The organism is Cytobacillus sp. Hm23 (assembly GCF_051842895.1).
In the GTDB taxonomy this organism is placed as follows: domain Bacteria; phylum Bacillota; class Bacilli; order Bacillales; family SM2101; genus Nanhaiella.
Genome location: NZ_JBPXRQ010000011.1, coordinates 1 through 57671, shown reverse-complemented (window position 1 = coordinate 57671; position 57671 = coordinate 1). Strand labels below are relative to the sequence as shown.

The window sequence follows — 57671 nt, the reverse complement described above, 5'->3', positions numbered from 1 at the left end:
TTCATCTCGAATTTTTTTTGCTAATTGAGGGCTAGCTCCATCAGTCGAAACCGAAATAGATAGTTTTCCTCTCCGTAATATACTAGGAACGGTAAAATTTCCTAAGTGAGGCTGATCAACAACATTTAATAGTGTGTAACAATTTGTGGCATCAGCGACAGCTCTATTAACGATTTCGTTGTCGGTTGCTGCAATAACTACAAACGCATTGTCTACATCACTAGGATCAAACGTTTTTTCTTTCCAAACCACCTGACGATTTGCTACATAGGTTTTCATTGTTTCGTTTATATTTGGGCTTATAACGACTACATTAGCACCTGCGTCGATTAAGTGTTTAACTTTTCGGGATGCAACCTTACCACCGCCAACAACTACTGCATTTCTGTTTTCCAGTTGAACTATTATTGGAAAGCTACTCATCTTGTTTCTCCTTATAACGTGTTATAACAATGCTTCTGTACGCTCTTTAATGATATCTCCTAAATATTTATGATAACCTAGATAATTGCATAAAATATATTCTTTTTCATTGGACGCTATGTTCTTAATTGTGTGCTCCATTGATTTCATTAGTATACCAGTAAACAATAAATATGGAAGTACAAGGACTTTGTTAGATTGGGAATATATTGTTTGCTGTAACATATCCTCAAAAGAAGGCTCTGCTGCTGCTAAAAAACATGTGTCAACTGATCCTGCTCCTGTTTGCTCAAGTAAGAGATTCGCAATCGTCCGTAAATCTCGAGGCGCATCAGGATCACTACTACCTCTACCAACGAGTAATATTAACGTATCTCCATCAATTTCTGTTGTTTTCTCGTGTAATCTTTCGAGCAAAATATCAATGATTTTGTCATGAACACCTATAGGTTGACCATATTTAATAACTATGTCAGGAAAATGAGTGCTAGCTTTAGCTAATTCGTTTGGTATATCTTTTTTTGCATGGTGGGCAGTAAGTAACAAAATCGGAACAACAATAATTTCAGTAGCACCTCGCTCAACACAATTGTTAATTCCTTCAACAATTGTTGGTGATGCCAGCTCTAAAAAACAATGTTCTTGAATGGGGATTGAAATTAGTTGCTTCATCTCGTTTATAAAAGAAACTGCTTGAAGTTTAGCTTCCTCAACCCTACTACCATGCCCTATATAGAGAATAGCTTTCACTTTCATCCCCTCCTCGTATTATTGTAAGTGAATAATAATAGTATGAATATATAAACATGTATCCAACCCGTTGATCGCATCTTTTCTGAAATATAGTAATGGGTTAGTATCTTTTAATACAATGCAACAAAGATAATGAAAAGACCCTAACAATATTATATGTTATACTAAGACTATTTTCACATTGCTTGTTGCTTTTCGTATTAAGAAATAAACCAAGCGTTCTTGGCATCTTTTTCATTTAAAATACGGTTTGTGTTTAGGAGCCGTATAACAACAAAGTTAACTAAAGGCTGTTTTCGCAATGGTTGTTGCTTTTCGTTCTAAGTATTACGCACGTATACATATAGCCTTCGGAGCATCTTTTCTACAGTTATATTTATTGAGTTCTCATAATACTATCCATTATTAGTATAAATAACAACATATTTTACTAAAAGAACCTATGCCAAGACAAAGCCACTTCCATTACGGATAATCTTCTTTTCATAAAGTGTGATATCATCTATATCAGGCATACTTAAAAAATGCTTTTCTAACTCTATTTCTACATAACGAAACGCTTCATCATCGCTTTTTGATGCAATGACTACGTCTACAACCTCTTCATTTATTTTCACTTCAAATTTGTACAAATTCACTTTAATCACCTACTAAGTTAAATACGTAGTGGAAAAGTCAGGGTGACTATCCATCTTGATTTTGACCGATAATGAGATGAGCTTGCTATTCACTTGCTCTCTCTATAAGAATAAGCATGTAAATAATGACTCACATGAAGGTGTAGTACCTTCATGTGAATCCTTTGTGTTTATGTTAGATGTATTTCATTGACCATAGCTTTTTCGTATAAAGAATTAAATACTTATAAACCAAGTATTTGTGACACCTTTTCTCATTTAATATATGGTTACTTGCAATTTTTATGATTTGATGTTCAAAAAAGGCTCAATAACAACAAGGTTTACGAAAGGCTTACATGTTATATTTGAGCTAAAATTTCGTCTAGTTCATTTTGAAGCGGTTCAATCCCAACTCGACCAACAAAGTCATAGAATGATTCTTTCTCTACTTTATTCTCCTTGAAATAACTTAGGAAATCTTTTAATACAGGGCCTAAATTGTCCGCATCGACTTTTCCCTTTAATTTTTCATTAAATTTCCCATCATTATTCAGCGTACCACCAACATAGATTTCAAAAGCCTCTATCATACCTTTTTCTTTTGTTTTCATTTTCACACCTTGTAAACCAATATCTGCAATTTGACGTTGACCACATGAATTTGGACAGCCAACCATATGAAGGCGTACAGGCTGATCAATCGCAATTTCTTCATCTAAATATTCAGCAATACTTCGCATTCTTTCTTTTGTTTCTACAAGTGCTAAATTACAATATTCAATACCTGTACATGAAACTGAATAAGCAATAAAGTTCCTAGGATTGATTGAAATTCTATTAAAAATTTGTTCCTTTAACAGTACATCTACCTGTTCATCTGGAATATTTGGAATGATCAAGTTCTGAGAATTACAAGTGCGGATCTCACCATTTCCGTATGCTTTTGATATCCTAGCAAGCTCAAAAACTTCGTCAGCAGTTAGTCTTCCTACAGGTACGTTAAAGCCAACATAACTTAATCCCTCTTGTTTTTGCTTGTGTACTCCATAAAAATAACCTGCATTCCATTCCTTCAATTCATTTTTACCTTTTGAAAGTAATGGTCCAGTCAGTTCTTCTAATTTTTCTTTGAATTTCTCTACTCCCCAGTCAGCAACTAAAAATTTCAACCTTGCCAAATGACGCTTTTCACGGTAACCGTAATCTCGAAATAATGTTGTTATTGCTATTGCTGTCTCCTTGAGTTGTTCAGGGAGTATAAATACATCAAGTTCTTGTGCTAAAAACGGACGTGCTGAAAGCCCTCCACCTACTTTAATATGGAAACCAGCAACTTGTTTCCCGTCAATTTCTTTTGTTGCTGGAATAAATGCTAAACAATTTATTTCTGCATGCCCCGCATTATGAACATTTGCACTTATTGACATTTTATATTTTCTAGGAAGGTTTGAGAAATCTTCATTATGCTGGAAAAATTCATATACTTCTTTAACGATAGGTTCTGTATCAAACAGTTCACTTCCATCAATACCTGCAAGTGGGTTACCAACTATCGTACGAGTGATATCTCCACAAGCCCCAACTGAAGACAAACCAACACTTTCTAAGCGTTTAAAAATATCTGGAATTTGGTCAATTGTTAGCCAATGGAACTGTACAGCTTGACGTGTTGTTATGTCAAAAACACCTCTACCATAATCTTTACTAATCCCAGCTAATACATTAGCTTGATCATAAGTCAAAATTCCAGAAGGAACATTAACCCTCATCATAAAATATCCGTCTTCTTTAGGCTTTTGTAAGTATAATCCTGCCCACTTAAAATAATCCCATTGATCTTTTGGAATAGATTGAAAACCATTTTTCGCATAATGTGGAATATCGTTTAATATTTCTAACCCATCTTTTTGTAACTTCTGCTTTTCATTTTTGTTCAATTTTTCATTGTTTTCCCATGTTTTCACATATGCCATTTAGCACCCTCCTTAACTCCCTTATAACGATTATAGCTCATGTTCAATAAATATCGAAAAATAACTGTTGTGCAGTGTATTCTTTCTACATTCATCCCATGACTTATTTCGTTATTTAAATATAAGTATGGAGTCTCCTTACATAACATCATTGAACGTATGAAATTCGAAGGAAACTTTTTTATATAATCTATTATTGTATATATATAGTAACTAATGCAAAATTATTTACGAAAGAAACCATATTATTTTACTATTGATTTTTCTTTTAAATAATTTATTACCTGTTCAACAGATTGCTCTATTGACAGTTTGTTGCTTTCAATAATCAATTCAGGTTGTTCAGGAGGCTCATATGGTGAACTAATGCCTGTGAATTCAGGAATTTCACCTTTGCGTGCCTTGTCATATAACCCTTTTGGATCACGTGTTTCACATACTTCAAGTGGACACTTTACGTATACTTCGATGAACTCATGATTAGAAAAAAGCTCTCTTACGCTATTACGGTCTTCTCTGAACGGTGAAATAAAAGCTGTCAAAACAATTTGACCACTATCAGTAAAAAGCTTAGATACCTCTCCAATACGGCGTATGTTCTCTTTACGATCTTTTTCACTAAAGCCAAGGTCTTTGTTCAAGCCATGACGTATATTATCTCCGTCTAAAACATAAGTTCTAACTTGGCTTTCATGTAGTTTAACTTCAACTGCATTCGCAAGCGTTGACTTTCCAGATCCAGAAAGTCCGGTAAACCATAACACACAGCTTTTATGATTATTTAAGCTGTTTCGATCTTTCCTAGTAATTGTTGTTTCGTGCCATACGATGTTTTTAGATGATGACATGGACACCTCTCCTATATTACTTAATATATAATAAAACAAGGCTGTTATCACATTGATTGTTGCTTTTCACTCAAAGAACATGAATGCATAGATCTTTCGTGGCACCTTTTATACTTATTCATTTATTGAGCACTCATAAAACTTGTCAAATTGTCCGCTTTTAATAAAATAGCAACAAAGTTTACAAAAAAAGCCTCATCCAAAAATGTTATATTTTTAATAATAGGGCTGCCTAATAAGATTTTTCAACTCCCTTAATAGACCCCCCAATTAAATATCTCGTCACTTCTACACAAAGTTGTCAACACCGAACATTTATGAGTGGACTGATGTTTTGTTCAATCCTTTAATAAGTACCTCCGCGACCTCTGGTCGAGTAAATTCTTCTGGAGGAACCTCCCCATTTCTTAACATTTCTCTTACTTTCGTACCACTTAAATGAAGATGATCTTCAGAACTGCTAGGTGTTGTTTTCGAAGTAGCCATCGTTTTCGTTTTTTTGCAATAAAACGCATGTTCAAATTTTAATATTTCGATGCCTATTTCTACTTTTGAAAATTGATCAAAAATCTTTTGTGCGTCATAAGTTCCATAGTAATCTCCTACACCTGCATGATCACGGCCAACGATAAAATGAGTACACCCATAGTTTTTTCGAACTAAAGCATGGAAAATTGCTTCTCTAGGACCAGCATAGCGCATCGCGGCTGGAAATACTGCTAAAAAGACTCTTTCCTTAGGGTAATAGTGCTTAAGTAGCACTTCATAGCTTTCCATTCTCACATCTGCTGGAACGTCATCAGACTTTGTTTCTCCTACAAGAGGATTAAGTAAAAGACCGTCAACAATTTCTAGTGCACTTTTTTGAATATACTCATGTGCACGATGTACAGGGTTACGAGTCTGAAATCCTACCACTGTTTTCCATTGCTTTTGTTTAAATATTTCTCTTGTTTCTCGAGGATCAAGATAGTATTCATTAAATCTATCCTTCTTTGGACGCTCAACTAAATATATAGGACCAGCAACATATACATTAGGACGATCAAATAATTTTTTTACACCAGGATGTGATAAATCTGTCGTTTGAAATACGTGCTGAGCTTCTACTTCTTTATCTGGTGTATAGACCTCAGTTATTGTAATGACACCATAAACAGTGCCATCTTTAACAAGTTTAGCTTTTTCGCCTACAATTAGTTTTGAAGCTTTAGCCTCGGTAACTGGCAGGGTAATAGGGATACTCCATGGTGCACCTGAATTTAAGCGCATATCATGCACAACTGAAGTATAATCTTTATAGCCTAAGAAGCCTTCTAGTGGGCTATAGCCCCCTGTTGCAATCAATTCTAAATCACTTAAAGCCATTAAATCTAACTCAATTTCTGTTGTATTGTCGTTTACTGAATAAGGAGAGTTAAGGCGTTGAATCAATTCTCCCCCATGTGGTTTCAAACTCATAAGTTACCCTCCGTTTTATGTTGTCTTATCTTTTTAGTCGGAATTAAAGCGCTAAATACCTCCGCCGTCTTCATGGTATGACCGTCTGTCTTCTTGTGTATACCTCATTAACTTCAGCAAGCCATACGATGCAAAAGCAGCACTCATCATCGCACTTACAACATATAAATCTACTTGAATAAATAATTTGATAAATCCATAAGATACTGCTAGCGCAAATACTGGTGAAACAATCCAAACAAGGAGAAGTTTTTTAATTAATCGTTTCTTTAAGAGGCCTCTACCTTGCTCGGCAATACCAATGCCTATTATGCCCGAAGTGGTTACTTGTGTCATCGGTACCGGAAGCCCGAAAATTGATGCGATAAATACAAGGCCTGCTCCTGTACCTGATACTACACTACCTTGTAATAACGATAATCTTACGATTTTCTTGCCATTCGTTTCAATGACTCTTCTACCTAAAACAATTGCTCCTATTCCGATAAACAAACCACCTAGGATGATACCAGATTGTAATGGGATCAGCTCAGCTCCTACAAGTGGTCCAATTGCATTAGCAACATTGTTCATTCCTGCAGAAAAAGCTTCAAGAAAACCTGTCAACACAACTAGTACTGCTAATATAGTCTTCCACTTTTTTGACTGTAGGAAACCTTGTTTGCTTTCTACCCTCTTAACCAACTTGCCAAATAAAAACGTAATTGTAAAAGAAACTACCGGTGTGATAATCCAAAACAGCATAATAATAATTAAAGTATCAAACATAAGTGCTTTAAAAGCAATACCTACTCCAACTACCGCCCCAACAGTCACTTCACTCGTTGATAAAGGAATCCCCAAAATATTAGCAATAAATAAAGAAATTGTAGCTGCTGCAAGAATGCTAATTGCTATATGAACATTAACGATTGACGCTGGAACAATTTCAGTTCCTATCGTTTTAACAACTTCTCCTCCACCTAATGCAGCACCTAAAAAAACACCTATTCCACTAATAATAAGTGCAATGTTCTTCTTGGAAATGACACCAGATCCGTACGCGACTCCCATGGAGGCAGCTGCGCCACTAGCACCAATATTTAACGCGAACAAAATAGCCACAACAAATGCGGTTATTGTAAATATCATCTTCTCTTCTTCCTAACCTGATTGATGTAATCCGCATTCTGTTTTAGAGCTATTTGCCCAACGTCCAGCTCGGGAATCTTTATCATCACCAGTTGGTAACGTACAATACTCACACCCGATACTTGGATAGCCTTGATCGTGTAAGCGATTGTACGGCAAATTAAAGAACCGGATATAATTCCAAATATCTTCCCAACTCCAATGAATGAGTGGACATATTTTAATAGACTGAAACTTATCATCTTTATTGATGAAATTAGTATGGCTTCTCGATTGAGATTGCTCTCTTCTTAGTCCAGATATCCATGCTAAATTACCTTTTAATGCTTTTTGCAAAGGTAATATTTTTCTAATGTTACAGCATTGATTAGGGTTTGTTTTCCAAAGCTCATCACCATGTTGTTCTGCCTGCTCTATAAGAGTTAGCTCTGGCTTTTGAAGCATAATTTGTAAGGTAGGATATTTTTCTCTCACTCTGTCAATTAACTCATAAGTTTCTTTAAAATGTACGTCTGTATCAAGAAAAACGATTTTAGCTGTCTTATTAACTTTATTAATGAGATCAATAAGAACCATTCCTTCTGCCCCGAAGCTACAAGCATAAACAATCTCATCTTTATATTCCTTATAAGCCCATTTCAACACATCTAAACTTTCTTTAAACTGTGCTTGAATATCTGTTGATAGTTGATCTGACCAGCTATCATACGTTATTGAAGCCATGTTCTCCCCCCTTTATTTAATGCCGCAAATGGATATTCGTTTAAATACATTTTACTTCTCATTTCACCTATACCAGAAAAGATTACCATTATGACTTTAAGGATATTCCCAACCAAACAAGTAGGAATACAATGATTAGTATTTGTTTTAGTTTATAAAATTCTGATAAGAAAATCAATCAAATATTTTTTTTCGGATAAAATTAGGTCTTATTCCTATACAAAAAACTCATATTTTATTGAATAGACTACGTATTCAAGCTAACAATATATAGTGTTAAATATTTAATTTATCAAGGTTTTTATATTATAATTAATTCTTATTGATAATTATTATAATCTGTAATATAATATAATTATTCTAATTTAGGAGGATTCATTTATGACAAACACTACACTTATTCAATCTCTTAACCAACAACTAGCAAACTGGAACGTATTGTATACGAAGCTTCATAATTACCATTGGTATGTTACTGGAGCTGATTTCTTTACTCTGCATGCTAAGTTTGAAGAATTTTACGACGAGGCAGCTACTTATATTGATGAAATCGCTGAAAGAATTCTAACTATCGAAGGACAACCTATCGCATCGTTAGCTGACTATTTAAAACACACTTCAATCGAAGAAGCAACGAACAAAGAAACACCAAAAGATATGGTTGGAGCCATTGCTGAAGACTTTTTTAAAGTAATCCACGAATCCAAACTATTAATTGATCAAGCAGAAGATGCTAATGATCAACCTACTGCGGATATGTTTATCGGCATTAAAAACTCATTAGAAAAGCACGTGTGGATGTTAAAAGCATATTTAAAATAAGAAAAATCAAGGGGCAACTAAGGTTAAACAATAGTGAACATTTTATAGAACCCAAAAAATAGCACCATGAACAGGTGCTATTTTTTCTATTTAATAGGGTTGGTAGCCTATAAAAACATGTTTAATTACTACTAAAATATTCGTTGATATAGCCTGGTACGTTTGCATCGTTGAAGCTGCTAAAGAAAGAATAGTCCCCATATACTGATTCAAAATACACGATATATTTTGCGTGATTACTTCTTTCAGAATAACTAAAAACATCTTGATAACTCCGTAAACTCTCTAGTATTTGTTCGTCATTTGAGATGGAGAGTACATCTCTGGAATCATCTTCAAATATTTCTTCTAGATTATCCGTATCACGCCAAAAAACATTCTCTACTAACTTTATTTCATCATTGTTTAATTCAATAATCCTCATATTTGAGATTTCTTCGGGATGAATGGTCGCGTATTGCATATAGTCATTTTGTTCTAACCATGTAACTATTTGATTATATGAATAGTCCCAATGAATAGAAATTGATGTTTTTCTTTCTAACCCTCTTCCATAGTTTGCAAATAATGGGGAGTTATTTCCTAACCTGATGGTTACATTGCCTCCATTACCTTTTCCAGCCCTCATGTCCTCATATGATTGACTTAAAATATCTTCTCGAATTAATGTTAAAAACTCCTCAATTTTCTCATCTTCAGCTACAGTTTTTTCTTTGTCTAATTCATGACTAGGAGAAAAAACAAGTTGTTCAATATGCTCAGCATCTAATGCAAATAGTTCATCATAATCCATCTTCTTAAATTCAGCAGATTCGTAAATCGGTTTATAATAATTTTCGTAAGTACCATCTGTTGGTATATCATAAGACCGTACAAACTTCTTACCGTTCGTTAGTCCATAAACAACATGTATATTTATTACCGCTTCATCGTTGTTTTTATTTTTCTCCTTATCTTTTACTAGCTGTTGGTGAAGGTTATAAACGTGTACGATATTTTTACTGTCAGCATATTCAAAACGTTTAATGCCTTCATCGTCTTTCAAATAAGAATATATACCATTGTCAAAATAAACCTTTTCAATTTCATTAATATTTGGGATTTTTTCTTCAAAGCCAATGATATCAAAACTAATGACAGTAATGAGCAAAACCATCGTTGCCGTAAAAACAGCATAACCTTTATTAATTGGAACAATTCTCCATGATTTTTGTAACGTCATTTCAGCTACACAATACCCAATTATCGAACCGATGACATACCCTGCAATTGTCCAAGAAAAACTTTGTTGATATGTCCAAAGGTAGACACCACCTACAAGCATCGTACAAAAGGTTACCCCATATTTAAATACAGGCTGTAAAATGCTAAAGGTTACAGCTTGGGTAGCGGTTTCTGACCCTCTTTTTTTATAAATCCATATTGAGAATAGATAAATAAAAGCCATTACAATGACATACCCGATTACTTCTGTGTAAGTAAGTATCTCTACAGGTTCATTGCTGTATCCAAAAAATCTATTATACCAGCTTGTGAGGGGAGATAGCTTTTCAATTCCAACATTCAAATAATAGTCATAGTTAAATCCATATAGTAAAACACCAAGATTCGTTGATATTAAAACAGTTATCCCATATGGAAACAGCAAGAAAATATACGTTAATATTCCATGGGCTACAGACAACCCTGTAAACATCCCCACAAATACACTTACAACAAAGATAAACAACGTAAATAAAACAATGCTTCCTGACCAAATGAATATATCATTCAGTGATATATATGCATCCAGCTGCAAAGTTAATCTTAAGACTATAGCGATGCAAGCAGTAAGAATAACTGGTAATACAAGATTGATTGCACCAAATATCATATGATGATGAAAAATCGTTGTACGTTTTATCGGCATGCTATGAACAAAATCAACAGACCTTTTCGTTTGTAAATAACGGAATAAAAAGATAGCTAGAACAACTGGCACCGTAATAATAATTATATATTGCACATCTGAAAAGAAATCAAATTCTCGATAAATAAAACCTTTATTTAACTGATTATAGAAATCAATAATAGATAATGGGACAGTAAGCAATAGTAACATAAAATAGATTGTGCCGACCCATAGCACACTCCTAACATCTTGAACGAAGATGCCTCCTTTAAACCAGGATGTCATCGATCGCATAGCCTACATCCCCCATTTCATAAATAAATATCTCTTCCAATGTGAGCGGTAAAACATCCAATATAACGGGCTGGTATCGTAAGAAACTTGTTCTTATGTCCTGTTCATGCCCTCTAACGATACAAATAATAACACTACCGCGTTCTTCTTTATATAACATATCTACCTCGTTGAACAAATTCATAGGGATATTATTACTAAAGGCAATTTGTATTTTGTGTACATCAGATTTTATCGCATCAATTTCCTTTTGCATGATGAGCTGTCCTTCATGTAAAATACCAATTTGATCACATACCCCTTCTACTTCTTGGAGATTATGAGAAGAGATTAAAACCGTCATCTCTCTTTCCGCAACATCTTGAATTAACAAGTCTTTTATCCTTGTTCGCATGACTGGGTCAAGCCCATCAAGCGGTTCGTCCAAGATTAATACGTCAGGCATTGTTGATAATGCTAACCAAAAAGCAACTTGACGTTGCATACCCTTAGAAAAACGATGTATTTTATTTCGAGGATCAAGCCCAAATACACGTTGAAGTTCTTTAAATCTTTCTTCATTCCATGAATGGTATATGCTTTTATAGTACTTCGCCATTTGCAGAATTGAATAGTGCGAGAAAAAGTAGACAACATCTGGAATAAAAATGATGTTTTGCTTTAACCGTTCATTTTCAAAAACTTGTTCATCATTAATTAGCACTTCTCCACTATGCTGTTTATAAATCCCTGCAAGCAACTTCAACAGAGTTGTCTTCCCAGCACCATTAGACCCTAGTAGACCAAATATCGACCCTTTATTAATTTGTAGATTGACAGAGTTCAACGCTTTTTGACCATCAAAATATTTACTAACATTATTTAGTTGTATCATAGCGTTCTCCTCCTTTGACCACTTTTTCTACTTCATTAATTAGCTGTATACTTTGCTCTTTTGTCATACCTAAATAAAACGCTTCTAATAGTAATTTCTTGATTTCTTCCATCATCTTTTCGAGCTTCTCTTGATTAGGGAGTTGTGGCGATGGTGTAACGAAGCTACCTCTTCCTTTCACAGAATAAATATACCCCTGATGTTCAAGCTCACGATATGCTTTTTGAATCGTATTAGGATTAATCGTTAATTGTTTTGCTAATGCCCGAACCGATGGCAGTTGCTCATCGGGCTTAAGTACTTCGTTAATAATCAATTGTTTGATATTATCAACTAATTGCTCATAAATTGGCTGTCTACTTCGGAGATCTAAATTAAACATTGCTTCCCTCCCCCTGTACCATCTGTATTACAACCTATAATACAGATTGATTATATAAAACTGAATTCCATTTGTAAAGGACAAACTTAGCTGTATTATTCGCAGGGTGGATTGGTGGATATCATTAATGGGGATGTCCATTGAAGCTGAATAAGTTATACTAATCCGAACCTGTTGTAGCTTTCGTAAAAAGTTTGATCAAAAGGTTTTAAAACCCCATTATTACTTTTACTAATAAAAAGAAGCCATTTTGTCAAAATGGCCTCTCCTTCTAAAGTATTTTTTTAATCAAAAAGGTGTTACCTAATTTCATTCCCTTTGGAACTTGATCGTTTTACATGGCAACGAAAAAATGCATTCCAATTTTAGTTTAAAAACCTCACTAAGTTGGTAAAAGAAATATTTTTAAAGTGAACTGAAATCAACTATTAAATATAATGGACATATCAGTAGTACATCTCCTCCAAATCATATGATCGAATCCCTCACCCCAATAATCCTTCATTAAATAATCAGGCTCTCCAAATTTCTTCTTCCATATCTTTTGTGCATTTGTATATCCACTATCCAAACAAAATTCCTTTATTCCTCTGTTCAGTAAGGTCAAAAACATCACATTTAATAGTAAAGTCCCAATACCTCGATTTTGAAAATCTGGATGTACATATACAGTACCTACCTCATACAACTCTTTCAATTTACTACCCGTACAACTATTAATCAGCTCACTAGCTGGACCGTATTCAATTGTACCGATAATTTTATTATCATTTTTATCTGAAGCTATTAAAAAATACCGATTCTTCCCATTGCTATCAAAGTCACATTTCAAGTATTGTTTCTTATTTTCAATTTCATTTTCTATCTCATCAATCAATTCCGATAAACCTTCTCTTGCATATGTATCTTTAATGACTGTACTAAAAAATTGATTTAGCTCGATATTATCCCCACTTCGTGGCCTTCTTATCTCAATATTAAGCACCGGAAATCACTCCTTAACTAACCTACATTGCTTAATTACAATATTTCGAAGATAATAATTAACTCAAATACGTACGTAGAAAATAGAAAAAGTATGAAAAAATTCCAAAACGACTTCACCCTTCTGAATCAGAGCCCAGCTTTTTATTATTCTGGGTAGTAAATCGTCATACTTAATCGAGCTAATATATCCCCCGTGTTGTAATATGAATGTGGTCTATCAGCCTTAAATTTAAGTGAGTCACCATTTTTCAAATTATAGTTCGACCCATTTATGCTTATAAGGACTTCTCCGTCAAAAACAGTAATATATTCCTCGGTTCCATCCTTGTGTCGACGAGAATCTAATTTCCCCTCTGGTTCTATTTCAATTGAGTATAATTCAAACTGCTTATCTTCTGAATATGGAAATGTAGGAAAAACTCTGTACCTCCCATTATCGTCTGATAAAGCTTGGACCTCATTTCTTAAAACAATTTTAGCTTCAGGTTCGGGAACATTTATTAGTGATGTAAAAGAAACCTTTAACCCATTCGCAATTTTCCAAATGGTTGTTATAGTTGGACTTGATTCTCCTCTTTCAATTTGACCAATCATGGCTTTACTGACACCACTTAGGTCAGAAACCTTTTCTAAGCTTAGTTTTTGCTTTTCTCGTATGGCCTTCAGGTTTTTACCTAATATTTTCTGAATTTCTTCCATTTCATCACCCCATTATAATTTACACTATAACAAACATTTTGTATAATATAACATATAAGTGCAATATATTGTACTTTAATACACTATAACATACAATTAGGAGGGATCCTACTTATGCCTTTATTACCATTTCTTTTGTTTGTTTTGATCAGCAGTTTCACACCAGGACCAAATAATTTTATGGCTATGTCATTTTCAACTAAATATGGACTAAAGAAAACACTCAAATTTTGTATAGGGGTTGGTTTAGGTTTCTTTACACTTATCTTATTATGCAGTATTTTTAATCTCTTGCTTATAAAGATTATGCCCAGCATTAGAACACCCTTAACCATATTAGGTGTCAGTTACATGTTGTATCTAGCATTTAAAACTATCAAAGACAATGGAACGGATAATAAAAAGAATAATAGTAATGTTAAAAAGAATCTTTTTGTCATTGGTTTCTTAGTTCAGTTTATAAATCCAAAAGGGATTCTATATGGAATTACAGTAGTATCTTCATTTATTCATCCTTATTACAATTCATACATTATTTACTTTATTTATTCCTTGTTTTTAGGGTTTATTGGTATTGTCAGTTCGTCTAGCTGGAGTTTATTCGGGGCTATCTTTCAGAAGTTTTTAGATAAATATAGGAGTGTATTTAACATTATTATGGCGTTATTATTGGTTTATAGTGCCATCTCCATCATTATCCATTGAGGGTATTAGCAAGACTACAGAACTTATTAAACTCTTAAACATTTTTTTACTAGACATAGAATGCAAGCTAATTCACACCTAGATTTTTCTCGAGCTTTTTGTATAAATCCTTATGTCTTCTATTTTTAAATCATTCCCTAATGATGTCTAATAGAAATTTTTATACACATGTGTTACATATTTGGTATTGAGTTGATATATTATTATTCTTGCAATTTTGCATCAAACTCGACCCCAATCCTAATGTTCATAGAAATTCCCCTAGCAACTACAATCTATCTTTTGTTTACTAAAAATCAAAAAATATACCCTGTTTTGTCTCAAAATGTAAATTTTATGGTAAAATTTATTATGCTCGTTAATTATTCTATAAAAATATTATCGGAGGTGTCTTTATGCGTAGAGCCATAGCTTATATAATTGATATTGTTATAATATCCTTTTTATTATTTATTGAGATACAAATTTTAGATTCAATTCTAAGGCAATATGGTACATATACAGCTCCAAACCTTATCATCTTAATTGCAATCTCAATAACTACACTCTTTATTACTTTTCTATTTAAAGATCTAAAAGGAGCTAGTGTAGGAAAAGAGCTATTGGGATTAAGGATAGTTAGCTTAAATGGTGAAAAACCCACAATGAAAGCACTGGTTATTAGAAACCTAATATTATACTTTACTACAACTATTGAATTTTTTGTTTGGGTATTTAGAAAAGATCACCGACGATTAGGTGATCTCCTAGCTAACACTAAGGTTACAAGGGCAGACTAGGCTGTCCTTTGTTTTTTCTAAACACAACTATCATTGTGGATACTAATTTTTCTTTTTGAATTTATTTCTACCTTTTCACGTATACTGAATTTACCAATCTGTCGTTACGTTTGTTAAATCACTAGCACTTTATTAAACACCTTAAATTGACTTATGAGGTGTTTTTTTAATCAAGATAGCCAGCTCCAGTTACTCGTTCAGCTCTTTTAAATAATTCTTCTTTAATGTCTAAAATTGTAAATGATGTAAAGTTCAAATCCTCACTACCTTCTACAAAAATTTGGTAAAGACTGTTTAAATCATCCAAAGCCAAAAAATCTTCTTCAGTTAACTCGTCAGATAATGATTTTTCATAGTAAGAAAAGATTATGTTACTGGATTTCTCAACAAAAGATATCATGTTACCATCAATATTTATTTTATACATAAAATAAGAGTTTATATCAGATGCTCTTTTTACATTTCTTAACGTCTGATAATAATCTATTCCTTGTTGCTTATCAGCATGGTCTACAAGCAAATTCAAATTGTTAGCTATACTAAATTCATTGCTTATGAATTCAAGGTAAATATTGTTCATGAATTTCTGATTTGTCTTTACTTTTTCGTTTAATATGACATTAATTGTAAGTGATAAAATAAGTAATATTATGAATCCTATTTTTAGGATTTTCGAATTCATTTGACCACCCCCATTTTATAATGTCACGAACGCTTGTATATATGCATTTATTTAATATAGAGCGAAATACACCTTTTCAGACCAAATAAATTAAATTTATATTAAGAGGAAAGTAATTTTTTCCTGAAATAGCTTAAATAATCCAACTTAGTGTAAGAGTCTTAATCTCGCAAACTAAATCATTTAATTCTGATTGATTTCTTTCAATTTGTATTACTCTCAAGGTGTCGAGATAACCTTTAAATTTATTAACAATTGGCTATTATTACATATTCTTTTATTCAAGTTATTACTGTAGAGTTGTTTATGCATGAAGATTATTACTTTTTAGGAGGATAAATAGTTAAACAGCTATGGGGATTATATAATTTTATAATTTTCTTATTTACTAGCACAATCATATTAGGTATATTTTTTGAATCGTTCTTGGCGGTTTATGCAAATAAAGTAAGTCCATCTTTATCCGTTATAACTGTTTTTACATTGGCATTATATATTTATATAAGTTATAAATTAGCCTCCAAGTTATATTTTGGCGTTTGGAGGTACTTACTTTATATACCTTTATTAAATGTTATATTATATATTGGTACGATTCCATATTACTTGCTACTTCGAAATGCGTATAATTATGTAGATGAAGGGGACTACGGAATGGGTCTTACTTTAGTACCATTATCAATTACTATGTGGTTAATATTTATTTGTGCAACCTTCAAAGGTATGCTCAACAGAAAGAAAATACATAACAAGTCCTTGTTCTTTCATGACTCTACCAATACGTCTTCTAGAAACAGTTTTCCCAAGCTTTATAAGTTCATGTTTAATTTTGCGTGTCCCGTAATTCTGTCGACTCTCATGGAAGATTCGAACAATATGTGACGTGACATCATCCTCATGAGTTCGGTGTTTTGCTTCATAATAAAACGTACTTCTTGGGAGTTGTAGGACTTGGCACATTGCTGATATCGAGTATTTGTGTTTGTTTTGCTTAATCACATTTACTTTTGTCCTAGTATCAGCGCGGCTTGCTTTAAAATATCATTTTCCATTTCTAATTGCTTGTTTCGCTTACGTAATTCTTGCAGTTCCTTTTGTTCAGGAGTTAGATTGTCCTTTTCTTTGAATGAGCCTGAATTTTTAAATTGATTAATCCATTTATCAAGAGAAGACGGCGTTAAGTCGTATTCTCGAATAATTTCTTTCCGTGGCTTTCCATTTTCATAAAGTTGTACAATTTGTTGTTTGAATTCTTGGGTAAATGTACGGCGCGCTCTTTTTGTCATGTAGATTCTCCTCATTATTCATATAGTAAGTTCATTCTACTTGACCTTAAAATTTCTGTCTAACTAAGTGTAGCCGATCCAAGTTAACTTACTAGTCCCCTATAGTACCTTAAATTAATCACAACTTTATTATTGCTTATTTTAAACTGATTAAAGCACCTACAGCTCCACTAAATTCACCTTCTTCCAAAAAGAAGGGTTTCTTTTTTCTCATTTCGGTATATTCTCTAATTATATTCTTTAATATTGGATTAGAACGAAAAGTTGAACCAATATATACGATTGATTGTGAATCAAAACGATTTGCCGCCTGTTCGCAAATTGTGACAACTGTTTCTCCTATAAGGCCAATTATGGAAGCAATTATGTCAGATTGAGAAGGGGATTCTTTGGACAGTTTACCTATGTTTCCAAAATTACTTGCTGTAAGATCTCCTGAAATCGGAGGCACAATCCCTTCAAAAATATCACTTACTTTTAAGTCAACATTACCTCTATTACCATCCCTTGATATTTGAATGATCTCAGTAAAATCTTTTTTTCCAGAATATAAATAAGACAAACCCATCAGTGTTCCCCCACCAACACCAGTTCCACCAATTCGTTGTTGTTCACCGTTTTTCACAATATGTATGGACGTTCCAGTTCCAATATTCGCTAAAATATAACTGTCTCCTAGAAAAAGTTGGTGCTGCTTTAAAATAAATGCTACTCCCTTGCATGTAGCATCAAATTCTAAGATAGATCTTGTAGGTAATTCTAACTTGTTAGCAAGAACTTGTTGTTTACCACCAGTTAGACAAATTTTCGGATGATGAAAAGAAGATCGAATCCATGAAACAACCTCATCTAGTTTATGAGATGAAAATAATTTATATTTAATTAAATCTTTATTTGAGTACGCAACTTTAACGAGTGTACCACCAGCATCAATTCCTATATTTGAGTGATTCATTCCTTACCCTCTCTATTTAATAATGTTTAGAAAACACAGTTTGTAAATGATTTTCATCTATATTCTTTACAAAACATACTGTAGTAAATAATTATAACATTATTCAATAATGCAATATTCGGTGAACTTTGACGTTATTTATTTTTTAAACTGTATAAGTTGGTATTGAGTCCATTAAATTTTATAACTCCTAAAATTATATTTTCATTAAAGTATTTTTCATAACCCTGGTTTTTTAAGCAATTTCACCTGAGTTGAATAAAAAGAGGTAACGAAAATTGTTTTAACTAATTTCTTTTGTTTAAATACGGATAACATTTTATATTTCATTGCAGATACATCAACGTAACAACATTTCAAAAAGGTGAGCAAAGTAATTAAGGATTTTGTAACAACCAAATTAATCTAACACAAAAATCCCTAATCATTGAGTTAGGGATTTCGCTATGTCTTGATTGACAATGTACTTAATATATTTTGTTCTCCTCACGCATTGATGAAGGCAGTGAGAAACCCAATTTACAATGAGTCTTATAAATAGATTTATTAATGTTTAATCTTAGCCTACCTAGACTACTAAATAATATAGTAAAATAAGGTGAAATATTGTAAAGGGACTTATAGTATGGATATTTTATTAGAACTGTTAATACGTTTACTTGCTCCTAGAATTGGCACGAAAAAATCGAAATTATTTTACAAACGCATTAAACAGCTAAGAAGTGAGAGCTGGTTTAATGACCTTGCTAAAAATGATGCATTTGCGATGAGTTTTAATTTGGATTTCAGAAGATTAATTATTGAATCAGATATTGATGCTATCCTTCAAGATCGTAATCTAACAGAGAACTTTCGATCAGATATAATTAGAATTTTTCTATAATATTACGTAGTTAAGTATTAATAAATAGGTGCTTTTTTTCATTAATTTTGTTCGAGAATGTTCTCAGACTATAATGGATTAATGAAAACTGAAAAAGCTTTAACCATGAGGATGAAATCCCTAGCCAGTAATAGCTTAGCATAGGTAGTAAGCTAGAATTTTGCACTATTATTCCTTATCATACAGACTTTTGTAGATAATAAGCACAGTCGTGATACGTTTGAAAGATAGAGGGATTATGAAATGGATGCCAGCCTCTTTATGTTCAAAACTCTATCTATAATTCCCTCATTCATACTTCATCATCAATCCTTTATTTTATCTAGCACTTCTTCAGACTTGAATTGAAAATGGAATATGTTTTATTTCTTTTTCTGTTAATAGAAATACTAAAGTATCTTCCAAAGGCTCTCAGTTATGTCCTATCTTATTCCTTTTTCTTTAGTATTATATTTTACACATGTTTAGGTTAAAAGCTCCTACCCCTTTATTTATAATAGGTATATATAGGTGAGATTACGAAACGACTGGAAGAGTATATCGTGTATATCCCTCGCCATCATAGTTGTATCTTTCACAAATTCGGTACTGCAAACCAAGCGAGCTTAACTCAATATTATTACTTTCAATGTATGAATAAAGTGCTTCTCCTGCAGCATCAAAGCTATGGTCTTTGTTTGCAACTACTATACAACGTTGCTTAGGAAGTGTAATTTTAATTAACCAATCTGGGATATTTTTAAACGATTCAACTTCAACACATAGGATATAAACATGGGTCTCAGGATTATCCTGTGATTCGGAAACAGGCCAAATTCCGTAATGAATCCGCTCGTTAATTATATGTGGTAAATGCTTGGCTACAGTAAGTAAACTTTCTTTAGCATTCTCAAATTTACTTTTCATTTCTTTTAAACTGACACATGGTATTCCTACAAGCTTTAATTCTTCGTGTTCAACAATTGACGGTTTCATATGTTCTAATTTTTCCAATATATAACCCCTCCTATTATTGTTACTTTACTTAATTGGATACAATATATCAAAATCAAAAACTTGTATCTCATCAGCTGGTATTTCAAACGGATTAAATGAATCTAGACGATTTGGTTCAAGAGATAAAGAGTTATTATCAATTTGATATCTTTTTTCCTTAAGCCATTTATTTAAATAATCGTACCGAAGATTCATTTGTTCTTTACTGAAGCATCGGCATTCTATTTTTGCATATTGTCTTTTCGGAATAGTCACTTTTTTGCACTTCTCAGGAATATAAGGAATTTCCTCCACTTTTACTCCTATCGAAAGTTCAATCGAACCATCAGACTGAACCATATTTGCTTGATCGTAAAAGACAATTCCTTCATTCTCTTCTACAGAAACTATATTATTTGAAATAATGATATCCTGTAGCTTTTTCCACCCTTTTCTTACTTCATGTCCCGCTTCAAAATTTGTCATGCTACCATTAACTTGAAGAGCTAGCATATTAAACTGTTCAATGGTGACGATCTTTACTTCAAAGTGTCTTGTTTTCTGCTGATTCTGTTTACCTAAAATCACTTTTAAGGAATGTGGTGCCTGTTGAGGATGATAATCTTCTAAAGGAATTAATTCTCTTATAGAATTATTCTTACTCACACTATTTGCTCCTTTCATTAATAGGTATATAACTTCGAACGGTAACCTCATTGGAATTTGATTTAAATGGCGAGGAGTTGTATTGTGCAAACCACTGTCTCGAATCATCTAGTATATATTTCTTTTCACCGACGATCCAACGGTGTATCATTTCTAAAACACCAATTAAGGTTCCATATGCTTTCGTTTCAATAACAGCAAACAATCCTCCACCTAAAGTCTTTTGTTTAATATTAGGGTTGTGGATTTTCTTACAATTAGAACTAGTTGTAATACCATATTCACTCCAATATTCTACCTTGTCTTTATTTCCATAATTGTAAGATACATAAAGGTTACTATTTGTACAATCCAATGAAGAATCAGTTTCTAACCATTGAGATAAGGTTTTATCAGCTTTATCTAAGCTGTCTAACCCAAAAACCTTGCAATAAGCAACCTGAAACGTTTCAACTTCCTCTATCTTAATAAGTTCAGGCTTTAGCTGACGCTCAATTGGCAAATAAAGTTTCATTCGCACTAACTTTTGGCTATATGTAATGTACTCCTCTAGATATGTATGAGAGCCTTCTTTAAATAAACTTTTAGGCAGCCATTCTGAGTAAATCCGATTCCATAAAGAAATAATTTCTTTATCACTATCTGATTGGGTTGATCCAACAGCATACATCCCACCGTGTATATCCTTAATTTTCATTCCTTCAATCGTAAAATTAAGATCTCCTTTCGCATATATAAGCATTTCATATGCATACCTATTAGAATTATAATGTGATACCTCATCATCTTCTAAATTGAGGTTACGCCCAAAGCACTGGATTTTCTTGTTATCTAACTTCGCATTTTGTATTAACTGTTGAACATACTTAAAAGCATCCTTTTCAATGCCTTCTAGACGATTTGATTTATAAATATAGCTGAATACAGTCATATCTTTTACATAAATCACATTAACCTCTGGGTATCTTTCAAACAATTCACGTCCCTCTATGTAAGTTACTCTCTCGAACAAATCAATCCTTTCGAAACAATAATACATATCCGATTCTCGGTAATTTTTCGGTGTAACTCCAACTATTTTTTTGAATGATTTTGAAAAAGATGCTTGTGATTCAAATCCACAATCCAAAGCAATATCCATAATTGATTTTTTTGAGTTTTTCAGATGTTCCGAAGAAACGCTTATGCGTCTTTTGCGCACATAATCCTTGATTGGATGACCAGTAAGCGAATAAAACATACGGTATAAATGAGGAAGTGACATCATTGCTGTCTTAGCAATATTATTTAGTTCTATATTGTCTTCAATATTTTTTTCTAAAAGATTGATAGCTTTTTGAACACTATCTAAATAATTCATGATACACCACCTTTCTTGATAAAATTCACCAACACTATTCAAAAGATGTTATTGAAGATAATTATATCAAATGTATCGAAAATGCTTTTGTCCAAAATTATCACAAACCTATACTTTGACCTTCACACCACTTATGTATTAATAGCTTAATAACTACAATATCTACTTTCTTAAAAGCCATGACCAGAGAAGTCCATGTCAAACGAATAGGACTAACTAATTTCAGATTAATTTGTTAAATCATTATATATTATTTTATATACCCATTATTTATACAATTGTTTATTCTATTAAAGGATCCTTTATTTATCTGGCCATAAAAAAGAAGAAGACGCTTATCCGTATTTCAGATTTGCGCCATCTTATGCCAGTTTTAGAACACTCAGTAGGATCAATTTACTGCCATTTGATATCCATATATGTTATTGCATACTAATAAAACTTATTTGGTTAGTCAAAATAAACGTATTTTTGTAGCACATCAACAGCACCATCAATTTCTTCTAATTCTTTTTGAGAAGGATTCTTGATTCTGTTATTGAACTTGATCAATATGCGATTATAAATTTCTTCAATTAATATCTCCCCCTCCCTAGATAGAGAAATGTACTGTTTTCTTCGATCCTCTATATCCGAACTTCTTTTTATTAAATTGTGTTCCCCTAATTTTTTTAGTTCGCGGCTAACATTTGGCATTGATATATGAAGACAATCGCTAATTTGGCTGGGACTAGTTCGCTTTTTTAATGCTATTAAAACAAGCATATCATATTGTACCGATGTAATATTTTGTGGCTTCTCATCTTTCGAGAGGTCGTAAGTAACACTATATACTGAATCAGTAAATTTAATCAATTTATTAAAAAGAGTTATGTTGTCCATTATTTTCACCTCTAATAATAAGATATCAAAATAATTATCAAAAAAAAATTATCAATTGACAACTAAAATAACTTAGGTTATATTTTATTTATCAAATGATAAATAAATGAGGTGAAAGGATGAACACTCTTATTATTTATACACACCCAAATCATAACAGTTTATCGTATGCATTTTTGCAAAAAATTGTAGAAGGAAGTAAAGAGAATCCACATGTTACTGAATTAAAAGTATTAGATTTATATGAAGAAAAATTTAGTCCTCAGCTTATATTTAATGAAGATAAACTAAGGAGAGATATGCATACTGATTCTGATCTAGAAAAGTATAGAAAACAAATATTGTGGGCAGATAAAATTGTTTTTGTTTATCCAATTTGGTGGGGAAGGCCTCCTGCAATGCTCTTAGGATTTATTGATCGAGTGTTTGCTTCTAATTTTGCTTATAAAAATAAGGGACGACTAGGGCTGGCAGAAGGACTTTTAAAAGGAAAATCAGTAGTCTGTGTTTCTACAATGAAGGGACCTACGAATTATCCACTTATTTTTTTAAGTAATGTTCATAAAGTATTAATGAAGAAAGCAATAATGAATTTTGTAGGCATCAAAAAAGTAAAATTCTTTGAATTTGGTAATATGGAGAGTCAAAAAGGTAAACAATCACAAAAGTTAAATAAAACGTATCGCTACTTTCAAAAAGTATCAAATTAGGAATTTGTACAGATAGATGATAAATGAATAAATCTCACTCAGTGTGTTACAGTCATATGAAAGTCAACTCTAAAAAGTTTTATGAAAGTAGCGTTCTTATAGTCCCTCCTAATTTATTTTCGTTCTACTTGGCATGATGTAGAACATTTATTGCACCATCTTGTATTATGTGGCCAACCAGCTACCTGGTTGACCCATTTTTAATAGCTATTAGTCTTAAGGCCGGGATAGCCCTACTATCTCGAGTCATTTTCCGGAAAATCACTTGAATTTTCTTGCCCATTGTACTGTAACTATTGTCTTTGGTTATTGAATGAAAAGATACTACCTTTCAAATTGAAAAGCTATTGCTCATTGAATGTCAGGAAGATATTTCTTAAATTTGTCCCACGCTTCGATATAACCACTTAAATCATGAGGGTGAACTTTTATACATACTCCAATTCGTGTATATAACTGAAAAAGAAATTCATCAATAAGCCTTTCTTTCGTGATAGGAGTGTCTTGAGTCATTAATGAAAATGACGATAGTAGTGTGCTCAAATTTAAGCTATCTGGAGAAGAGCAAAAAGCATATGTGAAATCGTAAATCTTTGGTCCAATTAAAGGTGATGGATCAATAACACCTTGTAATTCACTGCTGTCGTATACAAAATTATGAACTCCTGTATCACCGTGAAGATAATACTTTTCCTCTGGGTTTTCGTATGTTTTTAACTTATCAACTAATATTTCTACCCTTTTATGATCTTCATAAGGTAATAAAACACCTATGTTTGATTGAGCCATTTCTAAGCTCTTTATATTAAATTCTGACCAAGAATCTCTTGATATTCCGTGTATTCTTCCCCACTGAACTCTTGTTTCTACCATTCGGTATTTATTAAATAACTCTTTAATTAAAATTGCCATCCATTCTAATTTTGAACAACTCAGATAATTATGGGTTTCACCTGGTATATAAGAATATATTGCAAAACCTTTATTTACATCTTTATAAACAACATCCGGTAACAGTCTAACCTCTTTATAAACTTGGAGAAATCCCACTGTTGAAGAGATAAGATAAGGTTTATCTATTTTTACCACATATTTCGGTTTCTTGTTAAGATATAAAATATATAAAACTGCATTAGTAGTTCCACTATTAATTCCTATATATTCTACTCCATCTTCAATTATTTTTTGGCATCTCAAAAAATCAATAATATCTTTTATATTTTTCATTCTTTAGTCCTCTTTAAAAAATTCTTAATCTAGCGATTAATAACTTACTTTCTTTCTATTAAAATACATACTCTATTTAATACCTCGAAAATGATCTCTACCTGTTTAAGTTCATACAACATAATAAAATGCTACCAACAAACGAAAAAGTGAAACGTATGCTTTTAAGTGTCTGTCAAAAGGTGAAATACATATCAATTATTATTTGTCAGAGGTAAAAACATATTTTAACTTGGTACAAAAAAGCCATATCCAAGATATGACTTTATAAGATTCTTATTGGCTAAAGCTCACCAAAATAAGTTATAAGATGTTGTTAATTTAATGGACCAGTTACAGCAATACATTTTCCACTATATGCATCCATTTTAACTGTTGGTTCTGCACCATTAAAAACCAAAGTAATACTTAAATCTCTTTGATTTGTTAATTGATTGAAAAATCCACTCTTAACATTAATTGATGTATGTACTGTTTCAAGGTCTTTTAAAGCATAATCAACCGGTTTTATAGCTAATCGTTCTGGAGGATTATTCACACAGGCTATCGCTTTTATTGCTGCATCATAAGTTGTCATTACTGGCTTTTGATATTCAAAAGCAAAGAAAAATATAAGTACAATAACAATCCATAAAATAATTTTTTTCATTGAATCTCCTATTCATAGTGTAACTCTTTCCTGGCTATTTCTCTCACGTTTTGATGTAGTTGAACTGTTAGTTTAATAATCTTTATGACAATCATACTACAAGCAGTAATGTTATTCCTTTACTATTTTACAACTCTGTTAATAATTCACTAATTTTGCGAAAAGAACTTATTAAAACCGTTTTTTCGATTTGTTAAAACGCCAGTTTGTTTGAAGAAATATCGTATATTTTAATAATCGATATTTGTATATATAGAATTTTCTACTTCGGGGAGGAGTGTATATATGCTCTTACCAATCAAAGCTTCTAACTCTTTCTTAATTGTATAGAATCCCTTCCAATGTAAAGAGGTGTGGGAAGTTGTTCCGTGCCGTAAACCAACTGAAATTAATCTTCTTTCAAGAGTAGTGAAGCCTTCTGCGTCAGCGATAGCATCACAGAGGGTAATGACTTTATTATATAAATCATAATCACTATGCTTATTTAAAATTTCAACCATCAGATTTTTCTTATAATCGGGAACAAGACTCCAATCTGCAGCAATGTCTAGATGTTCATTTCTACAAGGAAACGAATGAGTGATACAAATAATTGCATTTCCCTTATACCCCAAATCATTCATATAAATATAACCATCATAAGAGTGAATTACAGATTTTGTGAAACCTTTATATCTACCTATATCGTGGAGAAGAGCAGCATTGTATGCCAAATCAATATTAAGATTGTACCCATTATTAATCAGTTCTGAGATAATACTCTCAGTTGCTCTTGCAACATTAATGGAATGATCAAACCATGGACCTGGATTTTGTTGATATGCCCACTCGAGTAATTCCATCGCATAAGTCCTTTCTAAAATGTATCTCATTAGGAATCCTCCTTTCTCAAAAAGGCAACCCATCCTTCATAAGGATTGCTCATGATAGCTTAACAACTTTATCTAAAAATTCTCTATTTTCTTTTATAATTTACAGCATTGTAATTCTTCTACTTTTTTAACATTCTATTTGTTTTATAAATAAGCATCTCGGTATAATATTTCACTTCATCTACCATTGGTCTTTCAATATACACATACACTAAATCCCCCTCCACTAATGAAAAAAAACAGCTTATTGTCTTTTGATTTTATTAGGATTTATGGAGATACTTACTTTTTCGACAGATTGTAACAATGTCCTGCCTTTCGATTAAATGGACCTTTCAAAGAAAAAAGACCCCCTCAGCAATTACTCGTACTCATATAGTTAGAGATAGCTTAAACGTTTTAAAATTTTCTAATCTCCATTAATCTTATTATTAAAACAAGGCTGGAACACCTAACGAATTTAAGCCGATTTAATAAGAAGTCTATAATTATATGTGGCTTCTAATAGAGGAATAAATTTCTACTGTTATGGTTTACAATCATATGTCTACACATGTATAATTCTTTTTTAATACAACGATATGATATGCTGAGGAGTGATTTTTTGGATATTAAACTTGATGACTTAACTGGCACTGAAATAACTTCATTAATAGAGGAACATGTCCATAACATGGGGGTTCATTACCCAGACGATATTAATTATGGTTTTAATATAGAAGATTTAAAGAAACCTGAAATTACATTTTGGAGTGCTTGGGAGCAAAATGAATTAGTTGGTTGTGGAGCACTTATAGAACTTGACTCTCAGCACGGGGAATTAAAATCTATGAAAACAGTTCCTTCACACTTACGTAAAGGAGTTGCCAAGCAAATCCTTGAACATATAATTGAAGAAGCTAAGAAACGAGGCTATACACGGCTAAGTTTAGGAACCGGTGCTATGGAAGCTTTTGAAGCTGCTCGTAAACTCTATGAAAATTATGGATTTGAATATTGCAAGCCATTTTCAGATTACGAAGAGGATCCATATAGTGTATTTATGACGAAAGAATTATGAGTGGGAGTTTTATTCGTTAATTACTTGAACAATAGGTTCAAGTTTATCAAAGATAAAACAAGCTGTTTTCATACAATTGGCTCTCTTTTATTTTGAATAATTAATAAATATCTGTTTTATAGAAGTTCTTGCAATTCAAAAATACAAAATTCATTTAATCTTTCAACTCTATTTACCTTTAGGATTAAGTACAATATCCCTCACTTCAAAATAAAATATTGAAATTGTTTAATCTCAAATTCATCATGCAGCTTAATATTTTCTTCTAATAAACGCTTAACAGAACAGCTTTTTGTCATTAAATAGGTATTCATGCATCGATATAACAACACCCTTTTATATAACCATATTCAAAGTTTTTTATAACCACGGTGACTTTTTTCAAATCCACAATAACAATAGGCTATCTCTAAGTCTTATTTACGACTTCATGAGATAGCCTATTTTTATAAATTACTTGTTGCTATTAAAAAAACTTGAACAGTAATAACATCTCTTTAAACTAGAAAAGACCTACAACAAAAGTTTATTTAAAAAACTAAAAACCTTCATACCACTATCTTATACTAGTTTTTTATTCATACCTTTTGACGATTTGGTCTGCTGCTCCATTAAATAACCCATCACATAATATAGTCCCGCACTAACGAAAGCTAGTAAGCCGATAACATAAAAAGTATTAGTAAAACCGATCCATATCGTTAAAGGAATAGATATTGGAGCAAGTGTACGACCTATCGTAAATCTTAAGCTAGCTGCAGCATAATATTGTCCCCTCATATTATCAGGTGCGAGCTTTGCAACATACCCTTCCTGTATGCCAACAGCCATTAATTCTGCGGCTGTAAATAAAAACATAGCAAAAAACAAGCCCCAAATGTTTACAGTACTACCGAACAGTATAATTGCTACCCCGTAAGTCAATGCCGACATCATAAACACGTTCCGCTCATTAAATTTGTTTGATACCTTTGTAGCAAGAACAGTGAATAACGCAACTAACAAACCGTTTTCCGCAATCACCCAGCTAAACGCTTGTTCACCAGAAGCTTTCAATGTCCATTCATTAAAAGCGAGTATTGTTTGAACTGGTACAATTTCTGCCATGTATACAGCTAACAATAAGTCCATCTGCATAAACGTTTGTGCAACTAATATACCTGCAATAATAAAGATAAAGAATACTTTATCATTTACAATTACTCGGTAATTTCTCATTTGTTCCATTACAAATGAGTACCACTTCTTATCTCCATCCACTTCCTTCGTCTGTTCAAATTTCGGTGCCGTTTCTCGTACATATATTTGTAACACAATTGAAAATATCACACTCGTTACAAATGCTATAACAAGCAACTCAAAGCGATAATTGAAAAAGAATATCCCTCCAAGTATTGGTCCGACAACTACTGCTATATTAATCATCATGTAAAAAATTGCAAATACATTGTTTCTATCTTTTTCTGGAACCACATCCGCAACCATTGCATGACTCGCTGGCCAATAAAGAGAACCCCATATTCCTAATAATGAAAACGCTATAAATGATAATACAGGTGATTCGTACCATGGTGAGTTAGCAGCAGCAAACAGTATAAACGAAAATGCCGTTCCAATATAAGAATATACCATCATTTTTTTGCGGCCAAAACGGTCAGCACAATACCCTCCGAACAAATTAGCAATTACCCCAGCACATTGAGATAATATTAATAACATTCCCGCAGTTCCCTTACCAAAATGATCTGCAAAATAGATCGCCATAAATGGGAAATACATCCAAAATAATATATTAATAACTCCTTCTCCATACAAACGGACCTTTAAATTACGATCCCAATCTTTCCACTTCATATGATACACCACATTTCTCCAATTTTTCGTTATTTTCTAACCGCTGTCCATATTCTCATTCTCTATTGTTTTATAACTGTTAGTATTACATTTCTCCATATTCAAGCCCCCTACAAAAATTATCATTTGATAAACTAAGTGTATTTTCACGAAAAAAAAGCGTACCGTAGGCATACGATACACTTTTAGGATACCACATTATAGAGAAAACACTTTTGTGCCCCTCCTAATGCTCCAATAAGATAACGCAACCCACGATATATACGTGAACTGCGTTATACATTTACAATTTAAATAAATCGTTAATGAATAACCGCTGAGGTCACGTAATGAATATTTGTATTTGTTGATAAAGACTGATTGATGATTAACATAATAACGTAACCTCCTTTTTTATAAGTCTTTCACAGACTATCACGTCTTGCATAAAATTGTCAACAGCCGTATTTGTCTATTTTATTACAGCAGGACATTACCGGATGTTATTAATTGTGATCTTGAAGAATACACCATTGACAGTTACGACAACATATATTAAACTTACAAACAAGCTTAGAAGAGAGAGTTATGAAATTTGATCAATCTTTTGATCAACCCAAATTGCAATATAAAAGGAGAAACATAGTCACACTAAAAACTGACAAGTTCTGTTTATTCCTTTAAAGATAAACGATTCATTATAAGTTTAGTTGAGAATGAGTATGATTAGTTGAGGCGAGTATAGTTATAATGTCATAAAAAGTACCATGCAAAATGCATGCTACTTTATTTAGATACATCTTTTTTTCTTCAATATTTATTCACTTTCCTCAACCATTTCATTCTCCATTATTAATTTAAGGAGAAGTGAACAATGGAAACTCTACAACAATTTATTCAAGATACGGATCAATACCGTACAATCCCATTAACTTATAGTTTCTTATCAGATACATTAACAGCGGTCCAATTATTTCAAACGTTACGAGATCAAGCAACTTATATTTTAGAAAGTCATGACCCTTCTTCTCCATGGTCAAGATATTCTTTTATCGGCTTAAACCCATTTATAAAAATTAAAGAAGAGCAGCGCACGTTTCAAATTTACGATTACACAAATGATAGCGTAGATGAAGCTCCTAGTTTTAAAGCTGCTTTAAATGATGTATTAAATAATTTAGCTGTAAAGATTCCTGAAGTGAATTTTCCATTTAAAGGTGGTGGCGTAGGATATATTTCATATGACGCCATATCGGATTTTGAAAAAGTCCCTGAACCAAACAATCAAGATATACGTGTTGCACGCTATCAATTTCTTTTTTGCGAAACAATTATTGCTTTCGATCATGAGAAAAAAGAAGTTGCCTTGCTACACTTTGTTCGTTTAAACGGTGATGAAACCGCTGATGAAAAAACTACACTCTATAATGGTGCAGTAACAAAAATAGATTCTTTACTTGAACAAATTAAACAGTCCACTTCATTTACTGATTTAATGATGCCTGTTGAGCAAAACACTGAAATTGACCTTGAAGGTATTGAAAGTAATTATTCAAAAGAAAAGTTTAAAGAACATGTAAACAAAATAAAAGACTATATTATAGACGGTGATATTTTTCAAGGTGTGTTATCTCAACGTTTTCATAAAAAAGTGAATGTGAGCGGCTTTGAGTTATATCGTGTATTACGCAAGGTTAATCCATCGCCATATCTGTTTTACTTTCAAATGGATGGATTTGAGATCATTGGCAGCTCACCTGAGAGGCTAATACAAATTGAGAACGGACACTTAGAAATCCACCCGATTGCCGGCACCCGTCGTCGTGGTCGAACGAAAGAAGAGGACAAAGCACTTGAGCAAGAATTATTAGCAGATGAAAAAGAAATTGCCGAACATTATATGTTAGTAGACCTTGCAAGAAATGATATTGGGCGTGTTGCAAATTTCGGCTCAGTTGATACACCAGTGTTAAAGACTGTCACTCATTTTTCTCACGTCATGCACATTATTAGTAAAGTAACTGGTAGGTTACGTGATGACGTTCAACCAGTGGATGCTCTTGTGTCCTCTTTTCCAGCTGGAACAGTATCAGGTGCACCTAAAATAAGAGCTATGCAAATATTACAAGAACTTGAACCTACCGCTCGTAACCTATATGCTGGTGCAATTGTTTATATTGGATATGACGGCAATATAGACTCATGTATTACGATTCGAACGATATTTCTCCAAGATGAAACGGCCTACGTTCAAGCAGGCGCAGGTATTGTTGCTGATTCAAAACCAGAGCTTGAATGGAAAGAAACAGTAAACAAAGCCAGTGCCTTATTACGAACGATTCAATCAGCCGAAAAGCTATTCTCAAAAGAGCAACAACAAGGAGGAATGACAAAATGATAAAAGATACGTTAAAACAATTAATTGAAGGTAACACTTTGTCAGAGCAGCAATCATTTCATACGATGAACGATATTATGTCCGGACAATTAACAAATAGCCAGCTAGCAACTTTACTTACTATTCTTCGTCTGAGAGGTGAAACCGTAGATGAAATTACTGGTTTTGCAAAAGCGATGAGGCACAATATGAAAACAATCGAATATAATGACGAAATTGTCGTTGATACGTGTGGAACTGGTGGTGACGGGCACTCTACTTTTAATATTTCTACTGCAGTTGCCATTTGCTTAGCTTCATTAGGTGTTAAAGTTGCTAAACACGGAAATAGGAATGTATCCTCTTCAAGTGGAAGCGCTGATGTTCTTGAAGAATTAAATATTCAAATAGAAACTACACCTGAGCAAGGAAAAGAAGCTTTAATTAAAAAAGGAATGACGTTTTTATTCGCTCCAAACTATCACTTTGCGATGAAACATGCAGCGCCTGTTCGTAAAGAAATCGGCTTCCGTACATTATTTAATTTATTAGGGCCTATTTCAAACCCTGCAAACGCAAAGCATCAATTAATCGGGATTTTTGATAGTAGTTATTCAGAAAAATTAGCACACACTCTTCATGCACTAGGCTCTAAACATGTATTATTCGTTACTGGACAAGATGGCCTAGATGAAATATCAATTACTGCAGACACTGATATCGTCGAGTTGAAGGATGGTAAAGTATCTCGCTATGTATTTTCTCCTGAAGATGTTGGCATACCGAGAGGAAATATGGAAGATCTAAAAATATCAAGCCCTAAAGAAAGTGCAAAATTGATTCAACAAATTTTTACTGGAAAAGCAAATGAAAGTGCAACGAACATCTTTTTGTTAAATGCAGGAGCCGGATTATATGTAGCAGAGCAAGTATCGAGTATTGCTGAAGGGGTTCATCAAGTAAAACAAGCCATTGATCGTGGAGATGTTCATAAATATTACGAATCGATCAGAGATTTAAAGGAGGAGCAACTCCATGCTTGAAAAGATTTTAGAAGTAAAACGTGAAGAGATCAATAAGTTAGAACTACGAGATGAAGTGCAAGTAGAAAGGTTCTCATTTTATGAAGCATTGAAAAACACTACTCTACCACTTGGACTAATTGCGGAGGTGAAAAAAGCATCTCCTTCCAAAGGGATCATTCGAGGAGATTTTCATCCAACGACTATTGCTAAAGCATATGAACAAGCTGGAGCAAGCGCAATTTCAGTACTGACGGATGAACCATTTTTTCAAGGACACCATTCATATTTATCTGATATAAAAAAAATAGTTAACATACCCGCTCTAAGAAAAGATTTTATTATCGATTCAATTCAAGTTGAAGAAAGTAGACGATTAGGAGCAGATGCCATTCTATTAATTGGTGAGGCACTATCTCCTGTTCACCTACATGAGTTATACGTACAAGCTCAAGAAGCGGATCTCGATGTATTAGTCGAGGTACATTCGAAAGAAATATTAAACAATGTATTATCAATATTCACACCAAAAATCATCGGTATTAACAACAGAAATTTAAAAACATTTGAAACATCACTCCAACAAACAATTGATTTAGTGAGTGAAGTTCCGAAAGACAGCCTATTAGTTAGTGAAAGTGGTATTTTCACATATGATGATATTAAAATGTTAAAACATTGCGGAGCGAACGCAGTGTTAGTAGGTGAAGCATTAATGCGTCAAGATGACCTAGTTCATGCAATACGCCAATTAATGGGAAGTGAATACGTTGAAAACAACTAAGGTGAAATTGTGTGGCAATCGCTCACTTGTAGATTTAAAAACTACTACTGCATCTACTGGTGACTATATAGGGGTTATTTTCTCAGCGAGCAAACGTCAAGTTAACCCTTTTCAGCTAGCTGAGTGGATTGAAAAATATCCTCTACAAGACAATCAGCAACTAGTTGGTGTTTTTGTGAACGAGGATATTTCAACAATCTTGAACGTACTTGACAATGTAAACCTTGATGTCATCCAATTGCATGGAACTGAAACTGTGCCATATATATTATCCTTACGTGAACAAGTTGACATACCTATATGGAAAGTCATTCACCATCAACGTCAAGGGTTACAACTTATGCAAACATATAGTGGCGTCGTTGACGGCTATGTCGTTGATAGTAAAGTTCAAGGTGCATGGGGTGGGTCTGGTATAACCTTCGATTGGGAAGCTGTTCCTTCATATCTTAAAGAAGCACAGCAGCAAGGTGTTCCTTGCTTTATAGCTGGAGGGATCACTCCTCAGAATGTGACACAATTGCTTCAATACGAGCCATTTGGAATTGATGTTTCTAGTGGTATAGAAGCACAAGATCAGAAAGATGATGAGAAAGTAGCAAGCTTATTAGAAGAAATTCATAGAGAGGTAGATGTGAGATGAAACAGACAGTCCCTGACCAACAAGGACGCTTCGGTAAGTTCGGTGGAAAATACGTACCTGAAACGTTAATGGCACCATTAGCAGAATTAGAAGAAGCGCTACGAGAAGCAATGAGCGACCCTGAATTTAAACAGCAGTATACAGAGATTTTACAAGAGTATAGCGGACGACCGACTGCTCTAACGTATGCAGATCAGCTTACTGAAAAAATCGGTGGTGCGAAAATTTATTTAAAACGTGAAGATTTGAATCATACAGGTGCTCACAAATTAAACAATGCGATCGGACAGGCATTACTAGCAAAAAGAATGGGAAAGACAAAAATTATTGCAGAAACTGGTGCAGGCCAACACGGAGTTGCAACAGCAACTGTTGCAGCTAAATTTGGATTAGAATGTAAAGTCTTTATGGGTAAAGAAGATATTAGACGGCAAAAATTGAACGTCTTTCGTATGCAGTTATTAGGCGCTGAGGTCATTCCTGTCTCAAGCGGATCACAAACATTAAAGGATGCCACTAACGAAGCGATACGTTATTGGGTTAGCCACTGCGATGATCATTTCTATATTATCGGCTCAGTTGTTGGTCCTCATCCATACCCGAAAATGGTTAGAGATTTCCAACGAATTATCGGTGATGAAGCGAAAGAGCAATTTTTGTTAAAGGAAAATCATTTACCGAATCGGGTATATGCCTGTGTTGGTGGTGGTAGTAATGCAATCGGTATGTTCTATCCATTTTTAGAAGATGACGTAGAGCTAATTGGTGTCGAAGCTGCCGGACTTGGTGTCGATACTGATGAACATGCGGCAACTCTAACAAAGGGTACTCCTGGTGTCATTCATGGATCGCTCACCTATTTAATACAAGATGAGGACGGTCAAATTATTGAACCTTACTCCATTTCTGCTGGTTTAGATTATCCAGGTATTGGACCAGAGCATGCTTATCTTCATCAAACGAAACGTGTTCGTTATGAATATGTCACTGATGACGAAGCATTAAATGCCCTACTCTTCCTTTCTCAAGAAGAAGGGATTATTCCTGCGATTGAAAGTGCTCATGCACTAGCAAAAGCATTCGAAGAAGCGAAACAAATGTCCAGTGATGAAACCATTCTTATTTGTTTGTCAGGACGCGGTGATAAGGATATGAGTACATTAATAGATAAGTTGAAAGGAGAAGATGACCATGATAGCTACAAAGCCATTTCGTTCAAAGCTCACTAAAACAAAAGATTTATTCATCCCATTTATTATGGCGGGTGACCCTTCTCCTGAACTAACGATTGACCTTGCTGTTAATTTACAGGAAGCCGGTGCAGATATACTTGAATTAGGAGTACCATACTCAGATCCATTAGCTGATGGACCAACTATCCAAGATGCTGCAAACCGAGCTCTGAAGCATAAGATGACTCTTAGAAAGGCTATCGAGCTTGTGCCTGAGATGAGAAAGAAAGGTGTGTCAATTCCTGTAGTTATCTTTACTTATTATAATCCTGTATTACAAGTAGGTGAGGATGCATTCTTTAATCATATGAAGGAAAATGATGTCGATGGCTTGTTAATTCCTGATTTACCATTTGAAGAAAGTGAACAAATGAGAGACCGGTGTAACAAAGAAGGTATAGAGTTTATATCACTCGTAGCTCCTAATTCAGAAGATCGTGTACAAAAAATCGCAGAAAATGCAACTGGCTTTTTATATTGTGTATCTTCGTTAGGTGTAACCGGGACAAGAAAAGAATTAAATACAGATATTTCAACCTTTTTAGAACATGTTAAACTGCATAGCAAAGTACCTGTTGCCGTTGGTTTCGGTGTATCAACATACGAACAAGTAAAAATGCTTCAGCAACATTGTGACGGCGTAATTATTGGAAGTGCCATCATTAACATGATTGCAGCACAGCAAGATGCCTTATTAAATCAAGAAACTAGAGAAAAAGCCTTGCAAGCTTTTAAAAATAACATTATGAAGATGATCGGTAAATAATAAAAGCGGAGACGACTTGTTTATCCCCGACAAGCGCTGGAGCCCCCATACTTGAAGGTGCCTTTTACCTTCGGGTGTGGGGGTGAAGTGACTCGAGGGGATTGGCGTAGGAGCTAGATAATAATAAAAGCGGAGACGACTGGTCAGCCTCGACTAGCGCTGGAGCCCCCATACTTGAAGGTGCCTTTTACCTTCGGGTGTGGGGGTGAAGTGACTCGAGGGGATTGGCTCAGAAGCTAGATAATAAAAGCGGAGGCGTCTGCAATTCCACCATTGCCCACGTCCTGTGGGTAACGGTGGAATGTTGTATCCGTGATTTCCCTAGATTTACGCCCCTAAAAAATACATATTATATTATTTATTTTAGTTAAACAGTCTCACCTCAGTGAGACTGTTTAACATGTAGCACAAACCATCTACCTGTTAATTTTCATTGTTAATACATTGGTAAAATTACTTGTTCGTGCAAATAAGGAACAATTCCCATGGTACCTACTTTACTAATAAACTCTACTTCCTTCTCATAACCGTACTTTTTTAGCATTGAGCCTACATGTGTTGCCAAAAGAAGACTTTCACCATTTTCCTTATTACCTCGATAAAAATAGAGAGCTGCTAATGACGAGTCGGATAGTTCCCATTCTTTATTTGTATGATTTAACAAAAAATCAAGAAAGCACCCTGCTCCATAAAAGTCTTCTAAACAAAATTCACCAGATGTTCCAGAACAAATAATGACTACAGTTTCATCATTTTGTTCACATTCAATTACTTCTGCTAATTTTGCAGCATTTAATAATGAGCCAATAAATACTTTTTTTGAACTAGCTGCTTTTCGAATCGCAACTGTTCCATTTGTTGTTGATAAGATCATCGTTTTCTCAGCAATTTTTTCTCTCAATGTTAATGGATTCGGATCAAGAAACCCTTCTATCGTCTTACCTTCGTACTCCCCTACGAGTACATAGCTATTCTCTTGTCGTTGCAATGATTCCTTCACTGCTTCCTCACCATTTAATACTGGTATAACTTCCTTCGCTCCAAAGTATAGACCAGATGTAATTGTTGATGTCGCTAACAACACATCAAAAATGACCGCTAGCTTATTATCGAGCATTTTTTCAGAATCAATTTCTTCCTTTCGCATCAATAGATGAATTTTTGACATCTTAGCACCTCAATACGAATCATTTTTGTTGGATGTATGCAGTGCATGAATAATCAATGCATTTACAAAATGATTGAAATACTCAAAACGTGGATCTTTCGTTTGTCCCTTTTTCCATCGATAGTAGATTTGCTGACAAATACCTGCTAGTTTAAAGTAAGCAAAAGTCAAATAGAAGTTCATATTTGACACATCAAAACCACTTTTTTCTGCATATGCACTTATGAACTCCTCGCGAGTCATAAAACCTTTTTGAATTGTTACTGAGGTGCCTCCTAACCCTATTTTTAAAATATCAGGATCATCCTCCTGTATCCAATAACTCATAGCTACACCTAAATCTAGCAATGGATCACCAACCGTACTCATTTCCCAATCAAATAAACCTACCATTTTTGTCAAATCGTCTTTCGCGAACATGGCATTATTAAGTTTAAAATCATAATGGATCGGAGTAGATTGTTGAGATTTAGGAATGTGAGAAACTAGCCATTTTGTCAATAAATCGACTTCAGGAATATCATCTGTTTTCGCTCTATCATATCTCTTAATCCATCCATGTACTTGCCTTTCTAAAAAACCATCAGGGTTAGTAATTTCAGTTAGCTTTGTTTGCTTATAATCAATACTATGGAGTTGAACAAGTGAGTCTACCATTTCCATAGAGATATTTCTTGTTAATTCTGGCGTAATCGATACACCCTTCGGAAATGAAGTATCTATGACAACCCCATTTTTTCGCTCCATTATAAAAAACGGGCTACCAACGATCGTTTCATCTGGAGAAAATAACAAAGGCTTAGGTGCAATCGGATAATGCGGATGCAACTCTTGTAAAATATGAAATTCCCTTTGCATATCATGAGCTTTTGGAGCTACAGGACCTAATGGTGGACGACGAAGAACAGCCACCCAATCCCCTATTGTAAGTTCGTATGTTAAATTTGAATGACCTGCTCTGAACTGCTTAATCTCAAAAGGAGCACCTGGCAAATCTCCAAATTCAGTGTGCAAAAATTTCTCTAGCGTTTCAACCTGTAAGTCTTCTCCTTTTCGAATAGGTATCGTATCTGTCATTTTCTGGCACCTCTTTATTAAATGTTATTTTTATTTAAAAACAGCAAGTTTGTTATCCCTTGTCTTTTCACTTAATATGTTTTTGTTTTTCGATTGAAAGATCCCACCTATAAAGTGAGGTAAAACTACAAAACATACTTAGCTTAACTTGACATAATGTTTTGAACGCCTTTTATAACAGGATATGAGTTTTTAGTCAGTCTACCTTTCATCAGCTATATTCGAGACATTTTATTCATCTCAACCCTATTAACTTATTAAAATAGTACGATAGTTTATGAGAAGAGCTTTTCATTATTATTGACCTGCTCTTTATTTCTTCTAAGCTCCATTTTGGCGATTTGTGCTCTATGCACTTCATCTGGCCCATCAGCAAGACGCAGTGTTCTTGCGTTTGCCCATTGCGCCGCAAGTGTATAATCATCGCTTACTCCTATTGCTCCAAAAGACTGAATCGCTCTATCAATGACTTTTAGTGCTAAATTTGGAGCCACCACTTTGATCATCGCAATTTCCATTTTTGCTTGTTTATTACCAACTGTATCCATCATATAAGCCGCCTTCAACGTAAGTAACCGGGCCTGTTCAATTTCAATTCTAGAATCTGCAATCCACTCTTTTATCACACCTTGATCTGCTAATCGCTTACCGAAAGCAACTCGGTGTTGTACTCTACCGCACATTTCTTCTAGTGCTCTTTCAGCAGCGCCAATTAAGCGCATACAATGATGGATCCTTCCAGGTCCAAGTCGACCTTGAGCAATTGCAAACCCTTTCCCTTCCCCCCATATTAAGTTCTCTGCTGGTACTCGGACGTTATTATACGTAATCTCTGCATGTCCATGAGGTGCATGGTCATAACCAAACACAGGTAAACACCTTTCAATCTTAACTCCTGGTGTATCAAGAGGAACAATAATCATAGATTGTTGTTCATGCTTTTCGGCATCGAAGTTAGATTTTCCCATGACTATAGCTACTTTACATCGTGGATCACCAGCACCCGATGACCACGTTTTATGCCCATTGATGACGTATTCGTCACCTTCTCGAATGATACTCGCCTCAATATTAGTAGCATCAGATGAAGCCACATTAGGTTCAGTCATCGAAAAACAAGAACGAATCTCACCTTCTAGTAATGGTTTTAACCATTTTTCTTTTTGCTGTTCAGTACCATATCTCACTAATACTTCCATATTACCTGTATCTGGTGCAGCGCAGTTAAATATTTCTGGTGCTATGATTGAACGCCCCATAATCTCACATAATGGAGCATATTCAACATTCGTTAACCCCGCACCATGTTGACTATCTGGCAAGAACAAATTCCACAGCCCTTCTGCTTTTGCTTTGTCTTTTAATTCCTCCGTTATTGGAGGTACCGTCCATCTACTCTCACTCTCGTTTAATTGTTGTTCAAAAGTTTTTTCATTTGGATAAACATACTTTTCCATGAAATCTATTAAGCTATTTTGCAACACTTTAACCTTATCAGAATATGAAAAATTCATCTTACCCCTCCTTACATACTTACTGGTCAGTACGTAGATCTATTACTATCATACATCTTCTTATTTGATTTATTCAAGGTTATTTTAAAAATGTTTTGAAAATTCAAATTTAGGTATATAATGTAATTAGATTGACCAGTTAACAACACATTGATCGTATTCCCACATCTTACTAAAACGATAAAAAATGGCATATAATAACTACTGCAACTATGATGAAATGACACTTATAATAAGTATTTTTTTGCTAGACATCAGGTAAATTTAATGTGAAATTTTCAAAATTACATGAGGAGGTAATTATGACTACATTAAAAAACCAAACAATAGGAGATTTACTCCTTGAAGCGGTTTCCAAGTATCCTGATCAAGAAGCAGTTGTTTACTCAAAGTTAGGAAAAAGATTAACGTATAAGCAATTTTATGATGAGACAACAAATCTTGCCAAAGCATTACTAGGTTTAGGTATTAACAAAGGTGATCACATAGCCGTATGGGCTACAAATGTTCCTGAATGGTTATTACTCCAATTTGCTTCTGCAAGAATAGGAGCAATTCTCGTAACAGTTAATACTAGTTATCAAGAATCCGAGTTAGCATATTTATTAAAGCAATCGGACTCAACAAGTTTGTTTTGTATTAACGGATATAAGGGAACTTCTTACATAGATATTATAGAAAAGATAACTAAGTCAACATCTCAAAGCCTCAATAGTGAACAGCTCGATATTAATGACTTGCCTTTCTTAAAAAACATCATTTATATCGGTTCTGGTGAGACTCCATCATATATGCTTAATTGGAATCAGCTTTTGGAACTTAGTGATGGCATAACGGATATACATCTTAAGGATGTTGAGGTATCTTTAAGTCCAGATGAAGTGATAAACATGCAGTATACTTCTGGCACAACTGGATTTCCAAAAGGTGTTATGTTAACACATAATAATATTGTTAATAATGGACATTTGGTTGCACAAGCAATGAAGTTGTCAAATAACGATAATTTATGTATCCCCGTACCATTTTTCCATTGCTTTGGCTGTGTCCTAAGTATTTTAGCCTGTGTTTCCGTTGGAGCTACAATGGTACCTATTGTAGAATTTAACCCAGATGAAGTATTGTCAACAGTGGAAAAAGAGAAGTGTACCGCATTACATGGAGTTCCAACGATGTTCATCGCGGAATTAAATGATGAGAACTTTAATCAATATGATCTATCAACACTACGAACTGGAATTATGGCTGGCTCTAATTGTCCAATTGAAGTAATGAGGAAAGTCATGACCGAGATGGGTATGGAGGAAATTACAATTGCTTACGGTCAAACTGAATCTTCACCTGTCATAACCCAAACGACGACTAATGATCCGCTAGACAGACGTGTTAACTCTGTAGGTAAACCACACGAGCATGTAGAAGTGAAAATAGTTGATCCTGTTACAGGTAAAGAAGTACCATATGGAACACCTGGTGAACTTTGTACGAGAGGCTATTTAGTCATGAAAGGATATTACAACATGCCAGAAGCGACAGACGAGACAATTGACCAAGATGGATGGCTTCATACTGGAGATTTAGCTATTATGGACGCTGATCATTATATAGAGATTACTGGAAGATTGAAAGATATGATTATTCGGGGTGGAGAAAATATATATCCCCGTGAAATAGAGGAATTCCTATATAGACACGATGATATTTTAGATGTACAAGTAATTGGCATTCCTGATGAAAAGTATGGTGAAAAGGTAGCTGCTTGTATTAAAGTAAAGGAAGGTCGAACCATCACAGAAGAAGATGTGAAATCTTTTTGCACAGGTAAACTGGCTTTTTATAAGATTCCCGAATATATACAATTCGTAAATGATTACCCTATGACTGCATCAGGTAAAATTCAAAAATATAAACTTCGTAAACAGGTAACTGAATGCATAAGCCAAAATAAAAAAACTGTATAACGTGTAAAGAATAGATTCATTAACGTATATAAAAGATTCACTGTTCCCAGTCATGAAGGATCAGTGAATCTTATTGTATGCTACTATTAAATGTCCATTAACGCACAAGAGTTATGCAGAAAGACTTGTATTATAATCTATCCTCATTACTGTTTAGAAAGTACTATATAAACTGTTGCATCAGCTTCAGTGTTATTTTGAAGACTAACCTTTTCATGACCCTCTAATCTTAGTAAGTGATCCTTTGACAGCTCATGTTCTTCACCATTAACCGCAAACTTCACTTCACCTTCAACCACCTGCACAAAAATGTCATGCTTTGGGTGATTATGTTCTGCTACTTCTCCCCCAGGTGCTAGCTTTACCAATACTGTTGTAGAGTAGTCTGTACGGTATACCACTTTTTTCAGCACTTTATTGTCATTTGTAAAATCAGATATATTTTTTATTTCCATTTTCTTTGCCTCCTAAAATCATCTTAATTGATAACTATTCTCATTATAAAACAAAAAAAATCCTACCATAGTGATTCAAATCACTTATTGGTAGAATTTTTTACTTACGTTCAATTTGTATTCTCAATTCTCCCTAAAATAACTGCTGTGATAAATCCACAGCTAAGCGTGACTAAACTCATAAGAATTTGTCCGTCAATACCTGGATAAATTACAAAGATTGATCCTGACACCATTCCAATTATAGCTGCATACATCATTATAGGATAGGTAGTAAGGAGATATTTTAAAAACTTGCTCATCACAACAATTCCAATTATTACTCCAACTCCGACAGTCCCAATAACGATGAAATCTAACTCTGGTATGGCGTGTAAAATTGGTTCATACATACCGATGAGCAACAATACAAAAGAGCCGCTCACACCCGGTAACACCATTGCCATACTTGCTAAAAAGCCAGAAAAAAATAAAACTAATAGTTGTGTAGCACCTAGTGTTTCCAAAGTGACAACTTTTTCATTAAACAAAGACAGAGAGGCAATGGCTAAAAAGGTAATAACAAATAACATATAATGTTTACTTTTGAATGTATTTTTTATATCTGCTTTTATGTACAAAAACGGTAATATACCAATAATTAGTCCTAAAAAGAAAAAGTTAGTCGGTTGAGGATATTCTTCCAATAACATTTTTATTACACTACCTAACAAAAAAATAGCCGATAAAACCCCTACACCTAGAGGAATTAAAAATCCCAAATGCTTTTTCCAATCCTTACTAAAAAAACCATTTATCGCTTCTATCAATCTGTTGTATATACCTAAAATAACTGCTATTGTTCCAGCACTTACCCCCGGAATAAGATCGCTTGTCCCCATAAGGAACCCTCTATAAAGATTTTTCCACTCCATATATTCACACCTTACTTATTGATAATTTAAGTAAAAACATTTCGTTGAAATTATCATCATATTATTTACTAGGTCATATGTCAAGTTCTATGAATACACTGTAATTAAATGTGCTTAGTAGAAAGAATAGAACATTCTATTAATTACTAGATTTGCAAGTTTCGGGAACATGACCATTGTATATCGGTAACGTGATACTAACGGTAGTACCAACTTCAACAACACTCTCGATATTGATTGTTCCTTTGTGCTCATTTATGATTTTATTACTGATCGTTAACCCTAAGCCCATACCTTTTTCTTTTAAGGTGAAGAATGGCTCTCCTATTTTATTTAGTCTTTCTTTCGGTATTCCTATGCCATCATCAACTACTATGACCTTAACAAGCTGTTGATCAATATTGTTTACACTAATATCAATCCTCCCCCCTCTAGGCATAGCATCTATAGCATTTTTAACGATATTTATAAAAACTTGGATTAGTTGATTTTTATCACCGAATACTGTTGGGTCATATGATTCATTACTAAAATGTATGATAATACCTTTTTCTTTCGCTTCATGTGATGTAATGTTACAAACATATGATAGCGATTCACTCAATAAAAATGGGTTATATTTTTTGGGCTGTGGTTTAGATAGTACCAACAGTTCACTAACAATGTGGTTAATTCTATCAATCTCTGACATGATAATTGAAAGATGATCTTTTGATGTTGTTTTATTTTCTCCCATTAACTGAAGAAACCCTTTAACACCTGTTAGCGGATTTCTAATTTCATGAGCTATTCCAGCCGCCATTTCACCGATTACCGACAATTTTTCTTTCTTCAATAGCATCGCTTCAGTAAGTTTTTGCTGTGTAATATCTCGACCAATAATGACGAGTCCTTTTCGTTCTCCATTATCATAAAACAATGGGACTTTTATCACATCGAAAGTCTTTGTCTCTTCATTAGGTAATATAAATGACTCATCTGCTCTAGTTATCTTCGCTTGCTTCCATGTATCGTTGTCTGATCTCAAACACTCATCGAACGCTTCTTTAAAAAAGGGATTAATTACCCCTAAATCTGCATCTGTTTTCCCAACATAATCAATCTCATTTAAGTAGTAAAGGTCTCGACCGAAATCATTTACCTTCAACCAACGTCCTTCACCATCTTTAAAACAAACGAAATCTGGCATCGAATTGATTAATAATGATAATTGGTTTTCATCCTCTTCAGCTTTCTTACAATATTCAGTTTGTTTTATGAAACTATATAATAAATATGATGAAACCACTATAAAAATAATAGTTTCTACTAGTTTTAATGCGTAAGGATCGTGCATTATGTTAAGAAGAATCAGAAAATCATCTATAAAAAAAATCCATATTATACCACCAATAAAGTATGCCAATACAAGTCGCTTATTTACAATTAATCTTGAATGCATTTACTCACCTTTTTCAACAGTATATACGATGACAGTTCATCATGATTTAGCGTTTAGTAAATCTAGTACATGCAATGTAGGAATAAAATTGTATAATACGAAATAAGCGATGATTTCAACAACACCGCCTATCATGCTCACTTTTCGTAAAAGGTTGTTATCGCATTATATGTTGCTTTCATATAACGAACATTCGAAGCATCTTTTCTTCCAAAGACTATAAAAATCATATACTACATATCAATTGCTCAAATGTGAGTGTAACGAAAAGAGCATCATAAAAATATACAAATACTCCTCAATATTAGCTAGAAAGTAGTAGTCCAAATTAATTACATTTAGGTGGATGCATGATAATTCTATTATAACAGAGATATAATCTATCAGTTGGATTTTTTTACCCTTAAATTAGTATAGAATATAGCAAGATTGGTAATAGTGAAAATTTATGAAATATGTTATATAATGGGTGTCAGAGGTGGTTTAATATGACAAATGCGATCAAAAAACATAACTATATTTGGTTCTTACTGTTAATTAGTATCATTTTAATTACGAATTTCACTTTATACAACTTGCCCTCATTAGAACCAATTCCCGACGCTGCAATTATAGGTTCATTACTTGATTTTATTTTAGTCATTCCTTTATTAACTTACCTTTTCATTATTCGAAAGCGTTTTTCCATCAAATATATAGGTTTAGTTATTCTTCTCAGTTACGGTGTGGCATACTTAATTGTTCCTAATAATTATTTTAAAGAATTTCCCTTTGTAAACTACTTTGTGATTTTTTGCGAAGCAATTTTTGTATTACTAGAACTGTATATTTTATTTAAAATCGTCTCAAAAATGAAGATTATCATTAAAGACTATAAATCTAACCATTCAAACAGTACATATTTCCAGCATAATATTAAGCAAACAGCTGAACAACATTTACCTGGAAATCGTATAGTACAAATCCTACTTACAGACATTAGTATGTTATATTATGCATTCTTTTCATGGCGAAAGAAATTTACGAACCCGTCTGAGTTAAGATTTACCTACCACCATAAGACTAGTATGGTAGCCTGTAATATTATGATCATTCATGCGATTGTGATAGAATCAATTGGACTCCATTACTTTTTACATCAATGGAATGAAGTCGTAGCCTATATTCTTCTTATTTTAAACATTTACAGTGTTCTGTTTATCTTAGCTGAAATACAGGCAACTCGATTGTCTCCCTTTTTATTAACTAAACAAAGCTTGTTATTAACTGTAGGGTTTTCTAAACGTATGGATGTACCACTTGATAAAATTAAAGAGTTTAAGCATTATGATGGTCCAGAGCAGATACCAAATAAAGAACTAAATACGTTATTTGATGCAAGAGCCATCGATTTTATAAAAGAAAAACCTATGTTTGAGATTTTATTATACGAACCTCAGCAAGTAAAGCTTCTATATGGTATGAAAAAAAATGTTAGCAGAATCATTTTGAATGTTGATCATCCGCAGGATTTTTATGACCAACTTGCTCACTACCTTGGAAATGAAAATTCCACTAAAGCATGAAGAAGTAGACAACTAATTAAACAAGCTCGAGGCTGTCGACTAAGTCGACAGCTTTTTTGTATTTTAAAAAATAACTATCTCCGACTACAATGTTAGCGTAACTCTGAGTCTACTAGAATAAGAAATGATAGATCAACTTTCTATAAAATCCAACGGGTTAACTGCATTGGTTTTATTAAAATTCCATCGACCTTTGTGAAGTTCAAAGTGAAGATGCTGCCTTGAAGCATAACCCGTATCACCCATATATCCTAATAATTGACCTTGCTTTACTAGTTGATTCACCTTTACCTTTCTTGTCCCTAGTTCTAGATGTGAATATACTGTCTCCCACGTTTGACCATTAATATGATGAACAACAAAAATGACTTCTCCATAGCTTTTTGATGTATACGAACGACTAACCTTACCATTAGCAACTGCTAAAATATCGGTTTTACCTGATTGAGCGATGTCAATACCGTGATGATTTGGCCTGCGTTTTGTCCGAAAACCGGATATAGTTTTACCTTTACTAGGTCTTATAAACACAAAATTAACCTCCCCCTTTTTCAATATAATAGTAATTACTTGTACTAAAGGTTCTCTTTCTTATGTAAAATACATGTTTATCATGAGTATAAGCATTGCATGTATAACTTAGATGAATTGCCAATTTTACAGCAGGTAAACTTCGGCATCTCATAAGAAAATCAACTGGAACTATACTCCAACTGATTAAAAATTAGTTACATGTATAGTACAATTTTTACAATAATTAAGTGAGTAATTATTCTTCACAAAAAGAAAAGGCATGAGTTCGGTTTAATACCGCTCATACCTAGATGACACTTAAATCCCGAGTCTAACTCGGTCAGAACTGCAATAAATAGGTCTAATAAAAAGAACTTTCTTATTGACCTCTTCTAGCAAAATCTACAAATTTGAACTTATCCATTCGATGTCTAGATTCTGTATATTGGAATAACTTAGCATCATCTAAATATACATAATTTTTGACTACAACAATGTGTCGATCACCATTTAAATCTAAGTGATGCTGATCTTCCTCCGTTGCCTCTTCAACTGTAATTTCTTTCTTTGCAAAGCTTATTTTGTAATTTAATTCTTTCTCTAAATATTCATAGATAGAATTCTTACAAATTTGCTTCGTTAATGTCGGTACGATTTTCTGAATAAAATAATCTTTATCCAAAATAATTCTTTCTTCATTGATTTCCCTAACTCGCAAGACTTCCCATACTTTTTCAGTTGGTGATATATTCAATTGATCTTGAATATATAGGTTAGGTTCACTTAAAACGACCTCATGAACATGTGTTGCTAATTGCCCTTCCATCTTTTGAGCAATTTCTTTAAAGCTTACTAGCTCTGACACCGGGAATTGAAGCTTTCGTAAATCCAACACGATAGACCCTTTTCCCTTCACTTTTTGAATATAGCCGTTTAAAGATAACAAATTCAACGCTTTTCTAATCGTTTCTCTTGATGTATCATAATTTTTTGCTAATTCATGTTCAGATGGTAATTTTGTATTCGGTTCTATTTCTCCACGTTGAATCTTTCCTGTAATATCGTTATATATTGCATTATATTTGTTTTGTCTCAAATTAAATCACCAAATTTATTGTATCATCATTTTGTCAAGTGATAAATAATCGATTCATACGGCCTTAGTTCAATATTATTAATGTTCATTGGTGAATCATCATAATTTGATAATAATATACTGTTAGAATAAGCATTTATTTCGACCGTTTCAGGTAAAAGAAAAGTAGCTTCTTTAGCATAAAAATTATTTATCACTAACAATTTTTCATTCTTAAAGCTTCTTACACACGCGAAAATTTGCGGATGATCTTCTAAAATTAGTTGAAAATCCCCATATGTGATGATGTCATACTTTTTCCTTAATGAAATTAGTTGTTTATAATGATAGAAGACAGAATTGTTATCACGTAGAGCTTGAGCTGCATTTATATGTTTATAATTAGCAGAAACATTAATCCAAGGTTTTCCTTCTGAAAATCCAGCATTTTTGCTATTATCCCATTGTATAGGTGTTCTTGCGTTATCCCTAGATTTTTGTTTTAAAATATTGATTATTTCGTTCTCTTTCATTCCTTCATTCTTTTTAATCTCGTAAATATTCAACGACTCTACGTCACGGTAATCCTCTATGCGATCAAAGTTAGGGTTTGTCATTCCAATTTCTTCTCCTTGATATATATAAGGTGTCCCTTGCATCATATGAATCGTTGTTGCTAGCATTTTAGCAGATTCCTTATGGTACCTTTGATCATTACCAAATCTTGATACAATTCTTGGTTGGTCATGATTACACCAAAACAAAGCATTCCAACCACCACCTTTAATCATTTCACTCTGCCATGTGGACAAAATTTGTTTTAGTTGCAAAAAGTTAAAATTTGCAACCTCCCATTTCTCTCCATTTGGATAATCAACCTTTAAATGATGAAAATTAAAGGTCATATCAAGCTCCTGTCTGTTTGGGTTTGTATATTTTATACAGTGGTCAATCGTTGTTGATGACATCTCGCCGACTGTCATACTATCGTACTTTGAAAACACTTGTCTATTCATCTCATGTATAAACTCATGAGCACGTGGACCATCGGTATAAAATTTCCTTCCGTCCCCTGTAGTACCTGATTTGGTTAGGTCATCATTAGGAAATTGCTGATCTTTTGAAATAAGATTAATGACATCTAAACGAAAGCCGTCAACTCCTTTTTTAAACCAAAAATGCATCATCTCATATACATGTTCGCGAACTTGTTCATTTTCCCAGTTTAAATCTGCTTGTGTAATGTCGAACAAGTGTAAATAGTATTGACCTGTTTGATCATCAAGTTCCCAGGCTGAGTTACCAAACTTTGATTGCCAATTATTTGGTTCCTTTCCCATATCATCATGCCATATATAAAAATCACGATATTTATTTTTCATACTTTCACGTGACTGTTTAAACCAAGCATGCTCAGTTGATGTATGATTTACAACAATATCCATAATAACCTTCATATTTCTCTTGTGTGCTTCAGTTAATAATAAGTCAAAGTCAGCCATCGTTCCATATTCTTTATGAATACTAAAATAATCACTAATATCATAACCATTATCTCGCTGCGGGGAGTTGTATATAGGTGTTAGCCATATGATGTCTACACCAAGTTCAGTTAAATAATCAAGCTTAGAAATGATTCCCTGTAAATCACCTACACCGTTTCCAGTTATATCTTTGAAGCTTTTTGGATAAATTTGATATACTACAGATCTCTTCCACCAAGGGTCTTTCATTTTGTTACCACCTATCCTTTTGTTGAGTAATCTTGGATGCATTATTCATTCCAATAAAAGTACAGAAATTATCGATTGTATTGATGACCTTTTCATCGTTTCATTTACCTACTAATTCCTAGTCACACGTATCCTGGCCCTTATAATTACTTATATTCTCTTTATAAAATCTACCACTGAGCTTAATAACTACACAAAATGAGCATCGCAGAAAAAGCTTTGCTTTTTCTGCGCTCAATCATCGTTTAGGATAAATTCACTAAAAAGAATATTTAGTAAACACGGCTATATCAAATGAAGTTAAAAAATGAGTTATAAGGATTTTATATCCGACCTGTAACCTTTCAATCAAGTGGAAGATCGACGCCGTCTACTTTAAACAATCTCATGTGTACTTGAACATCTTAATTAGCTCTTCTTTAGTTTACCGTATACTATTGTTAATACAAACGGAACTACTAATACGATTGCCATACCTATAAAAAATGAAATCCACTTATCAGGTACAATTGATAAAAATCCTGGAAGACCTCCTACACCTATAGAGAAAGCTTGAACAGCATTTATTGTAATAAATAAACCTGCTATTGCTGAACCAAGTATTGCAAAAAGAAACGGGTATTTAAACCGAATATTAACACCAAACATAGCTGGTTCTGTAATTCCTAAAAATGCTGAGATCCCTGATGTAAGTGATAACCCTTTCAGTTTTTCATCTTTTGATACTACCATCATAGCAAACGCTGCAGACCCTTGAGCAATATTCGATAAAGCAAGAATTGGCCATAAGAATGTTCCACCAGTACTACCTATCAGTTGTATATCTACTGCTAAGAAAGTATGGTGCATCCCTGTTACTACTAGTAATGCGTAAATTCCACCGTATAATAATCCACCTAATGCTGCAAATTTATCAAAAACCAATACTAACCCATCTGTAATACCATTCCCAATTGCGAAAGTAATTGGACCAATAATAATAAATGATAAAAACCCAGTGACTAATAAAGTAATTGGTGCAACTAATAAAAGTTTGAAAGCATCCGCTATCCTCTTATTTAAAAACAGCTCAATCTTGGCTAATACAAATGATGCTATTAATACAGGTAACACTTGACCCTGATATCCTATTTTTGCTACGTCTAAACCGAATAAATTCCAGTAAGGAACTTCGTTATTTGCTAACGCATCTCCATAAGCCCATGCATTAAGTAAACCGGGATGAACAAGCATTAGGCCGAGCACTATACCGAGTAACGGACTTCCACCAAAACGTTTTACAGCTGACCAACCAATTAGACCAGGTAAAAAAACGAACGCAGTATTAGCAATTAAATTTATAATATCAGCAATATCTTTCCATTGTGTATGAACGTCTATTAAAGATTTCTCATCATAAAAAATACCTGGACCAGTTAGAATATTATTAATCCCCATTAATAACCCCGCGGTAACGATGGCAGGTAAAATAGGTATGAAAATATCTGCTAACGTTTTAATCATTCGCTGAATTGGGTTTAATTTCTTTTCGGCAACTGTTTTAATCTCTTCTTTTGTTGAACTACCTATTTCGGCCATTTCTACGAGTTGTTTATATATTTTATCTACTAAACCTTGACCGATAACAACTTGGAATTGACCATTCGCAAGAAAAGTACCTTTTACAATTTCTATCTTTTCTAAAGCTTCCTTATCTACGATATCATCATCTCTTAACGCAAACCTTAACCTCGTAACACAATGTGTTGCTGCCTCAATGTTTTCTTTCCCACCAATTGCATTAATAATTTGCTCAACTTGTTGTTTTTCGCCCATCATCTCACCCTCCTGATATCGCTTACATATCCCACTAACTTGTATATACAAATTACTCTTAAAGTATAAACTTGTATATACAAGTAGTCAATAATAATTTTTGATATTCTAATTGAGTATTATTACCTTAACTTAAGGAACTTTTTGTAAACTTTGTTGTTATAGTTCCTAAAGTTGATGATAAAAGTATCGTTTTATTCAACAGTTAACTTTTAATAGAAGAATGGATGCCTCGAAACCTACTTGTATATGTGTTTATTTGTTAGTACGAAAAACAACATTCTACACGAAAACACTTAATATAACTTACTGAAAAACACAAAAACTTATAAATACTTGATTATCTTATTATTTTTACTTATAATTACTTACAACAAGTATGTGAAGGGTGTGATATTTTGTTTCAAGAGGAAAGAATGCTTGCCATTCTTAATTACTTAAAAATCCATAAAAAGATAAGCGTTGATGAAATTTGTCAACAATATAATGTCTCACGTGATACTGCTCGGCGTGACCTTGTCAAGCTTGAAGAAAAGCAAGCTATCTTACGAACAAGAGGTGGGGCAATTCTACCAACTTTAAATAATGAAATTAAAAGTTATAATGACAGACTACGTCTCCTTTCTAAAGAGAAAGAAGCAATTGGTAGAGTTGCAGCCACGCTAGTAAACGATGGCGATATTATTATTATGGATGAATCGACAACGGTTCAAGCTTGTGCAGAATTTCTTCAAGCTACAGATTGTACAGTAGTAACAAATTCAATTAGTCATTCATTAATCTTGTCCAATAACCCTGGAGCGGACATATACTTACTAGGTGGTCAATTAAATAAAGAACACCGCTTTCTCTATGGTTCATCCACTGTAGAAAAACTTTCACACTACAACGTTGACAAAGCATTTATTGGTGTAACTGGCATATCAAATCGCGGTTTGACCATTGCACATGAAGAGGATGGATTTGTAAAAAAGAAAATGATTGAGCAAGCAACTGAAGTCATAGTTTTAGCTGATTCAACGAAATTTCATACACAGGCTTTTTTTACATTTGCAGCATTATCACAAATTGATGTGGTCATTACCGATCAACAAATTGATGATTCACTCATGAGTGTTTTGCATGACTATGATGTTGAAGTATTAGTTGCCTCTTCACAAATGTTAAATATATAAAGCTCTTTTCGTGAACTGTGTTGCTTTGTCAGCTACTTTTGAGAATTGATGAGTAATATATAATTTTTATAGTATTTAGCGAAGAAAAGATACCAAGTAATTTAGTCGTATACGTTTTTAATTTTTTGTACGAAAGACAACATTCTATACAATAACAGCCATTCATATAGAATCTAGGAGGAAAAGGGGCATGAAATTACTTGCAATAGATCTTGATGGCACCCTACTAAATCATAAGAAGAATATTAGTAAAGTAAACTTAGCTGCAATTAAAGACGCTCAGGACAATGGTGTAGAAGTTATCATTGCAACAGGAAGAGCATATTTTGATGCCGTTAAAATATGTAGAGACGCTGAGTTATCAACAAAGATCATTAGTTCAAATGGGGCGATGATTCATACAGAAAAAGGTGAATTACTGCATTCATTTGCTATGGAAAATAACGTAGTTGAACGAAGTATCAAGTTTCTAGAAGACACCGAACTCTATTACGAGGTTACAACAGCTAACGGAATATATACTCCACATCGTTGTCGTGATGTTTTGGCTATCGAGGTAGACCGTTTAACAAGTGCAAACCCAGAAATAAGTAAAGAAAAGCTTCTTGCCGATACTCAAAAACAATTTAATCAAACAGGCTTTACATTTGTTAATCATTATCAAGATATTTTTCATAAAAAAGAAGCAGTATATAACATCCTTGCTTTTTCACTAGACGAGGAAAAGCGACTACAAGGATGGGATTATTTCACAGAACGAGAAAACCTCACTGTTGTTTCATCAGCAGATAATAATTTTGAACTTCAACATCATGAAGCATCTAAAGGAAATGCAGTACAGCTTGTAGCAAATACGCTAAACATTCCACTTAGCGAAACAGTTGCAATCGGAGATAGCCATAACGATTTGTCCATGCTTAAAAAGGTTGGGTACAGTGTTGCAATGGGGAACGCAAAACAAGAGATTAAAAATGTTTGCCATATGACGACATTACTTAATGATGAGCATGGTGTCGCACATGCCATTATTCATAAGATTAACGAGAAAATATCTTTATAAATACAGCTTAGAACAACTGACCGGCGTAACCATAGGGCGTCACGGTCAGTTGTTTTCGTTATAACTATTATTTTGTTGCTTGCAAACACACTTCGTAAAATTTATCTGGCTCTTCAAAATTAGGTGAATGAGCTGATTTTTCAAACCACACGAGTTCTTTTTTTGGCGCTTTTAAATGCTCATAATATTCTTCAGCAAGCTCAAACGGTGTAGTGTAGTCATAACGTCCAACACAAATATACACTGGTACTTTCATTTCATCCACTTCGCTTAGTAAATCCATCGCCATCAGCTCATCCCATAGCTTACTGTTGGAAAAAGAAAATTTATTATATCTCATAAAGCGTAGCCAATCTACAATAGAATATTCTCTATAAGATGCCGATTTACGCATGGACTTCATCATGGTAGATCCATGAACAGCACCACCAAATTTATCTAACCACTTTCTCTGAATAACGATGTCAGTAAATTTATCATATGGTGGATATCCAATTTTTTCTAACTGCTTCTGTGCCTTGCTATTTTTTGTTTTATTAGCCTTCTCAAGTGTAAAACGGTAAGAGATTTCTTCATTTTTCACCATATTCACAAATTGACCAACACCAATATATGCATGTATTAGCTCAGGATGCCTCTTGACAAATAACGATCCTAACAGACTTCCCCAGGAATGCCCGACTAAGTATAATTTCTGTTGATTAAATCTCTGAAGCAGTAATACTACTAACTCGTGTATATCTGAGAGGAATTGGCTAATATTCAAACTGTCAATTTGAACTTCTTTTGAGTAAGATTTTCCAGCCCCCCTTTGATCCCAGTTTACGACTACAAAATCTTCCTCTAGCTTTTGCTGAAGCTTTGGAGCATACCCTATTTGAGCAGCACCAGGTCCCCCATGTAAAAAAAGTATTAACGGTTTATGTTTATTCTTTCCCCTTATAAGAATGCATTGTTCGACTCCACCGATCCTAATCATTTCTAACGAAGCAATACTATCTTGAATAATTTGTTTGTTAGCATCAATAAAGTTTGGCGTTTTTGCTTTTAACATTTCAGTTTATCCTCCCTTACGCTACATAGTTAGGTGTTGTACATAAACTGTCTTTGACTATTCTCTATAAAGAATATGCTAAATAATTCCAAAGATAAACTAGCTTAGGAATGAGTTTGATTCGTCCTATAGGCTGATTAGCAGCCAACTACAAGAAATATAGCTATTGTAATTTTCCAAATTGGTGAATGTGGAAACACTATACCAATTTATGATGCAACCTAGCTCTAGAGGACATTAGTAGAATAGTGGGGTTTACATAAAAATAGCTAATCAGTAGAAGGAATATTTAAAATCAAGTATAAAAATACGAAGCTTTAATTCTCAATTTTGCACATAATATACGGGATTATCACTATTATTAATGAATGAACTATTAAAATTACATTCTTTTAATACGTAAAAACTTTAACAAGTTATACGAAAACAACAAAGAAAACCGCTTCATTAAAGAAGATATACCTGCACTATTTAACGATATGTATTGAAAGATTATTCTTCAAAAATCGAAAACACATTGATATTCATCGGAAGAAATTATATATAAATATTTTAAAAAATATGAAGAAAAGTGTAATTTCTGAAAAATAAAAATCCTACCCATTTTGTTTTTTTTACAAAATGAATAGGATTTGGGCGTCGCTAAACCGTAGAACTTTATTCCATAATCGTATAAAGGACTATACTATCCTTACATATGTTTGTTAAAGAACTCACTTACAGCTCTGTACACCTTAAGTTCATTTTCCCTTTTAGAAAAGCCGTGCCCTTCATCTTCTAAAACAATATATTCGACATCCCGCCCATTCTCCTGTAATGCTTGAACAATTTGATCTGACTCAGCTTTGACAACACGAGGATCATTTGCACCTTGAATGACGAGCATAGGCTTTGTCATATTTTCTAAATATGTGATCGGTGAATACTCAATTAATTTCTCTTTATCTTTTTCAGGATCTCCTACCCATTGGTTCATAACAGGCTTCCAATGCTCTGGTACGGAATTAATGAACGAAAACAGATCACTAGGTCCAAAAATGTCTACAACAGCTTTGAAGTATTCTGGATGTCTACCATGGAGAAGCAACGACATGTACCCTCCAAAGCTTCCACCCATAAGAAAGATTTTATCTCTTTCAGCATAGCCATTATTTATGAGAAACTCTATACCTTCGACATTATCAAGCCGCGGTCCATGACCCCAGTCACCTTCAACCATTTTCGTGAATTGCAAACCATAACCAGTTGAGCCTCTGAAGTTTGGAGCAAATATACTAAACCCTTCATTAATAATATATTGAAACACACCTCTAAAGGATTTTCGTTCTGCAGCTTGTGGTCCTCCATGTGGCCAAAAGACAACGTGACCATTACTGTTTTCAGGCTTTGCTTTGAAAAAGAGTGATTCAATTTCAAGACCATCAAATGATTTATATTCCAGTACTTGAGGATCAACTAGCTGTTCCTCATCCACTCCTAACACTCGGTTATTAGTCAATGATACCCATTCGTTTGTATCAGTCTCTTTTACATATATATTCCAAGGCTTTGTAGCAGTTGTACCTAACAAATAAATATTACCTTTTTCTGAAACTGAAAGCTGTTCGACCTTTCCAACAGGAAGTTGTATTTCTTTTAATTGGTTTGACTTAAGGTCGTATACATATAAATGGTCTTCAACACCTTTTTCACTAACCACATATAATTGCTTCTGTCTATCATTATATTTAATAGTGTTAAAGCTTTCATTTTGTAAAGAAACAACCTTACTAAATTTTCGATTTACGATATCAAATTTTGCTATATATGAAAAGTCTTCATTGTAATCAGTAAGGAAAAAGAGCTCTGAATCAGATACATAAACTACATCGGTGACTGTATGTTGATTCTCAGAATCTGGTGTTAATGAAAATAGTTCTTCATCAGTTTTTACATATGCTAAAGTATGTGTATTTGAGAAATGCTTAATTAAGACCATATTTTCTTCATTTGGACTAATATCAGCTAAATATGTAGCCGCTCCATCTCCGTCTACTACTACCTTTTCCTCTCCTGAATCCATTTGATAGCAGTACCCTTTTAAGTATGTTGGGTCATCCTTCGTAGAAGAATAGTACAGTCTTTTTCCATCTTCTGATAGGATAGGGTTGATGTGCTGGTGCCCCTCTGCCGTTCTTAGAGGATGAAGGTGACCTCCATGAGGAGGAATCATATATAGTTGAGTATTTTCGTCCCCTTCATGATCAAATGATGCAACAACAAACTTCCCAGCTTTGTCGTAACGAAGGTTGTGACAACTTTGATCATTAAATGTTAGTGGATAAGGAAACTGGTTAGGTAAATCCATTCCCCACAAATTAAACTTCCCACTAATGTTCGTGCTAAAAATAAGCTGACTTTCATCATTATTCACAACAAAATTTTGAATTCTGTACGCACGTAAAAACTGTTCGACATCAGGTTTCTTAAATGTTAGCATATTAATCTCCCCTTTAATAAATGTATACTCATCTATTATTATAAATCTTAATAATCACACTGTCTTATAATAGAGGTTGGATTTTATCTCCGTCTAGAGAATGATTTTGAGTATAACTTACAGTAGTTTATGAATCTGATCGTTTATTCATCCTGAGATTCGTTTTATTGATGTGGTATGAGTCTTATCCCCTCACCTGTTAAGTTACAAGCTCATCAGGGAAATCAACATAATAGTTTAATTGACACTACTCCTAATCAATTCACAATATTTGAATGGAGATGATATATAAGAGTTTTTTGAACTACCCACCACTTATCAGACCTTACGGTCATGATTGAAGTGGGGGATTCCTAAGTACGGAAACCTAACGGCTTCTAATTGATTAGGCTATCCCCGTAGTTCCTACGGTTAAGAGACGAATTGCTTCGTTTCTTAGATTT

General features: G+C 33.6%; 51 protein-coding genes and 1 pseudogene (1 of these 52 running past the window's edge). 16 read left to right on the top strand and 36 right to left on the bottom strand.

Translation table 11 applies throughout. The features are described from left to right. From ACSVDA_RS09150 to ACSVDA_RS09115, 8 genes are all read right to left on the bottom strand, one after another. Positions 1-423, bottom strand: partial view of an NAD(P)-binding protein gene (locus tag ACSVDA_RS09150; RefSeq protein WP_485882587.1) — the 5' portion only. It extends 195 nt beyond the left edge of the window; only the first 423 of its 618 coding nucleotides appear in the window; the start codon lies at positions 421-423; its stop codon lies off the left edge, out of view. 21 nt (positions 424-444) lie between these two features. Next, on the bottom strand, positions 445-1173 hold the full coding sequence (locus tag ACSVDA_RS09145) for a sirohydrochlorin chelatase (RefSeq protein ID WP_485882585.1): 729 nt from the start codon (positions 1171-1173) through the stop codon (positions 445-447). Between the two features lie 443 nt (positions 1174-1616). After that, positions 1617-1814, bottom strand: a complete 198-nt coding sequence (locus tag ACSVDA_RS09140) for a DUF3906 family protein (RefSeq protein WP_485882583.1) — start codon at positions 1812-1814, stop codon at positions 1617-1619. Between the two features lie 341 nt (positions 1815-2155). After that, positions 2156-3769: a nitrite/sulfite reductase gene (locus ACSVDA_RS09135; RefSeq protein ID WP_485882581.1), complete on the bottom strand. Its 1614-nt coding sequence runs from the start codon at positions 3767-3769 to the stop codon at positions 2156-2158. Positions 3770-4014: 245 nt separating this feature from the next. Further along, the gene (gene cysC / locus ACSVDA_RS09130; protein WP_485882579.1) at positions 4015-4617 is read right to left on the bottom strand and encodes an adenylyl-sulfate kinase; all 603 of its coding nucleotides are present in this window, start codon (positions 4615-4617) and stop codon (positions 4015-4017) included. Between the two features lie 315 nt (positions 4618-4932). Continuing rightward, the gene (gene sat / locus ACSVDA_RS09125) at positions 4933-6078 is read right to left on the bottom strand and encodes a sulfate adenylyltransferase (RefSeq protein WP_485882577.1); all 1146 of its coding nucleotides are present in this window, start codon (positions 6076-6078) and stop codon (positions 4933-4935) included. 51 nt (positions 6079-6129) lie between these two features. Beyond that, positions 6130-7209, bottom strand: coding sequence for a sulfate permease (gene cysP / locus ACSVDA_RS09120; RefSeq protein WP_485882575.1), 1080 nt, complete (start codon positions 7207-7209; stop codon positions 6130-6132). Between the two features lie 12 nt (positions 7210-7221). Beyond that, positions 7222-7932, bottom strand: a complete 711-nt coding sequence (locus ACSVDA_RS09115) for a phosphoadenylyl-sulfate reductase (protein WP_485882574.1) — start codon at positions 7930-7932, stop codon at positions 7222-7224. A 381-nt stretch (positions 7933-8313) separates the two neighbouring features. On the opposite strand from ACSVDA_RS09115, the gene ACSVDA_RS09110 reads away from it, so the two are divergent. Further along, entirely contained in the window at positions 8314-8754 is a 441-nt protein-coding gene (locus tag ACSVDA_RS09110; RefSeq protein WP_485882572.1) for a Dps family protein, read from the top strand. Between the two features lie 121 nt (positions 8755-8875). Here ACSVDA_RS09110 and ACSVDA_RS09105 read toward each other — a convergent pair whose 3' ends face one another. From ACSVDA_RS09105 to ACSVDA_RS09085, 5 genes are all read right to left on the bottom strand, one after another. Then, positions 8876-10939: a DUF6449 domain-containing protein gene (locus ACSVDA_RS09105; protein ID WP_485882570.1), complete on the bottom strand. Its 2064-nt coding sequence runs from the start codon at positions 10937-10939 to the stop codon at positions 8876-8878. Then, entirely contained in the window at positions 10914-11813 is a 900-nt protein-coding gene (locus ACSVDA_RS09100) for an ABC transporter ATP-binding protein (RefSeq protein WP_485882568.1), read from the bottom strand. Before ACSVDA_RS09100 ends, ACSVDA_RS09105 begins: the two co-directional genes overlap by 26 nt. Further along, a complete protein-coding gene (locus ACSVDA_RS09095) occupies positions 11797-12195 on the bottom strand; it encodes a GntR family transcriptional regulator (RefSeq protein WP_214481972.1) in 399 nt (132 codons plus the stop codon). Before ACSVDA_RS09095 ends, ACSVDA_RS09100 begins: the two co-directional genes overlap by 17 nt. 421 nt (positions 12196-12616) lie before the next feature. Next, positions 12617-13180 (bottom strand): GNAT family N-acetyltransferase, encoded by a 564-nt coding sequence (locus ACSVDA_RS09090; RefSeq protein ID WP_485882566.1) that lies wholly within the window; start codon positions 13178-13180, stop codon positions 12617-12619. Positions 13181-13326: 146 nt separating this feature from the next. Then, positions 13327-13881: a helix-turn-helix domain-containing protein gene (locus ACSVDA_RS09085; RefSeq protein ID WP_485882565.1), complete on the bottom strand. Its 555-nt coding sequence runs from the start codon at positions 13879-13881 to the stop codon at positions 13327-13329. Positions 13882-13995: 114 nt separating this feature from the next. Here ACSVDA_RS09085 and ACSVDA_RS09080 point away from each other — a divergent pair, with 114 nt between their 5' ends. Both ACSVDA_RS09080 and ACSVDA_RS09075 read left to right on the top strand, forming a co-directional pair. After that, positions 13996-14586, top strand: coding sequence for a LysE family translocator (locus tag ACSVDA_RS09080; RefSeq protein WP_485882563.1), 591 nt, complete (start codon positions 13996-13998; stop codon positions 14584-14586). Between the two features lie 395 nt (positions 14587-14981). Next, positions 14982-15365, top strand: a complete 384-nt coding sequence (locus tag ACSVDA_RS09075; protein ID WP_485882561.1) for an RDD family protein — start codon at positions 14982-14984, stop codon at positions 15363-15365. A gap of 166 nt (positions 15366-15531) precedes the next feature. On the opposite strand, the gene ACSVDA_RS09070 is transcribed toward ACSVDA_RS09075, so the two are convergent. The 3 genes and pseudogenes from ACSVDA_RS09070 to coaW form a co-directional block, all read right to left on the bottom strand. Then, on the bottom strand, positions 15532-16047 hold the full coding sequence (locus ACSVDA_RS09070; protein ID WP_485882559.1) for a hypothetical protein: 516 nt from the start codon (positions 16045-16047) through the stop codon (positions 15532-15534). Positions 16048-16794: 747 nt separating this feature from the next. Next, positions 16795-17333 (bottom strand): annotated as a pseudogene (locus ACSVDA_RS09065) (transposase); the annotation flags it as partial. Positions 17334-17469: 136 nt separating this feature from the next. After that, complete coding sequence (gene coaW / locus ACSVDA_RS09060; RefSeq protein ID WP_485882558.1) at positions 17470-18288, bottom strand: type II pantothenate kinase; 819 nt, start codon at positions 18286-18288, stop codon at positions 17470-17472. Between the two features lie 625 nt (positions 18289-18913). On the opposite strand from coaW, the gene ACSVDA_RS09055 reads away from it, so the two are divergent. Next, positions 18914-19171, top strand: coding sequence for a hypothetical protein (locus tag ACSVDA_RS09055; RefSeq protein ID WP_485882557.1), 258 nt, complete (start codon positions 18914-18916; stop codon positions 19169-19171). A gap of 516 nt (positions 19172-19687) precedes the next feature. On the opposite strand, the gene ACSVDA_RS09050 is transcribed toward ACSVDA_RS09055, so the two are convergent. The 4 genes from ACSVDA_RS09050 to ACSVDA_RS09035 all read right to left on the bottom strand — a co-directional run bounded on the left by ACSVDA_RS09050 (position 19688) and on the right by ACSVDA_RS09035 (position 23054). After that, on the bottom strand, positions 19688-20164 hold the full coding sequence (locus tag ACSVDA_RS09050) for a GyrI-like domain-containing protein (RefSeq protein WP_485882555.1): 477 nt from the start codon (positions 20162-20164) through the stop codon (positions 19688-19690). 27 nt (positions 20165-20191) lie between these two features. Further along, a complete protein-coding gene (locus ACSVDA_RS09045) occupies positions 20192-20812 on the bottom strand; it encodes a GyrI-like domain-containing protein (RefSeq protein ID WP_485882553.1) in 621 nt (206 codons plus the stop codon). A 1-nt stretch (position 20813) separates the two neighbouring features. After that, positions 20814-22172: a helix-turn-helix domain-containing protein gene (locus tag ACSVDA_RS09040; RefSeq protein WP_485882551.1), complete on the bottom strand. Its 1359-nt coding sequence runs from the start codon at positions 22170-22172 to the stop codon at positions 20814-20816. 450 nt (positions 22173-22622) lie between these two features. Next, positions 22623-23054, bottom strand: coding sequence for a MarR family transcriptional regulator (locus ACSVDA_RS09035; protein ID WP_485882549.1), 432 nt, complete (start codon positions 23052-23054; stop codon positions 22623-22625). 119 nt (positions 23055-23173) lie between these two features. Between ACSVDA_RS09035 and ACSVDA_RS09030 the strand changes: the two genes are divergently transcribed. After that, positions 23174-23764 carry an NAD(P)H-dependent oxidoreductase gene (locus ACSVDA_RS09030; protein ID WP_485882547.1) on the top strand — a complete coding sequence of 197 codons (591 nt, stop codon included), beginning with the start codon at positions 23174-23176 and terminating at the stop codon, positions 23762-23764. 351 nt (positions 23765-24115) lie between these two features. Here ACSVDA_RS09030 and ACSVDA_RS09025 read toward each other — a convergent pair whose 3' ends face one another. From ACSVDA_RS09025 to ACSVDA_RS09015, 3 genes are all read right to left on the bottom strand, one after another. Next, positions 24116-24991 (bottom strand): phosphotransferase, encoded by an 876-nt coding sequence (locus ACSVDA_RS09025; protein WP_485882545.1) that lies wholly within the window; start codon positions 24989-24991, stop codon positions 24116-24118. A 316-nt stretch (positions 24992-25307) separates the two neighbouring features. Beyond that, positions 25308-25640, bottom strand: a complete 333-nt coding sequence (locus ACSVDA_RS09020; protein WP_485882543.1) for a hypothetical protein — start codon at positions 25638-25640, stop codon at positions 25308-25310. A 230-nt stretch (positions 25641-25870) separates the two neighbouring features. Further along, the gene (locus ACSVDA_RS09015) at positions 25871-26512 is read right to left on the bottom strand and encodes an HD domain-containing protein (protein ID WP_485882541.1); all 642 of its coding nucleotides are present in this window, start codon (positions 26510-26512) and stop codon (positions 25871-25873) included. A gap of 604 nt (positions 26513-27116) precedes the next feature. Here ACSVDA_RS09015 and ACSVDA_RS09010 point away from each other — a divergent pair. Beyond that, positions 27117-27572, top strand: coding sequence for a GNAT family N-acetyltransferase (locus tag ACSVDA_RS09010; RefSeq protein WP_485882540.1), 456 nt, complete (start codon positions 27117-27119; stop codon positions 27570-27572). A gap of 561 nt (positions 27573-28133) precedes the next feature. Here ACSVDA_RS09010 and ACSVDA_RS09005 read toward each other — a convergent pair. Then, a complete protein-coding gene (locus tag ACSVDA_RS09005; RefSeq protein WP_485882538.1) occupies positions 28134-29426 on the bottom strand; it encodes an MDR family MFS transporter in 1293 nt (430 codons plus the stop codon). An 853-nt stretch (positions 29427-30279) separates the two neighbouring features. Between ACSVDA_RS09005 and trpE the strand changes: the two genes are divergently transcribed. From trpE to trpA, 6 genes are read left to right on the top strand one after another with little or no spacing between them, the layout of a single operon-like run. Then, complete coding sequence (gene trpE / locus ACSVDA_RS09000; protein ID WP_485882536.1) at positions 30280-31803, top strand: anthranilate synthase component I; 1524 nt, start codon at positions 30280-30282, stop codon at positions 31801-31803. Beyond that, entirely contained in the window at positions 31800-32825 is a 1026-nt protein-coding gene (gene trpD, locus ACSVDA_RS08995) for an anthranilate phosphoribosyltransferase (protein WP_485882534.1), read from the top strand. The genes trpE and trpD overlap by 4 nt, the downstream gene beginning before the upstream one ends. Next, on the top strand, positions 32818-33588 hold the full coding sequence (gene trpC / locus ACSVDA_RS08990; protein ID WP_485882533.1) for an indole-3-glycerol phosphate synthase TrpC: 771 nt from the start codon (positions 32818-32820) through the stop codon (positions 33586-33588). Before trpD ends, trpC begins: the two co-directional genes overlap by 8 nt. Next, positions 33575-34231 (top strand): phosphoribosylanthranilate isomerase, encoded by a 657-nt coding sequence (locus ACSVDA_RS08985; RefSeq protein WP_485882531.1) that lies wholly within the window; start codon positions 33575-33577, stop codon positions 34229-34231. The genes trpC and ACSVDA_RS08985 overlap by 14 nt, the downstream gene beginning before the upstream one ends. Continuing rightward, positions 34228-35460 (top strand): tryptophan synthase subunit beta, encoded by a 1233-nt coding sequence (trpB, locus tag ACSVDA_RS08980; RefSeq protein WP_485882529.1) that lies wholly within the window; start codon positions 34228-34230, stop codon positions 35458-35460. The genes ACSVDA_RS08985 and trpB overlap by 4 nt, the downstream gene beginning before the upstream one ends. Next, a complete protein-coding gene (gene trpA, locus ACSVDA_RS08975) occupies positions 35423-36229 on the top strand; it encodes a tryptophan synthase subunit alpha (protein WP_485882527.1) in 807 nt (268 codons plus the stop codon). The genes trpB and trpA overlap by 38 nt, the downstream gene beginning before the upstream one ends. 436 nt (positions 36230-36665) lie before the next feature. On the opposite strand, the gene ACSVDA_RS08970 is transcribed toward trpA, so the two are convergent. The 3 genes from ACSVDA_RS08970 to ACSVDA_RS08960 form a co-directional block, all read right to left on the bottom strand. Further along, positions 36666-37397 carry a 2-phosphosulfolactate phosphatase gene (locus ACSVDA_RS08970; protein ID WP_485882525.1) on the bottom strand — a complete coding sequence of 244 codons (732 nt, stop codon included), beginning with the start codon at positions 37395-37397 and terminating at the stop codon, positions 36666-36668. 9 nt (positions 37398-37406) lie between these two features. Continuing rightward, positions 37407-38474 (bottom strand): phosphotransferase family protein, encoded by a 1068-nt coding sequence (locus tag ACSVDA_RS08965; RefSeq protein ID WP_485882524.1) that lies wholly within the window; start codon positions 38472-38474, stop codon positions 37407-37409. Between the two features lie 275 nt (positions 38475-38749). After that, positions 38750-39988 carry an acyl-CoA dehydrogenase family protein gene (locus ACSVDA_RS08960; protein ID WP_485882523.1) on the bottom strand — a complete coding sequence of 413 codons (1239 nt, stop codon included), beginning with the start codon at positions 39986-39988 and terminating at the stop codon, positions 38750-38752. Between the two features lie 302 nt (positions 39989-40290). Here ACSVDA_RS08960 and ACSVDA_RS08955 point away from each other — a divergent pair, with 302 nt between their 5' ends. Beyond that, the gene (locus tag ACSVDA_RS08955) at positions 40291-41949 is read left to right on the top strand and encodes an AMP-binding protein (protein WP_485882522.1); all 1659 of its coding nucleotides are present in this window, start codon (positions 40291-40293) and stop codon (positions 41947-41949) included. Positions 41950-42095: 146 nt separating this feature from the next. Here the strand turns inward: ACSVDA_RS08955 and ACSVDA_RS08950 are convergent, their stop codons facing one another. From ACSVDA_RS08950 to ACSVDA_RS08940, 3 genes are all read right to left on the bottom strand, one after another. After that, positions 42096-42404 (bottom strand): cupin domain-containing protein, encoded by a 309-nt coding sequence (locus tag ACSVDA_RS08950; protein ID WP_485882520.1) that lies wholly within the window; start codon positions 42402-42404, stop codon positions 42096-42098. 110 nt (positions 42405-42514) lie between these two features. After that, a complete protein-coding gene (locus ACSVDA_RS08945) occupies positions 42515-43285 on the bottom strand; it encodes a DUF368 domain-containing protein (RefSeq protein WP_485882519.1) in 771 nt (256 codons plus the stop codon). A gap of 172 nt (positions 43286-43457) precedes the next feature. Then, positions 43458-44744 (bottom strand): ATP-binding protein, encoded by a 1287-nt coding sequence (locus ACSVDA_RS08940; protein ID WP_485882719.1) that lies wholly within the window; start codon positions 44742-44744, stop codon positions 43458-43460. 503 nt (positions 44745-45247) lie between these two features. Between ACSVDA_RS08940 and ACSVDA_RS08935 the strand changes: the two genes are divergently transcribed. Beyond that, positions 45248-46324 carry a hypothetical protein gene (locus ACSVDA_RS08935; protein ID WP_485882517.1) on the top strand — a complete coding sequence of 359 codons (1077 nt, stop codon included), beginning with the start codon at positions 45248-45250 and terminating at the stop codon, positions 46322-46324. A 132-nt stretch (positions 46325-46456) separates the two neighbouring features. Here ACSVDA_RS08935 and ACSVDA_RS08930 read toward each other — a convergent pair whose 3' ends face one another. The 4 genes from ACSVDA_RS08930 to treP all read right to left on the bottom strand — a co-directional run bounded on the left by ACSVDA_RS08930 (position 46457) and on the right by treP (position 51460). Continuing rightward, positions 46457-46855 carry a M23 family metallopeptidase gene (locus tag ACSVDA_RS08930; protein WP_485882515.1) on the bottom strand — a complete coding sequence of 133 codons (399 nt, stop codon included), beginning with the start codon at positions 46853-46855 and terminating at the stop codon, positions 46457-46459. A gap of 361 nt (positions 46856-47216) precedes the next feature. Then, on the bottom strand, positions 47217-47933 hold the full coding sequence (gene treR, locus ACSVDA_RS08925; RefSeq protein ID WP_485882514.1) for a trehalose operon repressor: 717 nt from the start codon (positions 47931-47933) through the stop codon (positions 47217-47219). 26 nt (positions 47934-47959) lie between these two features. Beyond that, entirely contained in the window at positions 47960-49645 is a 1686-nt protein-coding gene (gene treC, locus ACSVDA_RS08920) for an alpha,alpha-phosphotrehalase (RefSeq protein ID WP_485882513.1), read from the bottom strand. A gap of 408 nt (positions 49646-50053) precedes the next feature. Further along, positions 50054-51460, bottom strand: a complete 1407-nt coding sequence (treP, locus tag ACSVDA_RS08915; RefSeq protein WP_485882511.1) for a PTS system trehalose-specific EIIBC component — start codon at positions 51458-51460, stop codon at positions 50054-50056. A 398-nt stretch (positions 51461-51858) separates the two neighbouring features. Here treP and ACSVDA_RS08910 point away from each other — a divergent pair, with 398 nt between their 5' ends. Then, positions 51859-52635: a DeoR/GlpR family DNA-binding transcription regulator gene (locus ACSVDA_RS08910; protein WP_485882510.1), complete on the top strand. Its 777-nt coding sequence runs from the start codon at positions 51859-51861 to the stop codon at positions 52633-52635. Positions 52636-52825: 190 nt separating this feature from the next. Continuing rightward, entirely contained in the window at positions 52826-53695 is an 870-nt protein-coding gene (locus ACSVDA_RS08905; RefSeq protein WP_485882509.1) for a Cof-type HAD-IIB family hydrolase, read from the top strand. A 67-nt stretch (positions 53696-53762) separates the two neighbouring features. Here ACSVDA_RS08905 and ACSVDA_RS08900 read toward each other — a convergent pair whose 3' ends face one another. Both ACSVDA_RS08900 and ACSVDA_RS08895 read right to left on the bottom strand, forming a co-directional pair. Further along, positions 53763-54749, bottom strand: a complete 987-nt coding sequence (locus tag ACSVDA_RS08900; protein WP_485882507.1) for an alpha/beta fold hydrolase — start codon at positions 54747-54749, stop codon at positions 53763-53765. Between the two features lie 691 nt (positions 54750-55440). After that, positions 55441-57228 (bottom strand): S9 family peptidase, encoded by a 1788-nt coding sequence (locus tag ACSVDA_RS08895; protein WP_485882506.1) that lies wholly within the window; start codon positions 57226-57228, stop codon positions 55441-55443. Positions 57229-57671 lie beyond the last annotated feature (443 nt).

Excerpts from the sequence above, each read along its gene's own strand:
- ACSVDA_RS09135 (WP_485882581.1), bottom strand. The coding sequence starts at position 3,769 with ATGGCATATGTGAAAACATGGGAAAACAATGAAAAATTGAACAAAAAT.
- cysC (WP_485882579.1), bottom strand. The coding sequence starts at position 4,617 with ATGTCATCATCTAAAAACATCGTATGGCACGAAACAACAATTACTAGG.
- sat (WP_485882577.1), bottom strand. The coding sequence starts at position 6,078 with ATGAGTTTGAAACCACATGGGGGAGAATTGATTCAACGCCTTAACTCT.
- cysP (WP_485882575.1), bottom strand. The coding sequence starts at position 7,209 with ATGATATTTACAATAACCGCATTTGTTGTGGCTATTTTGTTCGCGTTA.
- ACSVDA_RS09115 (WP_485882574.1), bottom strand. The coding sequence starts at position 7,932 with ATGGCTTCAATAACGTATGATAGCTGGTCAGATCAACTATCAACAGAT.
- ACSVDA_RS09110 (WP_485882572.1), top strand. The coding sequence starts at position 8,314 with ATGACAAACACTACACTTATTCAATCTCTTAACCAACAACTAGCAAAC.
- ACSVDA_RS09105 (WP_485882570.1), bottom strand. The coding sequence starts at position 10,939 with ATGCGATCGATGACATCCTGGTTTAAAGGAGGCATCTTCGTTCAAGAT.
- ACSVDA_RS09100 (WP_485882568.1), bottom strand. The coding sequence starts at position 11,813 with ATGATACAACTAAATAATGTTAGTAAATATTTTGATGGTCAAAAAGCG.
- ACSVDA_RS09095 (WP_214481972.1), bottom strand. The coding sequence starts at position 12,195 with ATGTTTAATTTAGATCTCCGAAGTAGACAGCCAATTTATGAGCAATTA.
- ACSVDA_RS09085 (WP_485882565.1), bottom strand. The coding sequence starts at position 13,881 with ATGGAAGAAATTCAGAAAATATTAGGTAAAAACCTGAAGGCCATACGA.
- ACSVDA_RS09080 (WP_485882563.1), top strand. The coding sequence starts at position 13,996 with ATGCCTTTATTACCATTTCTTTTGTTTGTTTTGATCAGCAGTTTCACA.
- ACSVDA_RS09075 (WP_485882561.1), top strand. The coding sequence starts at position 14,982 with ATGCGTAGAGCCATAGCTTATATAATTGATATTGTTATAATATCCTTT.
- ACSVDA_RS09070 (WP_485882559.1), bottom strand. The coding sequence starts at position 16,047 with ATGAATTCGAAAATCCTAAAAATAGGATTCATAATATTACTTATTTTA.
- coaW (WP_485882558.1), bottom strand. The coding sequence starts at position 18,288 with ATGAATCACTCAAATATAGGAATTGATGCTGGTGGTACACTCGTTAAA.
- ACSVDA_RS09055 (WP_485882557.1), top strand. The coding sequence starts at position 18,914 with ATGGATATTTTATTAGAACTGTTAATACGTTTACTTGCTCCTAGAATT.
- ACSVDA_RS09040 (WP_485882551.1), bottom strand. The coding sequence starts at position 22,172 with ATGAATTATTTAGATAGTGTTCAAAAAGCTATCAATCTTTTAGAAAAA.
- ACSVDA_RS09035 (WP_485882549.1), bottom strand. The coding sequence starts at position 23,054 with ATGGACAACATAACTCTTTTTAATAAATTGATTAAATTTACTGATTCA.
- ACSVDA_RS09030 (WP_485882547.1), top strand. The coding sequence starts at position 23,174 with ATGAACACTCTTATTATTTATACACACCCAAATCATAACAGTTTATCG.
- ACSVDA_RS09025 (WP_485882545.1), bottom strand. The coding sequence starts at position 24,991 with ATGAAAAATATAAAAGATATTATTGATTTTTTGAGATGCCAAAAAATA.
- ACSVDA_RS09020 (WP_485882543.1), bottom strand. The coding sequence starts at position 25,640 with ATGAAAAAAATTATTTTATGGATTGTTATTGTACTTATATTTTTCTTT.
- ACSVDA_RS09015 (WP_485882541.1), bottom strand. The coding sequence starts at position 26,512 with ATGAGATACATTTTAGAAAGGACTTATGCGATGGAATTACTCGAGTGG.
- ACSVDA_RS09005 (WP_485882538.1), bottom strand. The coding sequence starts at position 29,426 with ATGAAGTGGAAAGATTGGGATCGTAATTTAAAGGTCCGTTTGTATGGA.
- trpE (WP_485882536.1), top strand. The coding sequence starts at position 30,280 with ATGGAAACTCTACAACAATTTATTCAAGATACGGATCAATACCGTACA.
- trpD (WP_485882534.1), top strand. The coding sequence starts at position 31,800 with ATGATAAAAGATACGTTAAAACAATTAATTGAAGGTAACACTTTGTCA.
- trpC (WP_485882533.1), top strand. The coding sequence starts at position 32,818 with ATGCTTGAAAAGATTTTAGAAGTAAAACGTGAAGAGATCAATAAGTTA.
- trpB (WP_485882529.1), top strand. The coding sequence starts at position 34,228 with ATGAAACAGACAGTCCCTGACCAACAAGGACGCTTCGGTAAGTTCGGT.
- trpA (WP_485882527.1), top strand. The coding sequence starts at position 35,423 with ATGATAGCTACAAAGCCATTTCGTTCAAAGCTCACTAAAACAAAAGAT.
- ACSVDA_RS08970 (WP_485882525.1), bottom strand. The coding sequence starts at position 37,397 with ATGTCAAAAATTCATCTATTGATGCGAAAGGAAGAAATTGATTCTGAA.
- ACSVDA_RS08965 (WP_485882524.1), bottom strand. The coding sequence starts at position 38,474 with ATGACAGATACGATACCTATTCGAAAAGGAGAAGACTTACAGGTTGAA.
- ACSVDA_RS08960 (WP_485882523.1), bottom strand. The coding sequence starts at position 39,988 with ATGAATTTTTCATATTCTGATAAGGTTAAAGTGTTGCAAAATAGCTTA.
- ACSVDA_RS08955 (WP_485882522.1), top strand. The coding sequence starts at position 40,291 with ATGACTACATTAAAAAACCAAACAATAGGAGATTTACTCCTTGAAGCG.
- ACSVDA_RS08950 (WP_485882520.1), bottom strand. The coding sequence starts at position 42,404 with ATGGAAATAAAAAATATATCTGATTTTACAAATGACAATAAAGTGCTG.
- ACSVDA_RS08945 (WP_485882519.1), bottom strand. The coding sequence starts at position 43,285 with ATGGGGACAAGCGATCTTATTCCGGGGGTAAGTGCTGGAACAATAGCA.
- ACSVDA_RS08935 (WP_485882517.1), top strand. The coding sequence starts at position 45,248 with ATGACAAATGCGATCAAAAAACATAACTATATTTGGTTCTTACTGTTA.
- treC (WP_485882513.1), bottom strand. The coding sequence starts at position 49,645 with ATGAAAGACCCTTGGTGGAAGAGATCTGTAGTATATCAAATTTATCCA.
- treP (WP_485882511.1), bottom strand. The coding sequence starts at position 51,460 with ATGGGCGAAAAACAACAAGTTGAGCAAATTATTAATGCAATTGGTGGG.
- ACSVDA_RS08905 (WP_485882509.1), top strand. The coding sequence starts at position 52,826 with ATGAAATTACTTGCAATAGATCTTGATGGCACCCTACTAAATCATAAG.
- ACSVDA_RS08900 (WP_485882507.1), bottom strand. The coding sequence starts at position 54,749 with ATGTTAAAAGCAAAAACGCCAAACTTTATTGATGCTAACAAACAAATT.
- ACSVDA_RS08895 (WP_485882506.1), bottom strand. The coding sequence starts at position 57,228 with ATGCTAACATTTAAGAAACCTGATGTCGAACAGTTTTTACGTGCGTAC.